General features: G+C 44.3%; 62 protein-coding genes (2 of these 62 cut by a window edge). 59 read left to right on the forward strand and 3 right to left on the reverse strand.

Translation table 11 applies throughout. The features are described from left to right. The 4 genes from der to EBO34_RS04040 form a co-directional block, all read left to right on the forward strand. Positions 1-983: the 3' portion of a ribosome biogenesis GTPase Der gene (gene der, locus EBO34_RS04025; RefSeq protein WP_122896650.1), read on the forward strand. It extends 334 nt beyond the left edge of the window; 983 of the gene's 1,317 nt are visible here — the last part of the coding sequence; its start codon lies off the left edge, out of view; it ends in the stop codon at positions 981-983. Between the two features lie 210 nt (positions 984-1,193). Continuing rightward, the gene (gene plsY, locus EBO34_RS04030) at positions 1,194-1,808 is read left to right on the forward strand and encodes a glycerol-3-phosphate 1-O-acyltransferase PlsY (protein WP_122896651.1); all 615 of its coding nucleotides are present in this window, start codon (positions 1,194-1,196) and stop codon (positions 1,806-1,808) included. 13 nt (positions 1,809-1,821) lie between these two features. After that, the gene (locus tag EBO34_RS04035; RefSeq protein WP_122896652.1) at positions 1,822-2,871 is read left to right on the forward strand and encodes an NAD(P)H-dependent glycerol-3-phosphate dehydrogenase; all 1,050 of its coding nucleotides are present in this window, start codon (positions 1,822-1,824) and stop codon (positions 2,869-2,871) included. A 68-nt stretch (positions 2,872-2,939) separates the two neighbouring features. Then, on the forward strand, positions 2,940-3,209 hold the full coding sequence (locus tag EBO34_RS04040; protein WP_249413994.1) for a stage VI sporulation protein F: 270 nt from the start codon (positions 2,940-2,942) through the stop codon (positions 3,207-3,209). A gap of 235 nt (positions 3,210-3,444) precedes the next feature. On the opposite strand, the gene EBO34_RS04045 is transcribed toward EBO34_RS04040, so the two are convergent. Next, complete coding sequence (locus EBO34_RS04045; RefSeq protein ID WP_122896654.1) at positions 3,445-3,690, reverse strand: hypothetical protein; 246 nt, start codon at positions 3,688-3,690, stop codon at positions 3,445-3,447. A 108-nt stretch (positions 3,691-3,798) separates the two neighbouring features. Here EBO34_RS04045 and EBO34_RS04050 point away from each other — a divergent pair, with 108 nt between their 5' ends. The 35 genes from EBO34_RS04050 (at position 3,799) to EBO34_RS04220 (ending at position 36,405) form a co-directional block, all read left to right on the forward strand. Next, positions 3,799-3,999, forward strand: coding sequence for a DUF2768 domain-containing protein (locus EBO34_RS04050; RefSeq protein WP_122896655.1), 201 nt, complete (start codon positions 3,799-3,801; stop codon positions 3,997-3,999). 26 nt (positions 4,000-4,025) lie between these two features. Then, a complete protein-coding gene (locus EBO34_RS04055; RefSeq protein WP_122896656.1) occupies positions 4,026-4,760 on the forward strand; it encodes a hypothetical protein in 735 nt (244 codons plus the stop codon). A 334-nt stretch (positions 4,761-5,094) separates the two neighbouring features. Continuing rightward, complete coding sequence (spoIVA, locus tag EBO34_RS04060) at positions 5,095-6,573, forward strand: stage IV sporulation protein A (RefSeq protein ID WP_122896657.1); 1,479 nt, start codon at positions 5,095-5,097, stop codon at positions 6,571-6,573. Positions 6,574-7,021: 448 nt separating this feature from the next. Continuing rightward, entirely contained in the window at positions 7,022-7,294 is a 273-nt protein-coding gene (locus EBO34_RS04065; protein ID WP_122896658.1) for an HU family DNA-binding protein, read from the forward strand. A gap of 156 nt (positions 7,295-7,450) precedes the next feature. After that, entirely contained in the window at positions 7,451-8,017 is a 567-nt protein-coding gene (folE, locus tag EBO34_RS04070; RefSeq protein ID WP_122896659.1) for a GTP cyclohydrolase I FolE, read from the forward strand. Between the two features lie 130 nt (positions 8,018-8,147). Next, on the forward strand, positions 8,148-8,369 hold the full coding sequence (gene mtrB / locus EBO34_RS04075) for a trp RNA-binding attenuation protein MtrB (RefSeq protein WP_122896660.1): 222 nt from the start codon (positions 8,148-8,150) through the stop codon (positions 8,367-8,369). A gap of 131 nt (positions 8,370-8,500) precedes the next feature. Further along, positions 8,501-9,304, forward strand: coding sequence for a heptaprenyl diphosphate synthase component 1 (locus EBO34_RS04080; protein ID WP_122896661.1), 804 nt, complete (start codon positions 8,501-8,503; stop codon positions 9,302-9,304). A 1-nt stretch (position 9,305) separates the two neighbouring features. Beyond that, positions 9,306-10,013 carry a demethylmenaquinone methyltransferase gene (locus tag EBO34_RS04085; RefSeq protein ID WP_122896662.1) on the forward strand — a complete coding sequence of 236 codons (708 nt, stop codon included), beginning with the start codon at positions 9,306-9,308 and terminating at the stop codon, positions 10,011-10,013. A gap of 33 nt (positions 10,014-10,046) precedes the next feature. Continuing rightward, a complete protein-coding gene (locus EBO34_RS04090; protein ID WP_122896663.1) occupies positions 10,047-10,907 on the forward strand; it encodes a UbiA-like polyprenyltransferase in 861 nt (286 codons plus the stop codon). A gap of 2 nt (positions 10,908-10,909) precedes the next feature. Continuing rightward, positions 10,910-11,500 (forward strand): UbiX family flavin prenyltransferase, encoded by a 591-nt coding sequence (locus tag EBO34_RS04095; protein WP_122898514.1) that lies wholly within the window; start codon positions 10,910-10,912, stop codon positions 11,498-11,500. Between the two features lie 3 nt (positions 11,501-11,503). After that, on the forward strand, positions 11,504-12,361 hold the full coding sequence (locus EBO34_RS04100; RefSeq protein WP_122896664.1) for a menaquinone biosynthesis protein: 858 nt from the start codon (positions 11,504-11,506) through the stop codon (positions 12,359-12,361). 14 nt (positions 12,362-12,375) lie between these two features. Next, positions 12,376-13,347, forward strand: a complete 972-nt coding sequence (gene hepT / locus EBO34_RS04105) for a heptaprenyl diphosphate synthase component II (RefSeq protein WP_122896665.1) — start codon at positions 12,376-12,378, stop codon at positions 13,345-13,347. Positions 13,348-13,658: 311 nt separating this feature from the next. Beyond that, entirely contained in the window at positions 13,659-14,102 is a 444-nt protein-coding gene (gene ndk, locus EBO34_RS04110; protein WP_122896666.1) for a nucleoside-diphosphate kinase, read from the forward strand. Positions 14,103-14,231: 129 nt separating this feature from the next. Continuing rightward, on the forward strand, positions 14,232-15,005 hold the full coding sequence (locus EBO34_RS04115) for a CheR family methyltransferase (protein ID WP_283234577.1): 774 nt from the start codon (positions 14,232-14,234) through the stop codon (positions 15,003-15,005). A 209-nt stretch (positions 15,006-15,214) separates the two neighbouring features. Next, positions 15,215-16,390 carry a chorismate synthase gene (gene aroC, locus EBO34_RS04120; protein WP_122896667.1) on the forward strand — a complete coding sequence of 392 codons (1,176 nt, stop codon included), beginning with the start codon at positions 15,215-15,217 and terminating at the stop codon, positions 16,388-16,390. Then, a complete protein-coding gene (gene aroB / locus EBO34_RS04125; RefSeq protein WP_122896668.1) occupies positions 16,391-17,461 on the forward strand; it encodes a 3-dehydroquinate synthase in 1,071 nt (356 codons plus the stop codon). Beyond that, the gene (gene aroH / locus EBO34_RS04130; protein ID WP_122896669.1) at positions 17,458-17,826 is read left to right on the forward strand and encodes a chorismate mutase; all 369 of its coding nucleotides are present in this window, start codon (positions 17,458-17,460) and stop codon (positions 17,824-17,826) included. Before aroB ends, aroH begins: the two co-directional genes overlap by 4 nt. Before the next feature lie 334 nt (positions 17,827-18,160). Beyond that, positions 18,161-19,657, forward strand: a complete 1,497-nt coding sequence (locus EBO34_RS04135) for an anthranilate synthase component I family protein (protein WP_122896670.1) — start codon at positions 18,161-18,163, stop codon at positions 19,655-19,657. Then, positions 19,654-20,673 carry an anthranilate phosphoribosyltransferase gene (gene trpD, locus EBO34_RS04140; protein WP_122896671.1) on the forward strand — a complete coding sequence of 340 codons (1,020 nt, stop codon included), beginning with the start codon at positions 19,654-19,656 and terminating at the stop codon, positions 20,671-20,673. Before EBO34_RS04135 ends, trpD begins: the two co-directional genes overlap by 4 nt. Next, entirely contained in the window at positions 20,670-21,443 is a 774-nt protein-coding gene (gene trpC / locus EBO34_RS04145) for an indole-3-glycerol phosphate synthase TrpC (RefSeq protein ID WP_249413995.1), read from the forward strand. The genes trpD and trpC overlap by 4 nt, the downstream gene beginning before the upstream one ends. Further along, the gene (gene trpB / locus EBO34_RS04150) at positions 21,433-23,274 is read left to right on the forward strand and encodes a tryptophan synthase subunit beta (protein ID WP_249413996.1); all 1,842 of its coding nucleotides are present in this window, start codon (positions 21,433-21,435) and stop codon (positions 23,272-23,274) included. Before trpC ends, trpB begins: the two co-directional genes overlap by 11 nt. Continuing rightward, the gene (trpA, locus tag EBO34_RS04155) at positions 23,258-24,052 is read left to right on the forward strand and encodes a tryptophan synthase subunit alpha (RefSeq protein ID WP_122896673.1); all 795 of its coding nucleotides are present in this window, start codon (positions 23,258-23,260) and stop codon (positions 24,050-24,052) included. The genes trpB and trpA overlap by 17 nt, the downstream gene beginning before the upstream one ends. A gap of 39 nt (positions 24,053-24,091) precedes the next feature. Then, positions 24,092-25,180, forward strand: a complete 1,089-nt coding sequence (gene hisC / locus EBO34_RS04160; RefSeq protein ID WP_122896674.1) for a histidinol-phosphate transaminase — start codon at positions 24,092-24,094, stop codon at positions 25,178-25,180. Between the two features lie 19 nt (positions 25,181-25,199). Beyond that, positions 25,200-26,303, forward strand: coding sequence for a prephenate dehydrogenase (locus EBO34_RS04165; protein ID WP_122896675.1), 1,104 nt, complete (start codon positions 25,200-25,202; stop codon positions 26,301-26,303). 14 nt (positions 26,304-26,317) lie between these two features. Further along, on the forward strand, positions 26,318-27,610 hold the full coding sequence (gene aroA / locus EBO34_RS04170) for a 3-phosphoshikimate 1-carboxyvinyltransferase (protein WP_122896676.1): 1,293 nt from the start codon (positions 26,318-26,320) through the stop codon (positions 27,608-27,610). A 433-nt stretch (positions 27,611-28,043) separates the two neighbouring features. Next, entirely contained in the window at positions 28,044-29,318 is a 1,275-nt protein-coding gene (locus EBO34_RS04175) for a tetratricopeptide repeat protein (RefSeq protein ID WP_122898520.1), read from the forward strand. Between the two features lie 54 nt (positions 29,319-29,372). Further along, positions 29,373-30,422, forward strand: a complete 1,050-nt coding sequence (locus tag EBO34_RS04180; protein WP_122896677.1) for a hypothetical protein — start codon at positions 29,373-29,375, stop codon at positions 30,420-30,422. A 250-nt stretch (positions 30,423-30,672) separates the two neighbouring features. Further along, positions 30,673-31,224 carry a ReoY family proteolytic degradation factor gene (locus EBO34_RS04185; RefSeq protein WP_122896678.1) on the forward strand — a complete coding sequence of 184 codons (552 nt, stop codon included), beginning with the start codon at positions 30,673-30,675 and terminating at the stop codon, positions 31,222-31,224. A gap of 196 nt (positions 31,225-31,420) precedes the next feature. Continuing rightward, complete coding sequence (locus tag EBO34_RS04190; protein ID WP_122896679.1) at positions 31,421-31,900, forward strand: YpiF family protein; 480 nt, start codon at positions 31,421-31,423, stop codon at positions 31,898-31,900. 121 nt (positions 31,901-32,021) lie between these two features. Beyond that, positions 32,022-32,519 (forward strand): QcrA and Rieske domain-containing protein, encoded by a 498-nt coding sequence (locus tag EBO34_RS04195; protein ID WP_122896680.1) that lies wholly within the window; start codon positions 32,022-32,024, stop codon positions 32,517-32,519. Positions 32,520-32,538: 19 nt separating this feature from the next. Beyond that, positions 32,539-33,210 (forward strand): menaquinol-cytochrome c reductase cytochrome b subunit, encoded by a 672-nt coding sequence (qcrB, locus tag EBO34_RS04200; RefSeq protein WP_122896681.1) that lies wholly within the window; start codon positions 32,539-32,541, stop codon positions 33,208-33,210. A gap of 33 nt (positions 33,211-33,243) precedes the next feature. Next, entirely contained in the window at positions 33,244-34,020 is a 777-nt protein-coding gene (locus EBO34_RS04205) for a menaquinol-cytochrome c reductase cytochrome b/c subunit (protein ID WP_122896682.1), read from the forward strand. A gap of 120 nt (positions 34,021-34,140) precedes the next feature. Then, entirely contained in the window at positions 34,141-34,737 is a 597-nt protein-coding gene (gene lhaT, locus EBO34_RS04210; protein WP_122896683.1) for a lipoprotein heptaprenylglyceryl N-acetyltransferase LhaT, read from the forward strand. A gap of 56 nt (positions 34,738-34,793) precedes the next feature. After that, positions 34,794-35,603, forward strand: a complete 810-nt coding sequence (locus EBO34_RS04215; RefSeq protein WP_122896684.1) for a sporulation protein YpjB — start codon at positions 34,794-34,796, stop codon at positions 35,601-35,603. A 112-nt stretch (positions 35,604-35,715) separates the two neighbouring features. Beyond that, positions 35,716-36,405 carry a zinc metallopeptidase gene (locus tag EBO34_RS04220; RefSeq protein WP_429699415.1) on the forward strand — a complete coding sequence of 230 codons (690 nt, stop codon included), beginning with the start codon at positions 35,716-35,718 and terminating at the stop codon, positions 36,403-36,405. Positions 36,406-36,460: 55 nt separating this feature from the next. On the opposite strand, the gene EBO34_RS04225 is transcribed toward EBO34_RS04220, so the two are convergent. Then, positions 36,461-37,333 (reverse strand): YitT family protein, encoded by an 873-nt coding sequence (locus tag EBO34_RS04225; protein ID WP_122896685.1) that lies wholly within the window; start codon positions 37,331-37,333, stop codon positions 36,461-36,463. 615 nt (positions 37,334-37,948) lie between these two features. On the opposite strand from EBO34_RS04225, the gene EBO34_RS04230 reads away from it, so the two are divergent. The 14 genes from EBO34_RS04230 (at position 37,949) to EBO34_RS04295 (ending at position 52,403) form a co-directional block, all read left to right on the forward strand. Then, the gene (locus EBO34_RS04230) at positions 37,949-38,302 is read left to right on the forward strand and encodes a nucleotide pyrophosphohydrolase (protein WP_122896686.1); all 354 of its coding nucleotides are present in this window, start codon (positions 37,949-37,951) and stop codon (positions 38,300-38,302) included. Next, positions 38,299-39,093 (forward strand): 4-hydroxy-tetrahydrodipicolinate reductase, encoded by a 795-nt coding sequence (gene dapB / locus EBO34_RS04235; RefSeq protein WP_122896687.1) that lies wholly within the window; start codon positions 38,299-38,301, stop codon positions 39,091-39,093. Before EBO34_RS04230 ends, dapB begins: the two co-directional genes overlap by 4 nt. Positions 39,094-39,110: 17 nt before the next feature. After that, positions 39,111-39,530 carry a methylglyoxal synthase gene (gene mgsA / locus EBO34_RS04240; RefSeq protein ID WP_122896688.1) on the forward strand — a complete coding sequence of 140 codons (420 nt, stop codon included), beginning with the start codon at positions 39,111-39,113 and terminating at the stop codon, positions 39,528-39,530. After that, positions 39,523-40,236 (forward strand): bacillithiol biosynthesis deacetylase BshB1, encoded by a 714-nt coding sequence (gene bshB1, locus EBO34_RS04245; RefSeq protein ID WP_122896689.1) that lies wholly within the window; start codon positions 39,523-39,525, stop codon positions 40,234-40,236. Before mgsA ends, bshB1 begins: the two co-directional genes overlap by 8 nt. Beyond that, positions 40,233-41,366, forward strand: coding sequence for an N-acetyl-alpha-D-glucosaminyl L-malate synthase BshA (gene bshA, locus EBO34_RS04250; protein WP_122896690.1), 1,134 nt, complete (start codon positions 40,233-40,235; stop codon positions 41,364-41,366). The genes bshB1 and bshA overlap by 4 nt, the downstream gene beginning before the upstream one ends. Before the next feature lie 4 nt (positions 41,367-41,370). Beyond that, a complete protein-coding gene (locus tag EBO34_RS04255; protein WP_183163700.1) occupies positions 41,371-42,507 on the forward strand; it encodes a CCA tRNA nucleotidyltransferase in 1,137 nt (378 codons plus the stop codon). Continuing rightward, the gene (locus EBO34_RS04260) at positions 42,504-43,463 is read left to right on the forward strand and encodes a biotin--[acetyl-CoA-carboxylase] ligase (RefSeq protein WP_122896692.1); all 960 of its coding nucleotides are present in this window, start codon (positions 42,504-42,506) and stop codon (positions 43,461-43,463) included. Before EBO34_RS04255 ends, EBO34_RS04260 begins: the two co-directional genes overlap by 4 nt. A gap of 439 nt (positions 43,464-43,902) precedes the next feature. Further along, positions 43,903-44,748 carry a 3-methyl-2-oxobutanoate hydroxymethyltransferase gene (gene panB, locus EBO34_RS04265; RefSeq protein WP_122896693.1) on the forward strand — a complete coding sequence of 282 codons (846 nt, stop codon included), beginning with the start codon at positions 43,903-43,905 and terminating at the stop codon, positions 44,746-44,748. Further along, positions 44,745-45,620, forward strand: a complete 876-nt coding sequence (panC, locus tag EBO34_RS04270) for a pantoate--beta-alanine ligase (RefSeq protein WP_122896694.1) — start codon at positions 44,745-44,747, stop codon at positions 45,618-45,620. The genes panB and panC overlap by 4 nt, the downstream gene beginning before the upstream one ends. Further along, positions 45,617-46,000, forward strand: coding sequence for an aspartate 1-decarboxylase (gene panD / locus EBO34_RS04275; RefSeq protein WP_122896695.1), 384 nt, complete (start codon positions 45,617-45,619; stop codon positions 45,998-46,000). Before panC ends, panD begins: the two co-directional genes overlap by 4 nt. An 81-nt stretch (positions 46,001-46,081) precedes the next feature. After that, a complete protein-coding gene (locus EBO34_RS04280; RefSeq protein ID WP_122896696.1) occupies positions 46,082-47,131 on the forward strand; it encodes a tetratricopeptide repeat protein in 1,050 nt (349 codons plus the stop codon). A 93-nt stretch (positions 47,132-47,224) separates the two neighbouring features. Beyond that, positions 47,225-50,032 (forward strand): ATP-dependent DNA helicase DinG, encoded by a 2,808-nt coding sequence (gene dinG / locus EBO34_RS04285; RefSeq protein WP_122896697.1) that lies wholly within the window; start codon positions 47,225-47,227, stop codon positions 50,030-50,032. A gap of 155 nt (positions 50,033-50,187) precedes the next feature. Next, a complete protein-coding gene (locus tag EBO34_RS04290) occupies positions 50,188-51,090 on the forward strand; it encodes a ComEC/Rec2 family competence protein (protein WP_122896698.1) in 903 nt (300 codons plus the stop codon). Positions 51,091-51,104: 14 nt separating this feature from the next. Beyond that, entirely contained in the window at positions 51,105-52,403 is a 1,299-nt protein-coding gene (locus tag EBO34_RS04295; RefSeq protein ID WP_249413997.1) for an amidohydrolase, read from the forward strand. A gap of 70 nt (positions 52,404-52,473) precedes the next feature. Here the strand turns inward: EBO34_RS04295 and EBO34_RS20560 are convergent, their stop codons facing one another. Further along, positions 52,474-52,638 (reverse strand): hypothetical protein, encoded by a 165-nt coding sequence (locus tag EBO34_RS20560; protein ID WP_183163701.1) that lies wholly within the window; start codon positions 52,636-52,638, stop codon positions 52,474-52,476. Between the two features lie 146 nt (positions 52,639-52,784). Between EBO34_RS20560 and EBO34_RS04300 the strand changes: the two genes are divergently transcribed. The 6 genes from EBO34_RS04300 to nth form a co-directional block, all read left to right on the forward strand. Beyond that, positions 52,785-52,958, forward strand: a complete 174-nt coding sequence (locus EBO34_RS04300) for a YpmA family protein (protein ID WP_122896699.1) — start codon at positions 52,785-52,787, stop codon at positions 52,956-52,958. A gap of 15 nt (positions 52,959-52,973) precedes the next feature. After that, positions 52,974-53,531, forward strand: coding sequence for a cell wall elongation regulator TseB-like domain-containing protein (locus EBO34_RS04305; protein ID WP_122896700.1), 558 nt, complete (start codon positions 52,974-52,976; stop codon positions 53,529-53,531). Positions 53,532-53,567: 36 nt separating this feature from the next. Further along, entirely contained in the window at positions 53,568-54,746 is a 1,179-nt protein-coding gene (locus EBO34_RS04310; protein ID WP_122896701.1) for a pyridoxal phosphate-dependent aminotransferase, read from the forward strand. A gap of 432 nt (positions 54,747-55,178) precedes the next feature. Next, on the forward strand, positions 55,179-56,468 hold the full coding sequence (gene asnS, locus EBO34_RS04320) for an asparagine--tRNA ligase (protein ID WP_122896703.1): 1,290 nt from the start codon (positions 55,179-55,181) through the stop codon (positions 56,466-56,468). Positions 56,469-56,541: 73 nt separating this feature from the next. After that, complete coding sequence (locus EBO34_RS04325; protein ID WP_249413998.1) at positions 56,542-57,255, forward strand: DnaD domain-containing protein; 714 nt, start codon at positions 56,542-56,544, stop codon at positions 57,253-57,255. Positions 57,256-57,275: 20 nt separating this feature from the next. Continuing rightward, positions 57,276-57,671, forward strand: partial view of an endonuclease III gene (gene nth / locus EBO34_RS04330; protein ID WP_122896704.1) — the 5' portion only. It continues 255 nt past the right edge of the window; only the first 396 of its 651 coding nucleotides appear in the window; it begins with the start codon at positions 57,276-57,278; the stop codon falls past the right edge of the window.

The following is a 57,671-nucleotide window of genomic DNA, read 5'->3' on the forward strand; positions in this document are numbered from 1 at the left end:
AGCCGATAGTCCTTGGTGTTAACAAAATGGACGATCCGACACTCCATGAAAAGATGTATGAATTTTACAGCCTGGGAATAGGTGATCCTGTTGCTATATCCGGATCTCACGGTCTTGGACTTGGAGATCTGCTTGATGAAGTAACCGGCAGGTTTGGGAATATTGCAGAAGATGATTATGATGATGATACGGTCAGAATCAGCTTAATCGGACGTCCGAACGTCGGGAAGAGTTCTCTTGTTAATGCTATGCTTGGTGAAGAGCGGGTTATTGTAAGTGACATTCCAGGAACTACGAGAGATGCGATCGATACTCCCTTTGAAAGAGACGGTAAAGATTATGTAATTATTGATACTGCTGGAATGCGTAAAAAGGGAAAAGTGTATGAGACCACTGAAAAATACAGTGTAATCAGGGCGATGAGAGCGATAGAGAGATCTGACGTTGTTTTGATGGTTATAAATGCGGAAGAAGGCCTTATTGAACAGGACAAGCGTATCGCAGGCTATGCTCATGAAGAGGGGCGTGCTGTTATCATCGTCGTCAACAAATGGGATGTACTTGAAAAAGACGATAAGACTATGAGGGACTTTGAACAAAAGATCAGAGATGAGTTTTTGTTTATGGACTATGCTCCTATTTTGTTTGTATCTGCAAAAACAAAACAAAGACTTCATAAGGTGCTTCCCCTTGTTGAAGAAGTGAGCGAGTCTCACAATCAGCGCGTTCCTACCAATGTATTGAATGACCTGATTGTCGATGCAGTTACAATGAACCCGACTCCGACGGATCACGGTGGAAGAAGACTTAGAATCAATTATGCCACCCAGGTAGCTGTTGCACCTCCGACATTTGTTCTGTTTGTCAATGACCCTGAGCTTCTCCACTTCTCCTACCGGCGCTATCTGGAGAATAAAATCCGGGACACATTTGATTTCATGGGCACCCCTATCCGAATTTATGCAAGAAAGAAAAATGATTAACATCAGCCTGATTTAATGCTGACCTTCATCTGCTCTTAATGTGAACTGAATTATACTGGGCTGTGTATAGACAGGCCTCCGGAATGCTTCCCAGGGAACAGATAATAACATAAGCGTAATTCCTTAACCGGAACAGGCGGTAAATCCTCCGCCTGTTGCATTTTGGGTAACTCATCAATACATAAATATAAATTGAAGTGGGGGGTTGGGATGTATTTTATCATTTCTGTCATTGTGGCTTACTTGCTTGGTTCGATTAGTTTCAGTGTAATTATTGCAAGAAAAATCATGCAGGTGGACATCCGCCAGCACGGGAGCGGCAATGCAGGTGCCACAAATACTCTTCGGGTACTTGGGGTGGGGCCTGCCATCGTTGTGCTTTTACTTGACTGTCTTAAAGGAATAATCGCCGTTTTGGGAGCACTTTATTTTACCGGCGGGGATGCATTTATTGCCAGTGCAGCCGGTCTTGCTGCTATTGCCGGTCACAACTGGCCTGTTTATTACGGGTTTCGAGGAGGCAAAGGTGTTGCCACAACAATCGGCGTTTTAGCCAGCCTTGTTTTTCTGCCTGCATTACTGGCAGGTGCAATTGCTATTTTAAGTATTATCTTTACCCGTTTTGTTTCTCTTGGCTCTTTACTTTTTATTTCGGGTACGACCATTATAGTGTTTATTTTCAGTCTTACCGGCTCTTATTCAAGTGATTATTTATATTTTTTGATTGTCATTACTGTTTTATCATTCTGGAGGCACCGCACTAATATTGAAAGACTGATAAAGGGGACGGAAAGTAAAATCGGACAAAAAGCAACCGCGAATTGAAAGGGGTAATCCAATGCCATCAATTACAGTCCTTGGAGCAGGAAGCTGGGGAACTGCTCTCTCCGTTGTATTAGCAGACAATAATCACCAGGTAACATTGTGGGGGCGTTCAGCCGATTCAGCACGTGAAATAAATGAAAATCACACTAATGTAAAATACTTACCGGGTGTTTTGCTCCCTGAAACCATCCAGGCGACGAATGATCTTCAAGAAGCCTTAAAAGGCAGTGACACCATTCTGCTGGTCGTTCCAACTAAAGCCATGAGGGATATTCTTAAGGATATCAAATCAAACCTTGAGCGCCCTGTAACCTTTGTGCATGCCAGCAAAGGGATTGAGCCAGAAACATATCTTAGGGTTTCTGAAATTATAGAAGAGGAAATACCCGAAAACCTCAGGAAGGCAGTTGTAGTCCTTTCAGGGCCATCACATGCGGAAGAAGTAAGTACAAGACAGCCGACAACAGTTACGAGCTCATCCGTGAATATGAAGGCTGCTGAATTTGTTCAGGATTTGTTTATGAATACAAACTTCAGAGTTTATACGAATCCCGACCTCATAGGGGTTGAAATCGGAGGTTCTCTGAAAAACATCATTGCCCTTGGCGCCGGAATGACCAGTGGACTTGGTTACGGAGATAATGCAAAGGCAGCTCTTATGACCAGAGGACTGGCTGAAATTGCACGCCTTGGAATGAAACTCGGTGCCAAGCCGATGACTTTTGCAGGTCTTTCAGGTCTTGGAGACCTTATCGTAACCTGTACAAGCGTCCACAGCAGAAACTGGCGTGCCGGGAATATGATCGGAAAAGGCAGGACTGTTCCCGAAGTCCTTGAGGAGATGGGGATGGTTGTAGAAGGCATCCGTACCACAAAAGCAGCCTACCAGCTCGCTTCACTTGAAAAAGTGGACATGCCGATTACAAGCGGGCTATACGATGTATTGTTCAATGGTAAAGAGCCAGAGGCTGCAGTTGAGGAACTGATGGGCCGGGTTAAAAAGCATGAAGTAGAAGATTTGAAATTAGGGGAAACAGACCCACTGAATGATATGGAACCTTAACTTACACTCACAGGAAGCCCTCCGGTGCATATGATATGTTGATATCAATCACGGGGAGGGTTTTTACATTGGACGAAAAGAAAAATATCTTTGGTGAGATTGAGAAAAAGACAAATGTGAACCAGCAGGATTTGTTAAAACTTGCCCAGTCTGCAAGTAAAACAGATTTGAAAAGTGAACAGAACGTCCGACAGCTGATTCAGCAGGTTGCCCTTGTAGCAGGGGTTTCTGTTAATAAAAAGAAAGAAGACGAGTTGGTTAAAGCAATTTTAGCCAATAACGTCCCAATGGACTTTGGGACACTTTCAAAAATGTTTCAGAAAAACAACGGTAAATAGGCAATCGCGCGCGCGAACCTTTTTCTTCGGCATATACTGAAACCGAGGTAGCGTCAAAATCGGGCTGTTAGATTTGGCGGTATTTAGTCATAAAAGTTGAAGGAAGGTGCCCCCTTTTCTTCAACTTTTTTTGTTGTTTAGGAATTTCTACTTCTCTATATGTGGATAACTTCAGAGGAAACTACTCCACGTCCAGCTCCAGCACCCGAGCTCGAGGTCATTTCATTCCATCTGCTTAAGCCTGCATAGCGGCATCAATCTGAAAGCCTCGCTGAAATGCTTGCACTAAAGTATAAGGGCAACTAAGACTTTCGCCAAGACTGGCGATAAGCCAGTTTTCTTTATCCTTCGTGATCAAGGCGATTGCGCTTTTGTTCTTGCCGGTTTGCAGACAAAAGAAAAGATGACAGAAAGGCAGTGCAGGTAAAACAGCGTTCCCTTGAGAAAGGACAAGCTGTAAAAGACCACGCTTTATGAACAAAAAGTGAATTTTTTCCTTTTAATTGCCCGTAAGTACAGCTTTTGCAGCTTCTGTGCTATAATGATCGGGGAAAATAACAGGATTATGTTCGATTTTGGAGGAATTTTTATGGATGATGGTTTAACGAAAATGTGGGTAAGCTTTTTTGCTATGGGACTGATGTTCGTCTCGGTTATTATGACGATTGTATCCCGGGAAAAGCTTAAAGGCTGGGTCCAGAGAGTGTTTTTGACAATCAGCTTTATTTGTATGATAGTAGCGGGCTTTATTATTTTTGTTGTTGTATTTACAGGCCCTGTACCTGAATAACGACACTACCAAGAGGGGTTATTTTAATGAAGAAAATGACAGCGGTTATGGCTCTCCTGTTATCGGCATTCATTCTGTCCGGGTGCTTGTTTCCGGACGACCAGCGTGCAGAAAACCAGGTGCCGTATGATGACCAGATTCAAAGCGTTCAAACAGCTGTTAATCAATACAGGGAAGACACGCAGGTGCTTCCGATTCAAACGAGAGACAATGAAGTTTCGGTATTTATGAGATACCCGGTGAATTTCAGATCACTGGTTCCCTCCTACTTACAAAACGCCCCGGGTAACTCTTTTGAAAACGGCGGAACGTTTCAATATGTACTGACGAATGTGGAAGAACAGGCGGAAGTTAAGCTGGTAGATTTAAGGAGCTCCCGCAAACTGCAGGAAATTAATCGCCGGATTGATTCCTACCGTTCTCAAAACCGCTATGCTCCTGTTGAAGGCCAGGCGGGGCCCGGTGTACTGGAGCTTGATTATGAGGCACTGCGGTACAATGAGCCCGCAACAGTGAGAAGTCCGTTTCACCCGGATCATCTTCTTCCAGTTCATATGGCAACGAACGGCGAACTTGTTATTGATTACAGCATTGATATTTTATATTACATTGAAGAATATGGTATGGGAGACTTCTCTGAAGGAGATGATCTCAGGTGGCTTCTTGTGGAGCATGCACCTTTTGTACCGGCCCATTCCAAACCAATGACCATCGAAGACGGAGAGGTTGTATTTAAATCCTCATCCGGCGAAACAGAGTAACAGGCCAAACTGAATAAATGTTCTATAATGCTTCCCTTTCCAATATAGTAACTAAAAGAAAGGGAAGCTTTTTTATGCTTAAAGCAAGGCAATATGCCTGTGCTTGCTTCAGGCTGGAACTTCTATATGGTGAGAATAATCCTGCAGTGTGCGCCTCCCTTCTAAATCGGTTTTTCATTCGTATAAGTGGGTGATGCTATTTGAATGATCAGTAATGAAAATGGCTTTGTAAACTGCTTGTCATATTTAACAGGCAAGAACATAAGTATATAGTGTCATCACCTTGAATCGTATGCAGAAGCTGTCAACATAAAATCGATCGGGAGGGGATCGTGTGGAGAAATTCGATATTTTCAGAGATATCGCTGAACGGACTGGTGGCGATATTTATCTCGGCGTCGTAGGATCTGTACGAACAGGGAAATCGACGTTTATTAAAAAGTTTATGGAGCTTGCTGTCATTCCGAATATCGGGACGGAAGCAGACCGCGCCAGGGCACAGGATGAGCTGCCTCAAAGTGCTGCCGGAAAGCAGATTATGACTACTGAACCGAAATTTGTACCGAATCAGGCTGTGTCTATTCATGTTGATGAAGGCCTCGATGTAAACGTGCGCGTTGTAGACTGCGTAGGGTATGCCGTACCTGGAGCAAAAGGGTATGAGGATGAGAACGGACCGAGGATGATTCATACACCTTGGTATGAAGATCCAATCCCATTTCATGAAGCTGCTGAAATCGGCACAAGAAAAGTTATTCAGGAACATTCAACACTTGGAGTTGTCGTAACAACTGACGGATCTATCGGAGAGATCCCGCGCCACGATTATGTAGAGTCCGAGCAGCGCGTTATAGAAGAGTTAAAGGAAGTCGGTAAGCCGTTTATTGTGATCGTAAACAGCGTTCATCCTCACCATCCAGTAACAGAAGACCTCAGGCAGTCGATTGAAAACGAGCACGATGTGCCTGTTCTTTCGATGAGTATTGAGAGTATGACAGAACAGGATATCAATGCCGTCATGAGGGAAGTGCTGTTTGAGTTTCCTGTTCATGAAGTTAATGTGAACCTGCCGAGCTGGGTGATGGTGCTGAAAGAAGAACACTGGCTTCGGGAAAATTACGAATCAGCCGTAAGAGAAACGGTTAAAGACATTAAGAGACTCCGCGATGTGGACCGGGTAGTCGGAAACTTTGTTGATTATGAGTTTGTGGACCGGGCACAACTGGCGGGAATCGAGATGGGGCAGGGCGTTGCCGAAATTGACCTCCATGCACCGGATGACCTTTATGATCAGATTCTTAAAGAAGTGGTAGGTGTGGAGATCCGCGGGAAAGACCACCTTCTCGAGTTAATGCAGGATTTTGCTTTTGCGAAAGCGGAGTATGATCAGGTGTCCGATGCCCTTAGAATGGTTAAACAGACAGGGTACGGCATTGCAGCTCCTTCACTAAGTGATATGAGTCTGGATGAGCCTGAAATTATCAGACAGGGCTCCCGGTTTGGTGTGAGGCTTAAAGCAGTAGCACCGTCGATTCATATGATCAAAGTTGATGTTGAATCAGAGTTTGCACCGATTATCGGAACGGAAAAACAAAGTGAAGAACTCGTCCGGTACCTGATGCAGGACTTTGAAGAAAATCCTTTATCAATCTGGAATTCAGATATCTTCGGTAGATCTCTTAATTCCATCGTGAGGGAAGGTATTTCTGCAAAACTCTCCCTCATGCCAGAAAATGCAAGGTATAAACTGAAAGAAACCCTTGAGCGCATCATTAACGAAGGGTCAGGCGGCCTTATTGCCATCATCTTATAACTCTCCCTGGCGGAGGGTTATTTTTTTGTCTGGCTGTTTTCAGGGGCTTTCTTGAACTAGTGAAGGGTCCACCGCTTTCCCAGGGGGTCACTTCAGCCTCTGACTGCCTGCATACAGGGGTGAAAATTAATATCAAATTATAAAAGAGAGAATTGATTTTAATAAAAAATTGACTAAGTGACGGATTTATGATAAAAATTCTATAAGAACGTTGATATATCAACGCTTACCGGTGATGCCGCCAATTCAGCTATTATTTTTGATTTTTTTTACATATCAGACAGAAAAGTCTTAAAAATGCAGGTGAATCCGCAAAATATGTTGAATTCTTCCGCGCTTTCGTTTAACATTAGCCTTGTTATCCACTAAAAAGTCGGTTAACGAGTATAAAACTCTTATTTTTGTGCAAGAAAAGAAATAACAAGTCTATTGGGAGGAGGTGAATGGTATGAACAAGACGGAACTAATCAATGCGGTATCTGAGAAAACTGAGCTTTCTAAAAAAGATGCAACAAACGCAGTAGATGCGGTTTTTGATGTAATCACTGGTTCTCTTCAAAATGCTGAGAAAGTACAATTGATCGGCTTTGGTAACTTTGAAGTACGTGAGCGCGCTGCCCGTAAAGGACGCAACCCGCAAACAGGTGAAGAAATCGAAATTCCTGCAAGCAACGTACCAGCCTTTAAGCCTGGTAAAGCCCTTAAAGACGCAGTTAAATAATACATAAGGGGCTTGCATAGAGAAGAATCGCACTTTTTGCGGTTCTTCTTTTTTCTTACTGCAGGATTGCGGCACGCTTACATTTCTTGTGTATTCAATCAGGCTGTGCTAGAATTTTAACGACTTCTAGAATTGAGTGTTGAGGGGGCAGCAGCATTGAACGAAATCAATCATGAAAAAATTAAACAGGCAGTAACGATGATCCTGGAAGCTATCGGTGAGGATCCTTCCAGAGAAGGTCTGCAGGATACACCGAAGCGAGTGGCGAAAATGTATGCAGAAGTATTCGAAGGACTCAACCAGGACCCAAAAGAACACTTCGCAACCGTATTCGGGGAAGATCATGAGGAACTTGTCCTCGTTAAAGATATCCCATTCTATTCTATGTGTGAGCATCACCTCGTTCCTTTCTTTGGTATAGCCCATATTGGATACATTCCGAGCGGGGGAAAAGTCACAGGTTTGAGTAAACTTGCAAGAGCAGTAGAAGCTGTATGCAGAAGACCTCAGCTCCAGGAAAGAATTACTTCCACGGTTGCTGACAGTATTGTAGAAACGCTGGAGCCGCTCGGTGTAATGGTTGTTGTTGAAGCAGAGCATATGTGTATGACTATGCGAGGAGTGAAAAAACCAGGTTCCAAAACCATTACCTCGGCTGTTAGAGGTATCCTTGCAGAAGACCCTGCGTCCCGCTCTGAAGTTCTCTCATTAATTAAAAACTAGTATAGTTTTTAAGCGGCCGTTCAGCCCGCCTGAAATGGCGGGTGGTGCCGGTGGGTATTTATCCCGGCGTATCCCGAGGGCTGATATACATAATTTCTGTTTTGTAAGGACTAGGAAGGAGGAGGTAGCCATGCCTGAACCTACTGAATATATTGTTATAAAAGCCCGCGAAAACGGAGTTAATGTTATCGGTTTAACGCGGGGCTCGGACACCAGGTTTCATCATTCTGAGAAGCTGGATAAAAATGAAGTGATGATTGCCCAATTCACCGAGCATACGTCTGCAATCAAGGTAAGAGGAAAAGCGACAATTCAGACCGGACACGGTGAAATGAATACTGACGATGAATAAAAGCGGGCCAGCCACCTGCTTTTCTTTTATTTACAAACCAATTGAGGTACCAATCGCTTATCTGAATATCGTAATTGTGGTATACTAAGTAGTAGCGTTTACGTACTGATCTTAATGCTGGGGGACTTTGAATGACAACGTCTATGGATCATATCAATGAAGACATAAAAAACATAAAGGCGGATTTCTATGAAGTCATTCATCATCCATACTTCCGCCGTTACTTATCAGATCCGGTCATTGACCACGATCAGGTAGTCCTTTTATATTACCTGCTTCAAAAGAATGGTCATAAGTACAGATACATAAAAAACTGTGTTCTTTCCTCTGTACTGGTGCAGACGGCTCTGGCTGTCCACGATACGGTTGAAAACAACCAGTGGGACTCCGAACTTGAAAAGAAAAGCAGGCAGCTCACTGTCCTTTCAGGAGATTATTTCAGCAGTCTTTACTATTATTTTCTGGCGAAAATTTCTGACAAAGGACTTATCCGTGTTTTCAGCAGATCGATACAGGAAATCAATGAAATTAAAATGTCCGTTTATTGTAATGGGGCAGAGAGTGCTCACAGCAAACGGGCTTTCGTTAATTACCGCCTTATCGACTCCCTTCTGATCCGCAATATTGCCCGCTTTACCGGGCAGGAGAACTGGATTAAGCCTCTGGACGAGTTTTTCTATTTGAAGAGACTTGTAAGAGAGCACCGGTGTATTCTGGAAGGCAGGCAGGAAAGGGGTACAAAAGGAATGCTTCTTACAGATGTCGCTGTGATGGAGCCTGATTATCTCTACCAAAAAGAAATCGAAGGAACACGTTTGAAGTTAGCTTCCTTTTCCTATGAATGGCTTCCCTTCAAGCATTATATCCACGACAGAATGAAACAGCTTCTCAATGAACACCCAGTCTATCAGGAATATGTAGCAGAGGAAGGATAGTATGAGTCAATCAAAGGAAGAAAAAGTCCACCAGGTTTTCGAATCCATTTCAGGAAGATACGATCGCATGAATGCGATCATAAGCTTTCAGATGCACCTGGCCTGGAGAAAAGACACGATGAAAAGAATGGCTGTAAAACCCGGATCCAGTGCCCTGGATGTCTGCTGCGGAACAGCTGACTGGACGCTCACAATGGGGGAAGCTGTTGGAGAAAAAGGGCATGTTCACGGTCTTGATTTCAGTCACAACATGCTTTCTGTTGGCAGGGAAAAAGTAGAAAAAAGAGGAATTGAAAATATTACTCTTTTACAGGGAAATGCGATGGAACTCCCCTTTGAAGACGCATCATTTGATTATGTAACCATTGGCTTTGGACTGCGCAACGTCCCTGACTATGATCAGGTTATCAGGGAAATGTACCGGGTAACCAGGCCCGGGGGACTGGTCACTTGTCTTGAAACCTCGCAACCTACTTTCCCTGTTTTTAAACAGCTTTACTGGCTGTATTTCAGGCATGTGATGCCTGTGTTTGGAAAGGTATTTGCAAAAAGCTATGACGAATACGCCTGGCTTCAGGAATCAACACAAACCTTTCCTGATAAAGAATCGTTAAGCAAAATGTTTACTTCCGCAGGTTTTGATAAAGTTTCCTACAAGTCCTACGCTGGCGGAGCAGCTGCCAGTCATTTTGCAGGCAAAAGCTTTTAAAAATGCGTGGCGGTTGTTGAAAGGGTTCAATATATGAAAAAGATAAAAATCATCTTAGAAATGATCAAGTTTGAACATACGGTATTTGCGCTGCCTTTTGCATTTTTAGGTGCCGTGCTGTCCAGCCTTTTAATTAATGGTCACTGGCCCACACTGGAACAGTGGATCTGGATTACACTGGCCATGGTCGGTGCCAGAAGTGCGGCAATGAGTCTTAACAGGCTCATTGATGCAAAAATTGATGCGGCCAACCCGAGAACAAAAGACAGAGCAATCCCTGCAGGACTCCTGTCCAGGATGGAAACAGGGTTATTCATTGCGATATCATTCCTCGTACTCATTTTTTCAGCCTTCCAGCTCAATATGCTGGCTGTTTATTTGCTGCCGCTAGCAGTATTTTTTCTTGTTATCTATTCTTATACAAAACGTTTTACTTACCTTTGTCATGTGATTTTAGGGATTACGATTGGTATTGCCCCTCTGGGAGGCTGGGTTGGCGCAACAGGAACACTCACTTGGGAAGCGATTCTGTTATTTCTGGCAGTAGCCTTATGGACAGCCGGATTTGACGTAATTTACGCTACACAGGACGCTGATTATGACAGAGAAGTGGGCCTGCACTCCATACCAAGCCGCTTCGGGATAAAAAAAGCGTTAATTATTGCAAAGGGATTCCACGTATTCAGCTTCATTGCCATGGCTGCACTCTTTTTTGCTACACCGCTCGGCTGGTTTTATCTGCTGGGGGTTATTGCAGCAGGCGGAATTATGGTTTATGAACACTCTATTGTCAGTGCCGATGATTTGTCCAGAGTAGGCGTAGCCTTTTTTACAATGAATGGAGTCATCAGCATCATACTCCTTTTCTTTACGATTGGAGACCTGCTTATATGAAAATGACCAAACGGATTTTTACAGTTGGAATTACAGGAGCAAGCGGAGCCGTCTACGGTGTCCGGTTTGTCAATACACTTTTAAGAGCCGGTCACCGGGTACACTTGATTGTCAGCCAGGCAGGCTGGCAGGTGTTTTATCATGAACTCAATGAGGACACCTCAGACCGGAATGCCTGTCTTGAACGTTTGTTTGAAACCGATAGAGATCTGCACATCCATTCACTGCAGGATTTTTCTGCACCGATTGCAAGCGGTTCCTATCAAAATGATGGAATGATTATCATTCCCTGCTCAATGGGAACTCTCGCTAAAATTGCCCAGGGTATCTCAAGCAATCTCCTGGAACGAACAGCAGATGTGATGCTAAAAGAGCGGCGTCCTCTTGTGATTGTGCCGAGAGAAACACCGCTTCATTCTATTCATCTCGGTAATATGAAGACCATTGGGGATATGGGAGGAACAATCGTTCCTGCAATGCCGGGTTTTTATCATCAGCCGAAGACGATGGATGATTTGATTAATTTTGTAGTAGGGAAGGTCCTGGATCAGCTTCAGGTAGAGCATGATTTATTCACACGCTGGGGGGATTAACAGATGGGGTTGGTAGTAGGGGAAATTTCGTATACGAATATACAGCCGATTTTTTATTATATTAACCGTCAGGAACTTTTAAAACGAGGATGTTCATTCGTACCCCAGGTACCTTCTGAGCTGAACCGGGCTATGAAGGAAGGCTCGATTGATATCGGAGGGATTTCCTCTTTTGCTTACGCTGAGAATAAAGAACAGTATCAGCTTCTTCCTGACCTGTCTGTTTCCTCTCCTAAAAGCGTTGGATCCATCTTCCTGTTTTCAAAGGTACCTCTACTTGAACTTGACGGTAAAGTGGTGGCGCTTACTTCAAGCTCTGCAACATCAGTTAACCTTCTTAAGATCATTCTGGGCAGGTTTTACGAACTGGAAGTTGAATATGTAACCATGAAACCGGGGTTTGAAGAAATGATGGCAAGTCATGATGCCTGCCTTCTCATCGGGGACGATGCCATTCAGACTTACTGGTCGCAGACAGATGATATTTACCGGTATGATCTCGGTCAGTTATGGTACGAGCAGACCGGGTACCCGATGACATATGCGGTTGTTGCAGTACGAAAAGATGCGGTTTTAAACCAGGAAATTCTTGTCCGTGATTTGTATGAACAAATGGTTAAGAGTAAGTTACACTCCAAGGAAAACGAATATGATGAAATGATCCGATCCATCCAGTACGAAATGGGCGGTAAAAAGGAATTCTGGCAGCGTTACTTTGCGGGACTGAATCATGATCTGACGAAGAGGCATATCGAAGGATTACTTCAATATTACAAGTATGCGCATGAGATGGGATTGCTGAAAAGACCTGTCAGAAATTTAGCATTGTGGCAGGGTGCAAAGCACCGGCAATCCGTTTAAGGCAGGTGAAAGAGATGAAACTGACTGAAATTTACTGGCATTTACGAAGTGATATATCCATGATTGAAAAAGAGCTGGAGCAAAATATCGGCGCAAAGCATCCTGTATTAAAAAAGGCTTCCACACACCTTTTAAAAGCAGGCGGGAAAAGGATCCGTCCTGTTTTTGTGCTTTTGGCAGGGCAATTCGGGAACTACAGTGTAAAAGAAATCAAAAATGTGGCAGTTCCCCTTGAACTCATTCATATGGCATCACTTGTTCATGATGATGTAATTGATAATGCTGAACTCCGAAGGGGAGAAAAAACAATTAAATCAAAATGGGACAACCGTGTAGCGATGTATACCGGGGATTTTATGTTTGCCCGGGCTGTTGAACTGGCTGCCGAGAGTAAACAGCCTGAAGTTCATGATATTATCTCTGATGCCATGGTGGAAATGTGTATCGGTGAAGTGGAGCAGATTCAGGACCAGTATAACTGGGACCAGAATTTAAGAACGTACTTAAGGCGGATTAAACGGAAAACCGCCCTCCTGATTGCCGTAAGCTGTGAGCTCGGAGCAGTGGCAGGAGATACGGATTCTGAAACAAGAAGAAAGCTTTCCTTGTTCGGACATTATGTGGGAATGGCGTTTCAGATCACAGATGACATCCTCGACTTTGTAGGAACTGAAAAAGAACTCGGAAAGCCTGCGGGCAGCGACCTTAAGCAGGGAAATGTTACTCTTCCCGCACTCTGTGCCATGAATAAAGATCCTGAACTGAAAGTGAAAATCTCTTCAACTATAAAGGAAAATGACTTAGGCGGTACGGAGATTAAATCAATTATCGAAGCAATTAAAGATACAGGTGCCATTACCTGTGCAAAACAGTTCTCCGACCGTTATTTGCAAAAAGCAAGAGAGACCCTTCAGGATCTGCCTGATATTCACGCAAAAACAGCGCTTTTACAGATTGCAGACTACATAGGAAAACGGAAGTTTTAAATAAGGATGACTCAGAAGATCCCCTTCTTTTGAGGCATCCTTTTTTTACTTATTCTTAATAGCGGGCACCACTGCGGAAAGCGGAGGGCATTCAGGCTTCATCCTGCTTCAGCTGAATAACAGAAGAAACTACAATAATCTATGGAAAGAAGGTAATTCAGGAGTGCGGAGTGATGCAATTTTTTGCCTTCAGCACCGACTGAAACGCTGTTTTGAAAACGATTACAAAAAACAGTTGTGAAACGTGTGAAAATTTGCTATACTCAAACAGGTTTGAGATTTCTACATACATAAACGTTGGAGGTATGAACATGGAGCGCACTTTTTTGATGGTAAAACCAGACGGGGTACAACGTAATCTGACAGGGGAAATTGTTTCGCGTTTTGAAAAGAAAGGCTTTACTTTGGCAGGAGCAAAAGTGTTAGCGATTTCAAAAGACCTCGCTGAAACTCATTACGGTGAGCATAAAGAACGCCCATTTTTTGGGGAGCTTGTTGATTTTATTACATCAGGCCCTGTCTTCGCAATGGTTTGGGAAGGGGAAAACGTTATTGATGAAGCCCGGAAGATGATGGGAAAAACAAATCCTTCTGAGGCAGCGCCTGGAACAATCCGTGGTGACTTTGGTGTTCAGGTATCAATGAACGTTATTCACGGCTCTGACTCAGAAGAAAGCGCTAAAAGAGAAATCGAGCTTTTCTTCCAGAAAGATGAACTTGTAACATACGAAAAAACAATTAATAAATGGGTTTAACTAAATTCATAAGGCAGACCGGCTTTTCAAAAGCCGGTCTGCTTTTTTTTTGTAATAATCGCTGAGAACGGACCGGGAGAACGTTATAATATTAAATATAAAGAATTTTTTGCATTAGGAGAAATGTTGATGATGTTAAAAGATGACTACCAGATGTTCACAGTAATGATCAAAGATAAAACCGGCATTGACCTGAATCAGTACAAAGAAGCCCAGATGAAAAGAAGACTACTCTCGTTAAGAGAAAAAAGGGGCTTTGCTACTTTCTCGGATTACGGCAAAGAAATGGGGCTGCAAAACGACCTGTTTGAAGAATTCCTGGACAGAATGACGATTAATGTATCAGAGTTTTACCGTAATCCTGAGAGATGGGATGTATTAAAAAATAAAATACTCCCTGTTATCAAGGAAAAGAAAAACGTGTTAAAGATTTGGAGTGCAGCCTGTTCCACAGGAGAAGAGCCATACACCCTTTCCATGATGATGAAAGAAACACGCACGAAAGCCCGGATTACAGCAACCGACATTGATGACACAATATTAAAAAGAGCAAAAAGAGGTGCCTACCCTGAAAGGTCACTTAAAGAGCTTCCTCTTGAGTGGAAAGACAGGTATTTTCAAAAAGACGGGCCGGGATATGAAATCGACCAAAAAGTAAAAACTGCCGTTTCATTTAATAAACATAACCTGTTAAAAGATGCCTATCCTAAAGAAATGGATCTTATCGTCTGCAGAAATGTGCTCATTTATTTCACAGAAGAGGCCAAGCAGTCCATATATAAAAGACTGGCTGATTCATTGGTATCCAGCGGGATATTGTTTGTGGGCAGTACGGAACAGATCTTTAACCCTTCAAAATACGGTTTTGAAGCAGAAGATACATTTTTCTATCGAAAACAATGAGTTCTTAATACGTTGTCTGGGAATTTTTATTCTGGATTACCGGCGTCACCGCTGAAATGAGCGGAAATTAACACTCATTTTTATCAGAACTTATCGGAAAGTTTGAGAAATCTGAATCTGCATGTTGAAATTTTTGTGCGTTTGATCCACAATGGAAAATAAGATTTAAAATAGTTTAGTACATAAAAGCATTAAAGGAGTGTCGCCTGATGAGATTTTTAACAGCCGGGGAATCCCATGGTCCCCAACTAACGGCCATTATTGAAGGTGTCCCAAGTCATCTTCCCCTTACTGCAGAAGATATTAACCGTCATCTTCAGAGAAGACAGAAAGGTCACGGAAGAGGGCGGCGAATGCAAATTGAGAAAGATCAGGTACAAATCAAAAGCGGTGTAAGGCACGGTAAAACAACCGGTGCTCCGATTACCCTCGTTGTAGAAAATAACGATTGGAAGCATTGGACGAAAATTATGGGTGCCGAACCGATTACAGAAGATGAAGAAAAAGAAATGAAGCGGATCATTACACGCCCCCGCCCGGGACATGCAGATTTAAACGGAGCGATTAAATATGAACATCGGGACATGAGAAATGTACTCGAGCGCTCTTCCGCCCGGGAGACAACGATTCGTGTGGCAGTAGGAGCCGTAGCCCAAAAGTTGTTAAGTGAGTTCGGTGTCAACATTGCCGGACACGTCCGTGAAATCGGGGGAATTGTAAGTGAACAGTCTTCTGACGGACTAACTGTTGAAGATATCCTTCAGCACACGGAAGAATCCCCTGTACGGTGCCTTGACAAAAATGCTGAGAAAAAAATGATGGATGCGATTGATGAAGCAAAGAAGAACGGCGACTCTATAGGCGGTGTCGTGGAAGTTGTAGCTGAAGGCCTTCCATCGGGTCTTGGTTCACACGTACATTACGACAATAAACTCGATGCAAAAATTGCACAGGGTGTTATGAGCATCAATGCTTTTAAAGGTGTGGAAATCGGACTTGGGTTTGAAGCGGCAAGAAAGCCCGGAAGTGAAGTTCATGATGAAATCGCCTATGACGAAGCGAAGGGGTACTACCGTCTGTCAAACCGCCTTGGAGGATTTGAAGGTGGCATGACAACAGGCATGCCTGTCGTTGTAAAAGGGGTAATGAAGCCCATCCCGACTCTCTATAAACCACTTAAAAGTGTGGACATTGATACGAAAGAACCTTTTGAAGCAAGCATTGAACGGTCTGACAGCTGTGCTGTTCCGGCTGCTGCGGTTGTCTGTGAGCATGCGGTGAGCTTTGAATTGGCAAGAGCTTTCCTTGATAAGTTCGGTTCAGATACGATGAATGACATTAAAGGAGCATTGGAAGCGTACCAGAAAAAAGCGAGGGAATTTTAGATGAGTCCCGAATTCACAGTACGTGCTTCGTCCCATACTTACCCGGTTATCATCGAACCCGGCTGCCGGCATAAACTGTATGAAAAAATCAATCACAGTTACTCACAGTATTTCATTATTACAGATACGAATGTGAGTCCACTGTACCTCGAAGAAGTTAAACGATCGTTTAAAAAAACGGCTGTAGTATATACAATCCCAGCCGGTGAAGGATCAAAAAGCCTTGAGCAATTTGAGAAAATCTGTTCTTTCGCCCTGGATCACGGAATTGACAGAAATTCCGTGATTATTGCATTAGGCGGCGGTGTCGTAGGTGATATTGCAGGTTTTTCAGCTGCTTCGTATATGAGAGGGATAGATTTTATCCAGGTCCCGACGACACTTCTTGCCCATGACAGCAGTGTAGGCGGCAAGACGGGTATAAATCTTCCGGGTGGGAAAAACATGATCGGAGCATTTCATGCACCAAAGGCGGTCATGTTTGATCCGGAAGTGTTTCATACTCTCCCTGAAAGGGAGTGGCGTTCAGGTCTTGCAGAAGTCATTAAGCACGGACTGATTTATGATTATTCCCTTTATTCATGGGTTTGTGAAAATGTAAGTGCCAGACAAGTACCGGACACTTCAAAACTTGTTTATCTTCTTGAACGTTCTGTAAAAGTAAAAAGAGCAATTGTAGAAAGTGATGAAAAAGAAAAAGGCATTCGTGCATTTTTAAACTTTGGACACACCCTCGGTCATGCGATTGAAGCCGAAGCCGGCTACGGATTATGGACTCACGGGGAAGCTGTTGCGATGGGGATGGCCTTTGCCCTCAAGGTAAGCGAAGAAGTCTTTCAAACATCACTTGATTCAGGAAAAATAATCAATCAGCTTGAACAGCTTGGCTATCATACATCACTGCCGGAAAACATGAATACAGACCGGTTGATTGACAGAATGAAAAGAGATAAAAAAGGGATTAACGGCCAGATCCGGTTCGTATTACTTGAAGCACCAGAGAGGCCGAAACTTGTGTCTGTAGAAGAAGGGATGCTTCGAAATTTAATTCAAATTGGAGGGGTAAAATGATACGTGGGATCAGAGGAGCTGCGACAGTGGAAGATAATGCAGCAGAAGAAATTCTTTCAGCTACAAAGTCGCTCATATCTGAAATAATCGAAAAAAATAAGGTACATCCAGAAGAGATCAGTCATATATGGATAACTGTAAGTCCTGATTTAAACGCAACTTTTCCGGCAAGAGCTTTGAGAGACCTTGAAGGCTTTGACCGTGTTCCGGTAATGTGTGCCCAGGAGATCCCCGTAGACGGTGCCCTCGAGCGTTGCATCCGGATGATGGTCACAGCTGAAACGAGTCTGTCCCAGGCGGCGGTTCAGCACGTATATTCAGGAGAAGCCGTCCGTCTGAGGCCTGATCTTGTTCAGAAATCCTGAACGTTGACAAACAGGCGGAACCGCGCTAACATATCACATAAGTTAGTTTTAGATGAGATGAGAGAGTAAGCAGCTTTATAAGAGAGCTTTTGCCAAAAATGAAACAACGTTACAAAGAAGAGACCAGAAGAGAAACAGCAGAGAAGAGATGAGTTGGAGCAGAGGAGAGCAGAGGGTAACGTACTGTCATAAGGACAGGTTTATTTGCGTACGTTAAACACTCACCACCTGCTGGGAATCCGGCAGGTGTTTTTAAAATACAAATCAGAACATACGTTCTTGAACTCCCCCCTTTGCTTCAATCATTCTGCTTACCAGACCAGAGGTGAGAAAAATGATTGAAACAAGTAATCCATCCTTTCGTTCACAAGCAGATGAGTATAAAACAGTTCCTGTTACTGCCCGTTTTGTGTGTGACACAATAACCCCAATACAATTGTTTGAAACGTTTAATGAAGATGCAGCTTATCTTCTTGAAAGCCGCGATCCATTATCATTATGGAGTGAATACTCCTTTATCGGTCTCGATCCGTTTTTATATCTGGAAGAAAAGGAAAATGCGTTTCTTCTCAGGGACAAAAAAGGACAGGTCGAATCCCGTTACAAAGACTTTATCAGTGCCTGGGACGATGCCCTGGTGAAACTCCATGTTTCCCCCCGTCTTCCTGATCTCCCGTTTCCAGGAGGCGCAGTAGGCTCGTTTTCTTTTGAAGCCATGAGTATGAATGAAACAAAAATTAAAAGAGGAGAGGAACCGGTAGCTTCCTTTGTTTTTTGCAGAACGATACTCGCCTTTCACCATCAGAAAGAAGAAATAAGCGTAATTCACTTTCAGGAGGCAGGTGCAGATAAAGATGAGAGCTACGATGAAGCTGTGAAAAAAATCAAAGCTGTTACTGAGAAAATCTCCTTATCGTCAAATATTGAAAAGCGACTGTTTGATCATACTCAAGGGGATACAGAGTCCCTTTTTGAAGGGGTAAAATCCAATATTTCAAAACAGGATTTTTTGAAAAATGTGGACCGGGTTAAAGCATACATTGAAAGCGGCGATGCGTTTCAGGTCGTCCTTTCACAACGGTTTGAAGTGGATACAGAACTTGAAGGGATTGAGCTGTACCGTGTTTTAAGAAAACTCAACCCTTCGCCTTATATGTTTTACATCCGTACATTCAATGAAGAATTAATCGGGAGCTCACCAGAGAGGCTTGTAAAAATTGAACGTGATAAAACCATCGATATTCATCCGATAGCCGGCACGAGAAAACGAGGAACGACGAAAAAAGAAGATGATCAGCTGGCAGCGGAACTTCTGGCTGACGAAAAAGAAAGAGCGGAACATTTCATGCTCGTCGATCTTGCCAGGAACGATCTCGGAAGAGTCTGTAAGTACGGATCGATAGTGACAAAAGAGCTTATGACCGTTACCCGTTTTACAAAAGTGATGCACCTGATTTCAAAAGTGGAAGGAACGCTCCGTGAAGATGTCCACCCGGTAGAAGCGGTCTTAAGGGCACATCCGGCGGGTACAGTCAGTGGTGCTCCAAAAATCAGGGCAACTGAAATTATTCAGGAGCTGGAAACAAGCCTCAGAGGGAATTACGCCGGAACTGTTGCCTACCTGAGCTTTAACGGAACCATTGATTCGTGTATAGCGATCAGAACCATACGCTTAAAAGAGCAAAAAGCATATGTTCAGGCGGGTGCAGGCGTTGTTTATGACTCCGTACCGGAGCTTGAATGGGAAGAAACCCGCAATAAGGCAAGTGCACTGATTTCAGCGATCAAACAAGCGAAGGAAAGCTTTCAAAGGGAGGAGACGAAGAGATGAGACAGTACATCGAACGCATTTTTGAGCATAGAACGTTGAGCGAGGAAGAGGCGTATGACGTAATGACGATGATGATGACAGGTGAGATGAGTGATGAACAGGTAAGTGCTGTTTTATCCATTCTCAGGTACAGAGGAGAAACGGTAGAAGAAATGACCGGTTTCGCAAGAGCGATGCGGGATAAAAGCATTAAAATTGAACACAGTAAACACCCTCTCATTGATACATGCGGTACCGGGGGAGACGGAACGAATACATTCAATATTTCAACAGCAGTGGCTATTTTACTTTCAGGAGCAGGGGTTCCCGTGGCCAAACACGGAAACCGCAGTGTTTCGTCGAAAACCGGAAGTGCTGATGTATTAGAAGCACTTGGTGTTCCCGTGCAATCGACAAAAGAGGAAGCAGAAGGAATGCTTGATGCTCTGAATTTATGCTTTATGTTTGCCCCCGTGTATCATTCGTCGATGAAACATGTTGCTAAAGCAAGGAAATCTCTCGGAGTAAAAACGATCTTTAACCTCCTTGGCCCCCTTACAAATCCTGCAGGTACGAAGCAACAGCTGATCGGAGTGTATGATCAGAGAGTCGCCCGTCAAATGGCTTTAACGGCAAAAAATCTCGGAGTTGAAAAAGCCTTGTTTGTAACCGGGTCTGACGGTCTGGACGAATTGACAATTACGGGTGAGAGTATGATTACTGAATTAAATGAAGGTAAGATCACGACGTACACGATCACACCGGAAGACGCAGGAGTCCGGTCAGGCTGTCTCTCTGATATTCAGGTATCCACGAAAGAAGACAGCGCAAAAATCATTTACGATGTTTTAAGAGGCCTTGGAAATGAAAGTGCCAGAAACATCGTTTTACTCAATGCAGGTGCCGCTCTTTATACAGCAGGCATCGCTGAAACGATCCGTGAAGGGACTGACCAGGCGAGAACGTATCTGAACAGAGGAAATGGCTTTACCCAGCTCACCCGCCTGAATGAACCGAAAAGGAGTGCGATGGCATGATACTGGACAGAATTGTTGAAAGAAAAAAACAGGAAGTGGAAGCGTTGAGCCACATTACTGTTCAAAGAAGGCCTGACCGCTCCTTTCTTGAAGCTCTAAAAAAACCGAAAAGAAAAGGTGCAGTCATTGCCGAGGTGAAAAAGGCAAGTCCATCAAAAGGTGTATTTACCGAACAGTTTGATCCCGTTGACATTGCCAGGTCCTATGAGGAAGCCGGAGCGGATGCTCTTTCTGTTCTTACAGACCGTGACTTTTTCCAGGGGGATCCGGCTTACATCAGAAGAATAAAAGAAGCCGTCAGTCTTCCTGTACTGCGAAAAGATTTTTTGATCGATAAAAAACAGATTGACGAATCAGTGGAGCTTGGAGCTGACGCTGTATTATTGATTGCAGCGATTCTGACGCCGGAAACACTCGGACACTTTTTCCGGTATGCGAAATCTCTTGGTCTGGATGTTCTGGTAGAGGTGCACAGTAAAGAAGAACTCGAAGCTGTAATCAATGAATGTGAACCCGACCTTCTTGGCATAAACAACCGAAATTTAAAGACGTTTGAAACGAGCCTGATTAAGACGAAAGAGGTTGCTGCATCCGTCCCGGATGGTTCTCTGTTGATCAGTGAAAGCGGCATTCATACGAGTGAAGATGCAGCACAGGTACTGTCATACGGCGCCAGGGGAATGCTCATCGGAGAATCATTAATGCTGGCCATTGATAAAAGAGAAAAACTGAATGATTTGTTTAAAGGAGCTGCAAAAGGTGAAGCTTAAATTCTGCGGCGTAACAAATAAAGAAGATTTCAGTCTTGCTGCAGTGTCAAAAGCCGATTATATAGGCGTGATCTTTGCAAAAAGCAGGCGTCGTGTTTCTGCTGAAGATGTGGCATCCTGGATAGGCAGTACCCGGTTCAGGAAGGGTCAAAAGGTCTCAGGCATCTTTGTAAACGCCTCTGCCGAGGAAATAATTAAAACTGTTCAGGAGTCAGGGATTGATGTTGTGCAGTGTCACGGAACCGAAACGCCGGAACTCCTGGATGAAGTCAAATACAAAACCGGTGTCCGCGTCTTTAAAACGATTCATCACAAAGAAGGGGCAGAGAAACTGATCAGCACGTACGCACAGGCTGCTGATGGGTTCGTTATCGATACAAAGGTTTCCGGAGCCTGGGGCGGCACAGGTACATCCTTTGACTGGCAGGCCGTGCCCGGATACATGAAAGAAGCAAAGAAGCACCATAAGGAATGTCTCATTGCAGGCGGAGTGATACCTGAAAACGTTCGCGAACTTATTAAATACAAACCAGGGGGCGTTGATGTGAGTTCCGGAATCGAGACAAACGGAAGAAAGGATGAACATAAAATGGCACAGATGGAAGCGCAGGTTAAAGGCACATACACATTTCCTGATGAATTCGGCCGCTTCGGTGACTTTGGCGGAAAATATGTACCTGAAACGTTAATGAATGCTCTTGAAGAACTGGAAGAGGCATACAGTGAAATCAAAAATGACGATGAATTTTTTGAGGCGCTTCATCAAGAGTGGAAAACGTTCAGCGGAAGACCGACAGCTCTTACATTTGCCGAAAATCTGACGAAAAAGCTTGGAGGAGCGAAGGTTTATCTGAAAAGGGAAGATTTAAACCATACCGGGGCACACAAAATTAACAACGCTATTGCCCAGGCACTTCTTGCCAAACGGATGGGGAAAACAAAGATCATTGCTGAAACCGGGGCGGGCCAGCACGGAGTTGCCACTGCCACTGCCGCTGCCCGGTTTGGACTTACCTGTAAAGTATTCATGGGCAAAGAAGACATGAGGCGTCAGGAACTGAATGTGTTCAGAATGGAACTCCTCGGAGCTGAAGTTATTGAAGTCACAAGCGGAAGCCAGACATTAAAAGATGCCACGAACGAAGCGATCCGCCACTGGGTTACCCATGTTGAGGACACGTACTATCTGATCGGTTCAGCTGTAGGACCTCACCCTTATCCTATGATGGTCAGAGACTTTCAAAGCGTGATCGGCCGTGAAAGCAAACAGCAGATGATGGAGTATACCGGAAGGCTTCCGGATGAAATTGTCGCCTGTGTCGGTGGAGGAAGCAACGCTATCGGTATGTTTCACCCATTTATTAACGATTCTGTTTCACTCACCGGGGTGGAAGCGGCCGGAAAAGGGACGGAAACAAATGCCCATGCCGCTACCCTTACCAAAGGAACGCGGGGGGTTCTCCATGGTTCTCTTTCCTATCTGCTCCAGGACGAGGGCGGGAACATTACCGAGCCCTATTCCATTTCAGCAGGTCTTGACTATCCGGGAATCGGACCGGAGCATGCGCATCATAAAGATACGGGCCGGGTCAGCTATGTTGCTGTCACCGATAAAGAAGCAATGGGTGCACTTAAGCTGCTGAGCGAGACGGAAGGGATTCTTCCTGCCATAGAGTCGGCTCACGCATTAGCCTCTGTTGTGAAGCAGGCACCTGTCCTGGGGCCTGATAAAACGATACTTGTTTGCCTGTCAGGGCGGGGAGACAAAGATGTTCACACGATTAAATCCTATGCAGAAGGGGGCACGGGTTCACATGACACAGCTGACTGATCTGAAATTCAAAGAGAAAAAGAACTTGTTTATTCCTTATATTATGTCTGGAGATCCTTCTTCGGAAGCAACTGTTGATGTGGCACTTACCCTTCAGGAAGCAGGAGCAGATGTGATTGAGTGGGGCGTTCCCTACAGTGACCCTCTGGCAGACGGACCGGTTATCGAACAAGCTGCCAATCGTGCACTGGAAAAAGGGATGAATATCATCAGGGCGATTGAATTGGTAAAAGAGGCAAGGAATCGGGGACTCACGATCCCGGTCGTATTATTCACTTACGTTAATCCCGTCCTGCGGGTGGGGGAAAAGGACCTTGTGAACAAATTAGGAGAAGCTGGAATTGACGGGTTGCTCATTCCTGATCTTCCTATGGAAGAGAGCGGCTCTTTACGGTCTTTGACTAAAGAGAAAGGCATTGCCCTTATCTCACTTATTGCCCCAACATCGAAAAAAAGAGTAGTAGCTATAGCCAGACAAAGCGAAGGTTTTTTGTATCTCGTATCTTCATTGGGAGTTACAGGAACGAGAGACTCCTTCGAATCTGACCTGACCGGACTGGTTGAAAACGTCAAAAAGGTTACTGATACCCCTGTGGCTGTAGGATTTGGCATCTCAAAAAGAGAGCACGTAAAGAAGTTTCATACTATTGCCGATGGCGCTGTGGTGGGCAGTGCTATCGTAAGGTTCCTCAATGAAAGAAAGGACCAGTTAACAGGGCCTGAAAAAGAAAAAGCACTCCGTGAGTTAAAAGGATTTGTAGAAGAGCTCATTTCGTAATAACATAGAAAGATAGAATAATGGGATGGAGTGATAAGAGTGGAAGTAAAAGAGACGTTAAAAGGGTTAACCCCTTACCAGCCGGGAAAACCCGTAGACGAAGTTAAACGTGAGCTTGGTCTTGAAAAAGTGGTTAAGCTGGCATCAAATGAAAACCCATATGGGTGCTCACCTCTTGCCAAGAAGGCAATTGAGGACGTGCTCGGTGAAGTGGCTGTGTATCCAGACGGCTATGCCCAGAAGCTGAGAACGAAAGTGGCCGGACGTTTAGGTGTTGGAGAAAAGCAGCTTTTGTTTGGTAACGGCTCTGACGAAGTTATTCTTATCATTTGCCGGGCTCTTCTGTCAAAAGGAGATAATATTGTGACAGCAACCCCTACTTTTCCTCAATACCGGCACAATGCCGTTATTGAAGGTGCAGAAGTAAAAGAAGTTCCCCTCGTTAATGGCGAGCATGATCTGAATGCAATGGAAAAAGCGATCGATGAAAATACAAAGATCGTATTTGTCTGTAACCCGAATAATCCGACCGGAAACTCGATCGGGGAACAATCTTTTCTAAGCTTTTTAAAGAGTGTCCCAAAAGACGTTGTAGTCGTCAGTGATGAAGCCTACAAAGAGTATGTCACAGCGGATGACTTCCCTGAGACTGTTCCGTTACTGAAAGAGTACCCGAATCTGATTATCCTCCGCACATTTTCAAAAGCATACGGACTTGCTTCACTCAGAATTGGATACGGGGTCGGGGAAGAAGGGTTCATGCAATCTCTCGATCCTGCAAGAGAGCCGTTTAACACATCCGCCATTGCTCAGTCAGCAGCCTTTTATGCCCTCGATGATGAGGAGTTCCTGGAGAACTGTAAACAAAAGAACCGGCAAGGAATCCGGATGTTTGAGGAGTTCTGTGAAGAATACGGACTGCACTGTTATCCGAGTCAGGGTAACTTCATCCTTCTTGATTTAAAAGTTCCCGGTTCTGTTACATTTGATCGCTTATTAAAAGCAGGCTACATCGTTCGTAACGGTGAAGCTTTAGGCTTCCCGACCTCTGTGAGAATCACCGTCGGTTCCAAAGAACAAAACGAAGAAATCATTGAACAGCTTAGAACGCTTGTTTCAAACAACTAGACTAAAGGAGAAGTGAGCCTTGGGTAAACAGCTATTTGTGATTGGTTTGGGCCTTATCGGAGGCTCTCTCGCTCTCGCTGTAAAAAAAGATCATCCGGATACCCATGTTACCGGATATGATTTAAACAAAAATGTGATGAAAGCCGCGATATCCTTAGGCGTTATAAATGAAAGCGCCCCTTCGATTGAGGAGGGGGCCCGGCATGCTGACCTTATCATTGTAGCTGCACCGGTAAAGGAAACGATTGAGATTCTTCGTGAGCTTTCCTCCCTTCCTTTGAAAGAAGAAGCAATCATTACCGATGTAGGAAGCACAAAAAAAGCTATTTGCGAGGCTTCCCACGTCTTTGATCACGTTTCTGCCCACTTTATCGGCGGACATCCAATGGCAGGGTCCCATAAGTCGGGGGTTGAAGCGGCAAAGAGTCATCTGTTTGAAAATGCGTATTATATTATTACTCCTGTTAAAGAAACTGACGCCAGAGCTGTTATCCAGCTGCAAAACTGGTTGAAAGGAACGAAAGCCAGGTTTATCCAGCTCACACCCGGCAATCATGACTTCTTCGCGGGAATGGTCAGTCACTTTCCCCACATTGTTGCCTCGGGGCTTGTGCATCAGTTGAAGGAAGAAGGGGAAAAAGAGCCTGTTCTCAACAACCTTGCAGCAGGAGGCTTCAGGGACATTACCCGCATCGCTTCCTCATCTCCTGTTATGTGGCGCGATATTCTCCTTTCCAACCGGGATGTCCTTCTTGGTTTGATTGATAAATGGCAGGAAGAAATGAACAAAGTAAAAGGCTACATAGAAAAAGAGGATGCAGAGAGACTCTTTGAGTTTTTTGATGTGGCAAAACAATCGCGCGATGCCTTGCCGGTGAGAAAAAAAGGTGCAATTCCTTCTTTTTACGATTTATATGTTGACGTTCCGGATCACCCTGGTGTCATTTCAGACGTCACAGCCATATTGGCAAAAAAACAAATCAGTATAACAAATATCCGGATACTTGAAACAAGAGAAGACATTATGGGTGTTTTAAGACTCAGCTTCAGGTCGGAAAACGATCAGCTCCTTGCGAAAGAGCAGCTCACGAAGCATATGTACGAGGCCTATGAATCACCTTAGAAAGGAGCCGTCTTATGGTTAAAGAAAAAATAAGCAGCGCATTGAAGGGTATAAACGGAACGGTAATCATCCCAGGTGATAAGTCTGTATCCCACCGTTCCGTCCTGTTTGCGTCCATTGCAGAGGGAACATCCGTCATTCGCGGCTTTTTAAAGGGGCAGGACTGCCTGAGTACGATTTCATGCATGAAGCAGATGGGTGTTGAAATTGAGGAAACTAACGACACCATCACTGTTCACGGGAAAGGATTTGCCGGGTTAAAAGAGCCTGAACGCGTACTTGATGTAGGGAACTCCGGTACTACAATCCGGCTTTTGTCCGGATTATTGTCAGGAACCGCGTTTTACAGCGTGCTTGAGGGTGATGATTCGATTGCTAAACGTCCCATGTCCAGAGTGACAGTTCCTTTAAGGCAAATGGGTGCGAAAATCGAAGGAAGGGAGAACGGTAACCTTACGCCACTCTCCATTCGAGGCAGCAAGCTTACGGGTATCGAGTATGATTCCCCCGTTGCCAGTGCGCAGGTGAAGTCAGCAGTTCTTCTGGCAGGTCTTAATGCAAAAGGTACGACCCGGGTGAAAGAACCAAGCGTGTCAAGAGACCATACAGAACGGATGCTCAGCGCTTTTGGTGTAGACGTTTATCAGGACCAGATAAATGGTATTGCCGAAGTCACCGGCGGTTCAGTACTTAAAGCCCGTAATGTGCAGATCCCTGGAGATATCAGCTCTGCTGCTTTCTTTTTAGCCGCAGCTGCTATAACACCGCACAGCGCACTCGAGCTTAAAAATGTAGGTGTTAACCCTACCCGCACGGGAATTCTTGATGTCCTGGAGCAGATGGGTGCTGATATTACCGTTTTTAACGAGCGGACAGAAACAGGCGAACCGGTTGCGGACATCAGGGTATGCTGCAGCGAATTGAAAGGCACTGAAGTGGGAGGGGCTTTAATTCCGAGGCTCATTGATGAAATTCCTGCTATTGCCGTTATTGCGACTCAGGCAGAGGGAACAACGATTATTAAAGACGCAGCAGAATTAAAAGTTAAAGAAACGAATCGAATCGATACGATGGTCAATCAACTGAAAAAGCTCGGTGCAGACATCGAGGCTACAGATGATGGCATGATCATCCATGGGAAAACGCCGTTAATTGGCGGGGAAGTATCCAGCTATCACGATCACCGTGTTGGTATGAGTCTTGCTCTCTGCGGACTCATCGCAAAAGAAGAAGTAGTTGTTCACGACGCCCAGGCCGTGGATGTATCCTACCCTGGATTTTTCGAGGAACTGAACCGTTTAAAATAAACATGTAAAAGACCCTGCCGGATTTCTTTTTATGCAGCTATGTTAGGTTCCAAGTGAAGACATCCGCTTCATGCACCTCCTTACCGAGGGAGGATTGAGCTATCTTAGCCGCGGTGCCGACACTTTTTATAAATATGAATGAACCCAGGTTGACCTGGGGTTCCTGCGTCAGCTGGGACCAGGCACCGCAGAGCTTTTGCTTGAGAAGTTACTTCGACGCATATGCTTCAGAGACTGGCTGACAGCAAAAGAAGCAGGCTTAATTCTCCAGGTTTGCCGGCACCGCCACGGAAAGCGAAGAGCACGTAAGTACTTCGAAATTTGTTATCACTAAAGTGGTCTCTCCGGAGGAATTTAATTTTATATGTTTGACACCTTACTCTCATCGGATAAAATGGTAGAAGACCTTTGGTATGAGAGCGGGAGTGATAGTATGAATGAAACACTTGAACAAGCAATACAGCTGATTGAAAACGGCCGGCATGAAGAAGGCCTGATAAAAGTTCAGAAGGCATATGAAACAGCCGATGATGAAACGAAACGAACAATAGGGGAATTGTATTTTGAACTTGGCCTGGTGGACAGAGCCATAAATGTAGTCGAGGAACTGATGTTCAGATATCCGGATCACGGGGAACTGTTCGCTTTTGCAGCAGAGTGTTATATCGATTCGGGAAAAGAAGATGAAGCAATGGAAATGCTTCTTGAAGTCCATGAAGATGATCCGGTATTTGCACAGTCCCAGCTCCTTCTGGCAGATCTTTATGAAAACCAGGGCCTTGATGAGGTCGCAGAGCAGAAGCTCCTTCAGGCTGTAAAAAAAGCAGCTGATGAACCCATTCTCCATTACGGGTTGGGAGAGTTTTATCTTAACCGGGGAGACTATAACAAAAGTATCCCGTATTATAAAAAGGCCATTCATGACAATGACCTGCCGGATGATGATCATATAAATCCTTCTCTGAGGCTGGCTGAAGCATACAGTGCTACCGGGCAGTTCGAAGAGGCACTGTCAAGCTATAAAAAAGGCCTTGAGAAAAAGATAGATCCGGACGGATTGTTCGGCTATGGTTATACAGCCCTTCAGACAGAAGATTATGAGCTGGCTGCAGAGCAGTTCGAACGTTTAAAAGTGCTCGATCCTTCCTATACAACGTTATATCCTTTCTTATCCAAGGCATACAGGCACCTGTCCCGGTCCGATAAAGCCCTTGATGTGATTAACGAAGGCCTGTCAAGAGATGAATTTAACGAAACCCTCTACCTTGAAGCAGCCCGGATTCAGTTCTCAAAAGGACTAGGTGAAGAAGGACGGAGTTTTTTACAGAAGGTTATTGCAATTAACCCTTCCAATATTGAGGCCGTTAAAGAGCTCATTTTATATTATGATGAAACCGACAGTTATGAAGAACTGGCAGAGCTTATTTCTTTTCTTGAAGATTATCAGGAAACAGACCCGCTTTTTGACCGGTACAAAGGAAAAGCCCTGTATGAAACCGACCGTGTAAATGAGGCGGCAGAGGCATATGAAAAGGCGCTCGTTTTCTATCAAAATGACCCTGAGGTTATAGAAGAAGCGGCATTTGCCATGCTTGAAGCCGGTAAACGGTCAAAAGGGATTGAGCTTTTGAAAAAAATCGTGGAATATGAACCTGAACGTGCGGATATACAAGAAAGAATTGAACAGTTAACAGAAGAGCGCTTATAGTCGTTTCCCCTTTTTCACATACTGAGAAGTAGAGTGAGAAAGGGGTTTTTTAAAATGAACGTGATGGAACTATTGCTCCAACTGCCTCAGCAGTCGTTAGCCCGGATTCTTCACCACCATGATAATGGAGAAACAGAGCGGTCGAAACAGCGGTGCATCGAAAAAGTAATTCGCAGGCTCACAGATATTAATGACCGGACTGCGTCCATTAAGAACCTGCAACGGTGTGAAAGACAACTCGTTATTTTTGTAAGTATGAGTGCCACTGCAGAGTGGGCTTCACATGAATTGGCAGGCCTCGTAACAAAGAGTGAACGTGAACATGTTCATCATGCACTGCCTGTATTGGAAAAAGAGGGGTGGCTGTTCCCCCTCCCAATGGAAAGGTGGATTATGCCGGACGAATTAAAAAAGATCGCAGGAAATTTCCTGAAACAAAGTGTAAGCATGGAGACTGTGACAGTTCCCGCTCAAAAACCTGACAGACACACACTCCTCACAGATCTGTACACATTCATAGATGAAGTAAAGGTAAAAGCCTATCCTCTGACACAACAGAAAACGATAGGAAAATCACAGCTTGGAAGTCTTTTGAGAAAGCTGGAATACCAAGAAGACATACCAAATGAAAAATGGCGTTTTGGATATGGCCGTCATTTTAATTATTACCCGGACCGTTTTTCTCTTATTTATGATCTCGCCCATAATGAAGGCTGGATTCAGGAAGAAGAGAGGCTCGTTGTAACAACGAAATGGGAAGAAGCTGAGGAGATGAGTGTATCCCGGTTGATGCAGCGGTTTATGCTGACTTATGTAAAAGAGTACCGCAGGGCGCTCCCGCAGCTTCCTGTCCTGATTAAAATACTTGCCACCGTTCTCGGGAAAGACAACCTGGCACTGGAGAAAGAAACGGTTGTTTCCCTGCTGTACCCATTTACAGATGACTATTATTATGACGACAGATCAGCAGTGATAAAAAAACGAATCCTGCCCATGCTCGTGCACCTTGGTTACTTGTGCGAAAAAACATTTGGCAGTGAAACCTACTATTCCCTTTCTTCTTCACATCTGCACGGGAATCGGTTTTTTTCAAGTCTTCTTTAACCGAAACTGAAGCTGAAATCTATTTTGATATAACATATTGGCGACGGCTAGGTCCCCTGTCCAACGTGAATCGCATTGAACAACAGATTTTTGGTCCTTTGACTGGTTACCGCAAAAAAACTTTTATTAAAATATCATTTTAAAAAGGATTTTTGATGTTTTTAAAGAATATAAACATATATAAAGAAGCGGTTACATTTTAAGGAGCTCCGGATTTTCAAATGCAATTCATGATTGAGGAGGGGTGAAGATGAACAATACTGTTCCGGTCATGGAGAAACGCGATTTTTTAAAGTGGTTTCTCGATCAATACCAGTTGAAACGCCGCGAATGTGCCTGGTTGCTTAACTTCCTGATGAGTGATGACATATTAATGGAGCGTGTCCATTTTGTCGAGCAAGCTGATTACTGTCCGAAAGCACTCATGATTTCTACAAATGATGTGGATTGTGTGCCGTTTGCTTTTCACAAGAACCAGCATGTGACGATGGACGCAGAGAAGTCCTTTCATGACATCAGGCTAAACAGAAACGAAGATATCTTTATTCAGCTGAATTTTAAAGACAAGCAGATGACCCCGCAGTATGTAGCGGTCCTTGAGGAAAACCCGTACCTGCCTGTAAATGAAGAAGAAACGAATATTCACCAGCTCATGGCGGAAATGGTTTTGGAGAAGTCGATTAGAAATGAGCGGATTAAATCCATTCAAAAAGAAATTGACCAAGCTCTCTGTAAAGGGGACAAAAAACGGTTCAATGATCTTGCAGAAGAATATAAGCAATTAAAAGCCCTTAACGTTTAAGGGTTTTTTTTTGCTCCGGCACTTCTGAATGTCTATTCTCTGCATGTCTCTTCCTGGCATAATTAAGAAAGCTGTCTGATTAAGAGGACGTTACCCTTTTATACAATCTTTATGTTAAAATCAAGTGAGCCGGCAGGTTTCAAAGAATAAGAATGCCGATAAAAACAAAAGCTGAATATGTAAGGAGTGCTTAATTGTGAAATGGGTAACTAATGACCTGGACATGTATATGAATGCCAAGGAATATGTGGATACAGCGATTATTCCTCTTGTACCTTTAAACTGGGAAAAGGACATCAAGGGAACTGTCTCAAAAGGGGAGTTTTCTTCCATCCTGATTGATGAAATAGAAAAGCAGTTTAAGGGAAGACTTTTTCAACTGCCTCCTTTTACATATCTGACAGAAGAATCCGATGAGAGCCGCACATCCCGGTTACAGGAATGGGATCGTCACTTTTTCGACAATGGTTTTAAACATATTGTTTATGTAACTTCAGACGGAGACTGGAAGCGGGTAGAAGGAAATCTGCCGGATCAATTGATATGGATCCCGGCACTTCCCTTGGAAAACGTGGACCCGGCATATGCCAGAGAAATGATCTCACAGCAGATGAAACAGATTTTACCCCTTATTACAGATAAGTGGCAGTCCGGACCGAAAGAAAGAAATTCCTGAACACATTGTCTGATTCTGTTGACTTTTAATGAATTTTTACGCTATCATAATAATGTCTTAGTATGATATTTGTGTGTTTAAATGGCAGCTTTAGAGATCATAGGAGCGAGGAGGGAAAGTCGTGAGTGAAAAAGAACACAAAGTGTCGAGGCGTCAATTTTTGACGTATACACTGACAGGTGTAGGCGGTTTCATGGCAGCAGGTATGCTTATGCCAATGGCTCGCTTTGCTTTGGACCCTGCATTACAGGCAGGCGGAGATACTGACTTTGTACGGGTAGCGTCAGTTGATGAACTGACTGACGAACCAACACGTTTTAACTTTACAATTGAGCAGGAAGATGCCTGGTATACGTCTGATGTTGACCGAGTGGCTTGGGTCTACAGAGAAGGCGATGAAATTATAGCTCTTTCACCTGTTTGCACTCACTTAGGCTGTACAGTGAACTGGGAAGGTAATGAAGATTATCCTGAGCAATTCTATTGCCCATGTCACTTCGGCCGATTTGAAAAAGACGGAACGAACGTTCCTAACACGCCACCAACACGTCCGTTGGATGTGTATGAAATGGAAGTCCGGGATGGCGATCTTTATTTAGGAAGAACAGTGCAACGTTAGGAAGAAGGGGGCGTAGTAAATGTTACAAAAAATCTATGATTGGGTAGATGAACGGCTGGATATCACCCCCATGTGGCGTGACATAGCCGATCACGAGGTGCCTGAGCACGTTAACCCTGCCCATCATTTCTCAGCATTTGTTTACTGTTTCGGGGGACTCACGTTCTTTGTTACCGTAATTCAAATTCTATCCGGTATGTTTTTGACAATGTACTATGTGCCGGACATTATTCATGCTTATGAATCGGTCTATTACTTACAAAATGAAGTCACTTTCGGTGTTATTGTCCGCGGTATGCACCACTGGGGAGCCAGTCTTGTTATCGTAATGATGTTCCTACATACGTTGCGTGTATTCTTTACAGGTTCCTATAAGAAACCGCGGGAATTAAACTGGGTTGTCGGAGTTCTCATTTTCTTCGTCATGCTTGGTCTAGGGTTTACCGGTTATCTATTGCCTTGGGATATGAAAGCTTACTTTGCGACAGTTGTAGGACTTGAGATTGCCGAAGCCGTTCCGGTTGTCGGTACGTTCGCTAAAACACTGCTTGCAGGTGGCGAGATTATTGGAGCACAGACGCTTACACGATTCTTTGCGATCCACGTGTTCTTCTTGCCGGGTGCGCTTCTTGGACTTCTTGGAGCCCACTTCTTTATGATCCGTAAACAAGGAATTTCCGGTCCATTGTAGGATCCGGTTTGACGCAGAAAAGGAGGGAAATCTATGCATCGCGGGAAAGGTATGAAGTTTGTCGGCGACTCTCGTGTCCCGGCTACAAGGATGCCGAATATTCCAAAAGACTATTCAGAGTATCCGCATAAAACGGAAGCATTCTGGCCTAACTTCCTTCTACGTGAGTGGATGGTCGGGGCAGTCTTCCTGATTGGTTATCTATGTTTGACAATTGCGCATCCATCACCGTTGGAGCGTGTGGCAGATCCTAACGATTCAGGCTACATACCACTGCCTGACTGGTACTTCCTGTTTTTGTATCAGTTACTGAAGTATGAGTTTGCTGCCGGTGCCTATACGGTAATCGGAGCCGTTGTAATGCCTGGTATTGCTTTTGGAGCGCTTCTTCTTGCCCCATGGCTTGATAATGGAGTGGAACGCCGTCCGATCCGCCGTCCAATTGCAAGCGGACTGATGATGCTTGGTATCATCTCAATTATCTTCCTTACGTGGGAATCTGTTGACCAGCACGACTGGGAAGCGGCAGCGCGTCAGGGTGCGATCGTTGAAGATGTTGAGATTGATGAAAGTTCGGAAGGGTATGAAATTTACATGAGCCAGCAGGCCTGTATCGGCTGCCACGGTGATCAGGGTGAAGGTGGAGCGGCTGGTCCGAACATCTTCGAGAATGATTACGAGGCAGAAGATTACGCAGAGATTATTCGAAACGGTCAGGGTGAAATGCCTGGAGACCAGTTCGAGGGTTCTGATGAAGAGCTTGAAATCCTGGCTGAATGGATTGCCAACGACGGACAGGATCCGGAATAAATATTACGAAGCTGACTGAGGTAATTCAGTCAGCTTTTCTTATATTGTCAGTAATTACTTATCTGTATTACTCTTTACAGGTATACTGGAAAAGAGATCCGAAAGACAGGAGGGAAGAGTATGATTGATAAAGGGTATAACCTTCTTGGACAAAAGTGGGCAATTATTCTGTTACTTGTCATAAATATACCGGGAACGATCTATGGATACATATGGTACGAGTCGCAGCTGGCAGCCACACCGGCGGTTTTTCTTATCTTTGTGCCAGACAGCCCGACAGCAAGTCTTTTCTTTGTCATTGTTCTGACCGCTTTTTTATTCAGAAAGAATATCCCTCTTGTAGAAGCTCTTGCGGCTGTAACGTTGTTTAAATATGGCATATGGGCTGTAGTCATGATTGTATGGGCAGCGTTGGAAGGGTCTCCGCTCCGGTGGGATCATTACATGCTGATTGGTTCTCATTTAGGAATGGCGGTTCAGGGTCTTTTATATGCTCCGTACTACAGAATAAAAGGTTGGCATCTCGCTTTGGTTGCTGTATGGACGCTTCACAATGATGTTATTGATTACATATACGGCATGCATCCGTATGTCTCCAGACTGATTCTTCCATATTACCAGGAGATTGCATATTTTACGTTCTGGCTCAGCATCAGCTCTCTTTTGGTCGTCTATATGCTGAATAAGATTCAGCAGAAGAGAACTCTTGGATTTTAGGTCTACCAGGCTGTCCCTCCTCATAGGATGAATTAGGTAAAAGAGGAGGGACAGGCATGAATGTAAGAAAAATCATAATTTTGTTGTCAGTAATATTATTATGTCTACTTCCGTATGCTGTGCATGCAGACTCCGGTATAGATCAGGAAGACAGGGAACTGTGGCGTGAATTAAATAAAACGAGTGATACAATCCTTCAATACGTTAAGGAACAGCGGTATGAAGAAGCGAAGCAGCTTTTAAATCACTTTTCAAAGCAGTTCCTGACTGTACGTTCTTCTGATTTTAACCTTTCAATGAATGACCTGAGGGTAATTGTCTCAACATATGAAAGTGCAGAGCAGGCATCAACCAGTATGAGTATGAGTCATGAGGACAGAGTAAGGGCGGTTTCTTCTTTCCGGCTTCTCGTTGATGTGTATGACTCGAGTGAGCATCACCTATGGAAAAATACAAAGGAATCCCTCGAATCTCCCCTTACAGGAATGGCAGAAGCGTTTGAAAACGAAGACTGGACGACTTATCAAAAGCAGCTCAACAGATTTTTAAAAGGATATGAAGTGGTGAGGCCTGCGTGGCAGGCAGCACTTGAGCCTCATGTGTATCAGCGTTTTGATTCACAGGTCGTTTATGCAGAACGACACCGTCATGAACCCTTGGCAGCTTCAAACCTTCTCAGCACACTGTCTGTCATGTTAAGTGATCTGGATATGATTTATGGCGATGTGGATGAAAGTACATCGGACCCTTCTTTAATCTGGGTGATACTCACGATCGGCGGGGCTATTGTTTTTGCTCTCACCTATGCCGGGTGGAAGAAGTATGAAGGCCAGCGGGAAGAAAGAAAGGTAAGAAGAAGGGAATAACGCCCTTCTTTTTACGCACGGGGAACTGTAATGCATGTTCATTGACAGTAAAAACAAGTTTGACTAAAATTGATAATAAGTAAAGAGTGATGAAAAACGGAGGGAATCGACTATGTTTGGAAGTATGGGAGCATTTCTTATTTACTTTGCCATCCTGCTTCTCGTCCCGTTATGGGCGCAGATGCGGGTCAAGAGTGCATTTAAAAAATACTCTCAGGTGCCTGCCTCTTCAGGTATGAGCGGCGCTGAGGTTGCAAAAAAGATTTTAAATGATAACGGCATTTATGATGTAACAGTGGAGCCTGTAAAAGGAAAGCTGACCGACCACTACGATCCGCGGTCAAAGACGGTCCGTCTGTCTGAAAGTAATTATTACGGAAACTCTGTAGCGGGTGCCGCAGTCGCTGCCCACGAGGTGGGACATGCTATCCAGGATGCAGAAGATTATGCATTTCTCCGCTTCCGTCATGCGCTCGTGCCGGTAGCCAATCTTGGACAGAACTTTTCATTCTTCCTCATTTTGGCCGGTATGCTGCTAACTCAGACAAACCTTCTTCTTGCAGGTATTGTTCTTATGAGTTTTGCAGTATTGTTCCAGCTCGTTACACTGCCTGTGGAATTTAACGCTTCCAGCCGGGCAATGGACCAGGTGATTTCTGTAGGTGTTATTCGCAATGATGAAGAGAAACAGACAAAAAAGGTTTTAAATGCGGCGGCACTTACGTATGTAGCAGGTGCTGTTGTAGCTGTGCTGGAACTTGTGCGGTTTATTTTAATGTATTTCGTTATGAGAGACGAATAAGGCAAAGAAAACCTCCCACCCAATACCGGGTGGGAGGTTTTCTGCGTGCAGGATCTTAAATCCCCAAAGGGCGTTTGTTTTCATCAAGTGTAAACCCTTCTCCCATTACATCCTGCACATCTGTAAGCGTAACGAAAGCATGGGGATCGACTTTATCAATGAGTGTTTTCAGTCTTACCATTTCGTTTCGGCCTACAACACAGTAGAGAACTTCCTTGTCTGTGCCAGTAAAGCTCCCTTTTCCTTTAAGAAGGGTAGCCCCCCGGTCCATTTCCAGCATGATCTGGGCTGAAATTTCCGGTGCTTTTTCCGAAATAATCATAGCTGCTTTACCTGAATAGGCCCCCTGCTGCATAAAGTCAATCACCTTGGCTGCCACAAAGACGGCCAAAAGGGTGTACATTGCTTCGCGGTAGTTTAAGTAAATAAGTGAGCCAGTAATAACAACAGCGTCAAAAATAAACATCGTTTTACCCATGCTCCAGCCTAAATATTTAAAGCCAAGCCTTGCAATAATATCGACGCCGCCGGTTGTTCCGCCATATCTGAACACAATTCCGAGCCCCACTCCGATAAAGACCCCGGCAAACAGAGCCGCAAGCGTCATATCATCATCCAGAGGAAAGTAAAAGTGTGTATAGCGCTGAAAGATGTACAAGAAAACAGAAACCCCGACAGTCCCGATAAGGGTATAGATAAAGGCATTCCGGCCGAGGATCTTCCATCCGATAATAAACAGCGGAATGTTTAATGCAAGGTTGGAGAGTGCAGGGTCAATTGAGAACATGAAAAACAGAATCAGTGTAATTCCTGTAAAACCCCCATCAGCAAGGTTGTTCTGCATGTTAAAATAAACGAGTCCGAAGCTCATAATTGCTGTACCAAAAAGGATCGCTAGGATATTTTTAGCTTTTATTGCTTGAATCATATGGCTGTTCCTCCAAATCGTTCAGATTGCTTAGTTAAAGATCATTGTTGAATTATAAAGCTTAACATACTCCTTTTTCTGCTATCTGGAAAATGCAAATTATGAGACTTTCTAATTACCTCAGCTTCGTTGGACTCCGCACAATTCGCTGATTAATCAGAAGGTAAGAATAACCTGTCGGAAAAAATACCGCATGCCTTTTTCATGCGCCATGGTGTGTATAAATTAGAATGGGCCTCTGTTAAACTTGATTGTTGATTTTTGCTCATTTCGTTACCTTTTTGGAGGCGCTTCTCCAATAAACTTTAAATCAACATTTAGGTATAATAACACTTACCTTTTCCATAAATCAGTTTAAAGGCGGCGACTCCCGCGGAAAGCGTCCGCTTGTAGCGGGAATTCCATTGTAAGAGCAACAATCTTTACTCAAAAGCGGGAGATACTGCAGAGCGGGGACATCAATATCTGTGTTTACCAGAACCAATTATATAGAAAGATAACAGGGCCGGCAATCCAACTTTCAGATTGTCTGAGACAAGTCTGCAATTTATTTGTAAAAACGCTCAGGTTTCGCTACGATAAACAGGTAGGAAAGAGATAAGAGGTGTACATTTAATGGAAGAGAATAAAAAAACAATTACACGGATGCAGACGGAAGTCGACCAATACATTTCACAGTTTAAAGAAGGGTACTTTTCCCCACTGGCCATGATGGCCCGTCTTACAGAGGAGATGGGTGAACTTGCCAGGGAAATCAACCATTACTACGGAGAAAAACCAAAGAAAAGTTCGGAAGAAGAAAAGACCGTTGAGCAGGAAATCGGTGATATACTGTTTGTTCTGACATGCCTTGCCAACTCTCTTAATGTTGATCTAGAAGAAGCCCACGATCTTGTAATGGAGAAATTCAATACGCGGGACAAAGACCGCTGGACAAAAAAAGAAGACAGTAAGGAGAATGAACAATGACACGAATCGTAATTGCAGGACCAAGAGGAAACATGGGAAAAGAAGCCGTGACGATGGTTACTGAAACTGAAGAGTTTGAACTTGCAGCCGTAATTGACCGGAAATATGACGGGATGTCCATGAGGGATGTTGATGATCTTCCAAACTTGGACGTACCTGTTTTTACAGATGCCGGGGAATGTTTTGAAAAAATCAAACCGGATGTTCTAATCGACCTTACAAATCCTCAGACAGGTAAAGTACATATGAAACAGGCACTTTTAAATGGTGTAAGACCTGTAATCGGAACGACTGGATTTACAGAAGAGGATGTGGCCGAACTGAGCAGCCTTGCTGAAGAAAAAGAGCTTGGGGCTATTATCGCTCCTAACTTTGCGATCGGAGCTATTCTTATGATGAAATTCTCCCAGATGGCAGCGAGATACATGCCGGATGCTGAGATCATTGAGCAGCATCATGACCGCAAACTTGATGCTCCGTCCGGTACAGCCGTAAAAACAGCTCAGCTTATCAGTGAAGTTAGACAGGAGAAACAACAGGGACACCCAAAAGAGGAGGAGACGCTGCCCGGTGCAAGAGGAGCGGAATTTGACGGAATGCGAATCCACAGTGTGCGTCTTCCCGGACTGGTAGCTCATCAGGAAGTACTGTTTGGTGGTGAAGGACAGACGCTGAAGATCAGACATGATTCCATGAACCGCCGTTCATTTATGCCCGGAGTGAAACTCGCATGTGAAGCAGCCATGAAACTGAATGTACTCGTGTACGGTCTGGAACACATTATTGAATAAGAGAGGACGACGCCCTGATGAACATTGCACTCATTGCACACGATAATAAAAAGCAGGAAATGGTTCAATTTACTGTTGCCTTTGAACCTGTTTTGAAAAAACATGATCTTTACTCTACAGGTACAACAGGTAAACGGATCATGGAGGAAACATCTCTTTCTATTCACCGGTTTCAGAGCGGTCCTTTAGGCGGTGATCAGCAGATCGGGGCTATGATCGCAAAAAACGAAATGGATCTTATCCTCTTTTTTAAAGATCCGCTGACAGCCCAGCCTCATGAACCTGATGTAACAGCTTTGATCAGATTGTGTGATGTTTATAAAATTCCCCTTGCAACCAATATGGCAACAGGAGAAGTTCTTATTAAAGGTCTTGAACGGGGGGATTTTAAGTGGCGTTCGATTGTCCACGGGAAGGAGGGAAAGGCTGGTGAATAACAAACTGGACATTCTTGCCATCGGGGCCCACCCCGACGACGTGGAAATTGGAATGGGGGGAACCCTTGCCCTTCATGCAGCGAAAGGATATAAAACCGGAATCGTGAATCTGACGAAAGCAGACCTTTCTTCAAACGGCACGGTAGAAAAAAGGCAGGAAGAATCAGATGAAGCAGCCAGACGACTGTCTGTTACAAAAGTTGTTCAGCTTGATTTTCCTGACAGAGGCCTGATGAACTGCCGCAGGGAAGTAATTGAAAAACTGTCAGAGCTAATAAGAGAATACCGGCCGAAGCTTGTCTTTGCCCCGAACATTACAGACAGACATCCCGATCATACCCACACCGGTGAACTTGTAAAGGAAGCCGTGTTTAACGCCGGCATATACAAATACAACCAGCACCTTGGAGAAGCTCATAAAGCAGAATCTCTTTATTTTTACCAGATAAACGGCTTTATGGAACCGGATGTTGTAGTCGATGTCTCCGATTACATAGAAGATAAAATACAGGCGCTTAAAGCCTTTGGAAGCCAGTTTAATACCACAGATAAAACAGTGGCAACCCCCCTGACAGATCATTACCTGGAGAGAGTGAGGGCGAGAGAACAGGTAATGGGTCAGCTGACCGGCGTAAGGTACGGTGAAGGCTTTAAAACGAGCGGTCCCCTGGGGATGACAGATTTAGTGAGAGAGGAACAATCATGACGAAACGAAAAATAGGAATCACCTGCTACCCGACGGTAGGCGGTTCGGGAGTGGTAGCTACGGAACTTGGTAAAAGTCTCGCCGAACGAGGGCATGAGGTTCATTTCATCACATCAAGTCTCCCTTTCCGGCTTGAGAATGTTAATGCTAATATCTATTTTCATGAAGTTGAAGTGAACCAGTATTCTGTTTTCAGGTATCCCCCCTATGATCTGGCCCTGGCAAGTAAAATGGCAGAGGTGGCGAAACGTGAAAAACTTGATATTCTTCATGTTCACTATGCCGTCCCCCATGCCATCAGCGCCCATCTGGCAAAAGAAATGACAGGCAATCACTTAAAAGTTGTGACTACCCTTCACGGAACAGATATCACTGTACTCGGCTACGACCCGTCCCTTACAGATATGATCCGCTTTGGAATTGAACGGTCGGACACGGTAACAGCTGTTTCGAATGATCTTGCACGGCAGACACATGAACTGCTGGGAACCAAAAAACAAATCGAAACGGTTTATAACTTTATCGACCAGAGAGTCTATTATCCGAAAGACAGCAGGGCTCTCAGGGAGGAGTACGGTATCTCTCCTGAAGAAAAAATCCTGGTGCATGTTTCAAACTTCAGAAAAGTCAAGCGTGTACCTGATGTAGTGAAAAGTTTCAGGCTTATCAGAGATAAGCTGAAGGCCAAGCTTATTTTAATCGGTGACGGCCCTGAACACCGAGTGGTGAACGAACTGGTCCGGGAACTGGGGCTTGAGAAAGAAGTCTTGTTCCTCGGTAATCAAAAGCGGATCGCGGACCTTCTTTCCATGAGCGACCTTAAATTACTTCTGAGTGAAAAGGAAAGCTTCGGACTTGTTCTTTTGGAGGCAATGGCCTGCGGGCTGCCTGTGATCGGAACAAACATCGGCGGCATCCCTGAAGTTATTAACGACAAGGAGTCGGGATTTATCTGTGATCTGGGGGATACGGAGCAGATTGCCCGTAAAGCGGTAGAAATTCTTTCAGATGACAATCTTCACGCATCAATGAGTAAAGAAGCGAAACGGCGTGCAGAAGAGATATTTCACCAGGACCTGATTGTTGCCCAATATGAAGAAATCTACGAACGAACCATTAAAGGGGAGTAGGGCTGTGAAAGTAATATCACCATGGGAAGCTGCAAACCACGTAATGGATAAACTGCGCGCCAGCGGCTTCCAGGCTTATGCCTGCGGGGGAGCGGTTAGAGATAAAATAATGAACCTTGATATCAGGGATGTTGATGTGGCAACGAATGCTCTTCCTGAAGAGGTTTTAAGACTGTTTCCCGCAAGCATCGATGTAGGAGTGGAGCACGGAACGGTGGTTGTTCCGGTAAAAGGTGATGCCGTCGAGGTGACAGCGTTCCGGGGAAAGACGATAGAAGAAGACCTCAGTATGAGGGACTTCACGATCAATGCCATGGCCATGACTAGGGAAGGTGAAATTATCGATCCATTTAATGGCCGCGATGATATTGAAAATGGTATCATCCGCGGAGTCCGGGATCCGGAAGCACGTTTTAAGGAAGATCCCCTGAGAATGGTGAGGGGGTATCGATTTGCTTTTGCATACGGCTTTACTATTGAGTCAAATACCGCTCATGCCATAGGTTTACATGCATCTCTTGTAAAAAAATCAGCCGTCGAACGTATCGGTCAAGAGCTTGAGAAAATGCTTCCGTTGTCAAAGGGAAGTCTGATCGCACTTATGGAGTCTCCTATTGCAGGCGGGCTTGCTCCGTTACTGTACTCACGGCAAAAGTGGTTACGCCTTCTATCCTGCTACAACCATCCTTTTACTGTTGATGAGGTGCCGCTTTGCTGGTACATCCTCTCTGACGATAATCTTACAGAAACCCTTAACCGTTACAGGCGGAGCAACCTGTTAAAAAAACAGGCAGGTATCATTGAGCGTGTTACTTCGGAAATCGTAACGGCTGGCTGGTCCAACCAGACGCTCTACCAGGCGGGGGAAGAATGGATATATTCCTGCGAAAAAATCAGGGCTCTTCTTTTGAATAAAGAACCTGAGTTTTCAACTGTCAAAAAGAAATTTGAACAGCTTCCGATTAAAAAGAAATCCGATATGGCTGTCAACGGGAAAATGCTGATGGAAGAATTCCAGGTCAGTGAAGGAAAATGGATTGGAAATACGTTAAAAAAAGTGGAATATGCGATTGTGACGAAAAAAACAGAGAATACGAAAACTGCGGTTTTTGAGTATATACGAAAGGAACTAACCGGATGAAGTCAAGCCTTCTGCAAATGCTAAGAACGAAAGAAAATGAATTTATTTCAGGTGAAAAACTGAGTGAAAAGCTTGGCTGCTCAAGAACAGCTGTCTGGAAACATATCGATGCCCTAAGAAAAGAGGGTTACAATGTTGAGGCGGCACCGAAGAAAGGGTACCGTCTTTCTGATGAGCCGGATACCTTATCAAAACATCAGCTTGAATCAAGACTGAAAGATGAGACATTTATAACAGCCGTCCATCACTATCCATCGATCCATTCCACCCAGGAAACGGCCCACCAGCTGGCCAGTGAAAATGCACCGGAAGGAACCCTTATTCTTGCAGATGAACAGACGAAAGGAAAAGGGAGACTCGGAAGACAGTGGCATTCACCACGGGAAACAGGAATATGGATGAGCCTGATTTTAAGACCGGATATCGAAGTGAAACGTGCTCCCCAGCTTACTCTCCTGACTGCGGTAGCAGTTGTCCGGGGCATTAAAAATGCTGTCGGCATTGACCCTGAAATCAAATGGCCGAATGATGTACTCTTTGAAGGGAAAAAAGTAGCGGGAATTCTCACAGAGATGCAGGCAGAGCCTGATAAGGTTCATGCCATCATTGTCGGACTCGGTCTGAACGTCAATCAGTCCCAATTCCCTGCTCCCCTGGACACGATTGCAACTTCCCTGAGAATTGAGAGTGGAAAATCTGTAAACAGAACCGATGTTCTTTCATCCATCCTTATTGAATGGGACTGGCTTTACCGCACCTTTTTAAAAGAGGGATTTGCAGCTGTTAAGCCCTTATGGGAAGCTCATGCTCTCACGATGGGCAAAAGAATTACAGCAAGAACACCAAAAGAAACGCTCACGGGTATTGCAACAGGAATTGACGACTCGGGAGTCCTTCTTCTTCGCCAGGACGACGGGACCCTCAGACATATCTATTCTGCGGATATTGAATGTTAAAAAGATTCACATCTTCATGCTGATTTTTGCTATACTCAAAGTGGACAGTATCCGGATGGAACTGTACCTGTGTAAATGAGTTTTAAAAAATGTTTTCGGAAGTATTGTTTTCTTTAAAGAAGAAACGATGAAGCCGAAGTGCCCGAGACTCCTGTGGCAGCACCGCCACGGAAAGAGAAAGGCGCGCAGGCTTCAACAATATTCTCAGTAATGAAGAGAATAATCTCCATCATTCTATCCGAAAACATCTAAAAAAAGAATCTGCCACGATCCATTACGGACGGGGACAGAAGGAACGTTCATAACATCCGGACACCAATGTGCCCGGTTTATTAAAGCTGACCTTCTGCCTTTTTGGAGAAGGTCATTTTATGTTTATGAGCACGTCCTTCTTAATGAGCTTTGCTGCTGCAAAGCCCGGATTAAAAGGAGGAGAACCATGAAAAATTCAGCCTTGTTTAAGCAGATGAAACAAGAGGGAGAAAAAATATCCATGATCACTGCCTATGACGCCCCGGGAGGGCGGCACGCACAGGACGCGGGTATGGACGTTATTTTAGTCGGTGACAGTGCCGGGATGGTCGTACACGGTTACGACTCTACGATACCGGTCACGGTCGATGATATTGTTCTTCATACAAAAGCAGTAAAACGGGGGGCACCGGACACTTTTACAGTGGCGGATATGCCTTTTCTAAGCTATCACGGATCAATAGACAAGACTGTTCAGAATGCAGGAAGACTCATGCAGGAAGCCGGTGCAGAAGCTGTTAAGGTCGAAGGAAGAGGCACTGTTCTTGATGTGACTAAAACCCTTACCGAGGCAGGTGTCCCTGTAGTTGCCCACCTTGGTCTTACTCCCCAGACAGTGGGAGTGCTCGGGGGGTATAAAGTGCAGGGGAAAGATGCTGAATCAGCCGCGGAGCTTATTGATGATGCCAAAAAAGCACAGGAAGCGGGGGCTATAATGCTCGTCCTTGAATGTGTTCCTCATCAGGTAGCACAAATGGTCACAAAAAGCCTGACCATTCCTGTAATCGGCATTGGAGCAGGACGGCATACAGACGGACAGGTCCTCGTATGGCACGATCTGCTCGGGTTTACCGAGTCCCGTGTCCCTAAGTTTGTAAAACAGTATGTGAAGCTGTCCGGCCCGATCCAAAAAGCACTGAAGGAGTATAACCGGGATGTAAAAACCGGCCGCTTTCCTGAAGAGGAGCATACGTTCTCAATGGATGAAATGGAAATAAAGGAACTTTATGGAAACGGCGGTCTTAAAATATGATCGTCGTAAGAACGGTAAACGAACTCAGGGAACATCATCAGAAAGCCAGGGGGATGGCAACGGGTTTTGTACCGACGATGGGATACTTACACAAAGGTCATCAGGCCTTGATAAAACAAGCATCTACTGAGTGTGACTTCGTTGTAACGAGTATTTTTGTCAATCCGCTCCAATTTGGTGAAGGGGAAGACTACAGCACCTACCCCCGGAACGAACAACGCGACATTGAGCTGGCAAATGAAGCGGGAGCGGACCTTTTGTTTATCCCGAATGTAAATGAAATGTATAAAGAACCGATGTCTTCTTTAATAACTGTAAAAAAGGGAGCTGATTCCCTTTGCGGAAAGAGCCGTCCGGGCCATTTCGACGGCGTGCTCACCGTGGTTATGAAATTATTCTGGATGGTTATGCCAAACAAAGCCTATTTCGGGATAAAGGATGCCCAGCAGGTGGCCCTTCTTGAAACAATGGTAAAAGATTATCACATCCCGGTAGACATTATCAGAGTACCGACGGTCCGGGAAGAAGACGGCCTTGCCAAAAGTTCCAGAAACGTCAACCTGACACAAGAAGAACGACTCAAAGCATCTCATATACACGGTGCTTTGAATAAAGCAGTGAAACATGCCCGTTCTTTTACCAATGCTCCGGCAGAGGTTGTATCAGAATGTGTCCGTGAGATAAATGAATTGACTTCCGGTGAGGTGGACTATGTAGAAGTGAGGTCATTTCCGTCACTGGAGAAAATTCAGTCACTGGACGATATGAAAAACACCCGAGAAGTGATTATTGCCTGTGCAGTCAGGTTTTCAAAAGCAAGACTGATTGATAACCTTATCTTTACTACAAATGATCTGGAGGAAAAGAAATGAGACAGCTGATGAGTGCAAAATTACACCGGGCCAGAGTTACTGAAGCCAACCTGAATTATGTGGGGAGTATTACAATTGATGAAGCATTGATGGAAGCCGTCGACATCCTGCCTAATGAACGGGTTCAGGTAGTCAATAATAATAACGGTGCCCGCCTTGAAACGTATGTGATCCCCGGTAAAAGAGGAAGTAAAACCATCTGTTTAAACGGCGCTGCAGCACGTCTGGTCCAGCCGGATGATAAAGTGATTATTATCGCCTATCAGTGGATGAACGAAGAAAAAGCACAAAACCATGTACCGAAAGTTGCCGTGTTAAACGATGATAATGACATTGTAGATATGATGCAGACAGAACCAGCTTCTACCTGTCTTCCATAAGTATAAGCCCCCCTTTATTATAGGAACACTTACGTTAAGGAGACCGATTGGTCAGGTTCTATAACAAAGGGGGTTTTTTTAATGAATACAGGATGGGAAGAAAAGTGTCTCTGGCTGGCAGAACATTTTCACCAGCTTTCAAAAGAGCAGCAGCACACGATCATTTATGACCTGGAACAGGATCATGCCGAGCTTTTGAATTTATGGACGGTTCAGGATGAATTGTTATCATCTTTAAAGGATGTCCTCAAATGTGACCATCCCCTTTCTTTTACAAATGCAACCGAACCTTCTGAAGGAATCGGATATTACCAGCTTGAGATGTACAATAAAGCCACTGAAAAGCTTGCAGAAGAAGTGGCAGCAGGGTGTCAGAAAACCCGTCTACTTTTATATCTTGGATTTGCATCCATTTATGAAGATAAGGATCAGCAGGCGAAAGACGCCTTTCTCACCGTGTTCCAGCAGACCAATGACCTCGTAGAGAAGCATTTTTCCCTTTGCGGCCTTGGGCTTTTGGAGGGGAGAAAGGAAAATATTGAAGAAGCTATTTCCTATTTTGAAAAAGCTCTTACAGTTACGAATAACGATGATGTAGTATATAATCTAGGTACCTGTTATTACTGGCTTGGGAAATTTGATGTAGCAGCCCAGCTTTTTAGAACGCTGGCAGAAACGACAACTGACCCAGAAGCATACTACTGGCTCGGGAAATCCTGCCTTGAACAAAACGATATCCACTCGGCTTATGAAGCGTGGTACAGAGCGCTGGAAGAAAGAATCGACTTTGATGTAGTCATGTCTGTTGCCTGTGAATTTGAAGAGCGGGGAGAATTTGTCTGTGCCCTGCACTGTTATCAGCGCCTGATTGAATCTGGCTGCAACAATGAAGCGGTTCTTCACGGTACAGCATGGAATTTGGGTCTTTTGGACAGAAGAGACGAATCCCGGCATTTGTTTAAAGAACTTACTGCCAAAAATCCTGATAATGTTAATGTATGGATATCCTACTTATGGCTTCTTACGAAATGGGGCTTCATAGAAGAACAGGAAAGTGTGGCAGCCTTTTTGGAAAGAAAAAATGTTACGCACCCCCTGCTGGAGAAAATTGTATACTCAAAAAATAAATGATTATCTTACGAGGCTGATAAGCGTGTCAGGGTAAAACCTGTCCGGTCAGCCTTTTACAGGTTTAATGGAATCGGGAGTCTGGAGGAAGCAGGAATGGAACGCTTTGTTGTATTGGATGTAGAAACCACAGGTGTATCATATAAAAGGGGGGACCGGATTATACAGCTTGCCTTTGTTGTTATGGAAGGGGCGGCAGTAATTGAGAGGTATATGAGCTATGTGAACCCGGGAAAACCGATCCCTTCATTTATCCAGTCACTTACAAATATAGATGATGAGATGGTAAGGGAGGCACCGAATTTCAGTGAAATTGCACCGGATCTTCTCAAAAATCTGGACGGAGCATTTTTTGTCGCCCATAACGTTAATTTTGACTTAACATTCGTTAATGATGAACTTGAAGCATGCGGCTATGAGCCTTTTAGCGGACCGGTTCTCGATACAGTTGAACTTTCAAGGCTTTTGTACCCTACAGCAGACGGCTTTAAGCTTACTCAGCTGAGTGAAGAATTTGATTTAGCCCATACCACCCCTCACAGAGCTGACAGCGATGCAGAAGCAACGGCGATGCTCCTTACTGATCTTTTGAATAAATTTGAAAGCCTTCCTCTGATCACACTTCAGCAGATTAAAAAGATATCTCTGTCTTTCAGAAGTGATGTAAAACCGTTGTTAAATCATTGGATCAGTAATAAAGAGCGGACAATTAATCATAGTGAACCGGACATTGATGTATACAGAGGCATCGCTCTTTCCAATAGAAGGTTTCAGGAGGGTGCAGTCACCCGGGAGAAGAGAGAAGCTTCTTTTGATCAAGTCCGCAAGGTTATGATAAACGAAGAAAAAATGTCCGGAACAATGAAAGACTATGAAGACCGTCCCGGACAGGTAAAAATGATGAATGCCATCTATGAAGCGTTTACCACGAGGCAGCATGGTCTGATCGAAGCCGGGACAGGTACAGGAAAGAGTCTTGCATATTTGCTGCCGGCTGCCTGCTATGCGATTGAGTCCGGTAAACCTGTGGTTGTGGCCACTTATACCGTTCAGCTTCAAGAGCAGCTGCTGAAGAAAGATGTGCCGGTCCTGAATAATATTATGCCCTGTCCTGTGAATGCTGCCCTAATCAAAGGAAGAGACCACTACATAAGCTTGCAGAAGTTTGAAGCAATACTTGCAGAAGACCCTTATGAAAACCCTGACCGTAACCTCACAAAAGGACAGATACTTGTCTGGCTTACAGAAACCATTACCGGTGATGTGGAGGAGCTCAACCTCAGTTCTTCGGGGAAGCGGTTTTGGAATGAAATAAGTGCAGGAAGGGAAGATGAAGGTTCACATGCCTGGTATCCTTATTGCTTTTATCATCACGCAAGAAACAAAGCTAGGAAAGCGGACCTGATTATTACCAATCATGCTCTGATCCTTTCAGATCTTCAGGAAGACAGGGGTATCCTTCCTTCATACAGGCAGCTAATTATTGATGAAGGCCATCACTTTGAGCAGGCCGCTTCAAATCAGCTCGGAAGCCGTCTCGACTATGTTTCGTTTTCACAGCTTTTTAACGAAGCCGGCTCTGTGGACGGTGGAGGGATTTTGTCTAATATTTCACGTACCTTATTTGATGAAGAAGTATCCGAAGTATTAAAAGAAACGGAGCTTACAGTAAAGGAAGCAAAAGCAGAAATCAGTGAGCTTTTTCTTTTTCTTCACGGCTGGGCGTTTAAACAGAAAAAAAAGCAAAACGAAAGAGGCAGAATAACCGTAACATTCGATTCTGAATCTGATTCATTTTCCGGGATCAGGGAAGCAGCAGCACGGTCTGTTTATATATGTGAAAACACGTTGAAAGTGCTCATGAAACTTGCAGGAATGCTGGAGAGCAAAAAAGAAAATGAAGAGCTGTCCGAGAAGAAGAACCAGTCATTTAAAGTGATCTTTCAATCCCTCGGTAAAATGATTGACCGTCTCTATGAAGCAAAAGATACGTTATCCGAACTCCTCCTTGAATGCGAGGAAAATACAGTTTACTGGATGGAAGCCGAAACGAGAGGGCCGAGGCAGACAGTTATCCTTGAGGCACGGCCGGTTGATGTAAGTGCGCTGCTGGCAGATGATCTCTTCACCAGAAAAGACAGTGTCGTTCTCACATCTGCAACGCTTACCGTTAACAATAAGTTTGATTATGTTATGAAAAATCTCGGTCTGGATGATTTTCCGGTTATAAGCATGGTTATCGAATCTCCTTTCATTTGGAAAGACCAGGCCAGACTTATGATTCCAAACGATGTCCCTTTATTAAATAAGGTTGATGAAAGAACGTATATTGAAACGATTGTCCTTCATCTCTACAGACTTTCCCAGGTCACTCAGGGGAAAATGCTCGTCCTGTTTACTTCCTACGATATGCTGAAGAAAAGTCACGAACTGTTAAAAGATATTCTGGACGATGATTTCATGCTCGTTTCCCAGGGGATTAATGGAGGAAGCCGGACAAAGCTTACAAAGAGTTTTCAGCAGTTTGATAAAGCAATTATGCTTGGAACAAGCAGCTTCTGGGAAGGTGTCGACATCCCGGGAGAAGACCTGACTTTGCTGGTCATGGCACGGCTCCCATTTACTTCACCGGACGAGCCGATTTATAAAGCAAAGGCAGAAAAACTCGACGAAAGGGGAAAGTCCTCCTTTATGTCACTTGCCATACCTCAGGCTGTTATCAGGTTTAAGCAGGGGTTTGGAAGGTTAATCCGAAAGAAATCGGACAGAGGTGCAGTCATTGTCCTTGACAGACGCTTGAACACAACCAGGTACGGCAAACTCTTCGTGAAGTCCCTTCCTGATGTTGAAATAGTAGAGGGTTCAATCGGCGAGTTGGAAGAAGATCTGAAAAAATGGTTATAATGAAGCAGAGTGTTTAATTTTACAGGTTATTGCACAGGATGCGCGGAATTCCCAGGGATAAAATAGTGTTTGAGTTACACCGGGGACCATCCCGGAATATTCGAGAACAAAAGCATTCATCTTCCCCAAGTTTACACAGAAGGGCCGGACTCTTTATGAAACAAGTGTTTACTCTTATTCTTTTTACATGGTTAGTCTTTTTTGCCCCGTTTATGGTTTCTGCCGAAGAAGAAATAGACGTAGAGCTGAACCTTCGCTCCGGAGAGTCAGCCTATACGTTTTTTGATCTTACGCATGGGGAAGCCACGTTAATAGAAAATGCAAAAGGTGAAAAAACATTGATCGACACCGGGCACAGGCTCAGTCAGGATGAACTTTTTGAAAGACTGGGGATGTATCATGTATCCGATATTGACCGGATTATCATTACAAATAAACAGGCTGAATATACAGGGAACCTCCAGGAAGTAATTGATCGTTATGATGTTAAAGAAGTGAGTATTCCAAAAGCCATGTCTGAAGATCTTGCACCCATTCTGTTCGCTTCTGACATTACTGTAGATCCCTTTGAGACAAAAGACGATCTTTATGTAATGGAAGGTGTAATGGCCCATGTGCTGTTTGTGGAAACACGTCCGGGAATTCATGAAGGAGCTTCAGTTTTGTTATTTGACAATACAGATAAGAAACTGTTGTTTATGAGCGTGGCCGATTATCAGGTGGAAACGTTCATTACTGAAAATTACAATATTAAATCCACGGTTTTAAAAGTGGCGGAATTTGCAAGTGAAAGAGGAACGAGCCAAAAGCTGCTGGATGAAGCAGATCCTCAGGTGGCTGTTATTTTTCAAAATGATGACGAATTACCAAGCCCGTTTGTATTGGAAAGGCTGCAGGGAACATGGATTGAAATTTTTCAAACGTCCCGTACGGGAACCGTGTCCATCAAATGGAATGACGAGGATTATGAGATTTTTACAATCAGACCGGCTGAGAAAGAGCAGCTCGAACAAATGGCTGACCGCCTGAAAGGTTTTTTTGGATTCAAAGCACAATAAAGGAGCGGATAGCCGTGGGGAAAAAGATTATAAAAGACGGCTGGTTCTTAACAATGGATGAGGGTCAGCCCGTTAAATATGGTTACATGGTAATTAACGAAGGTAAAATTGAAGGTATTTATGAAGAGGAAGTAAAGGAAGAAGCCGGTGAGGTTATTGATGCAAAGGGGAAGTTGATCATTCCGGGATTTGTAAATACTCATGGTCATACCGGCAGTACCCTCCTCAGAGGTGCAGGTGACGACCTTCCTCTGAACACCTGGCTGAAAGAGGTTATGTGGCCGATGGAGCAGCGTTTTACAAAGGAAACGACAAAGGCTGCAACATCATTGGCAATAGGTGAAATGCTGAAAAGCGGTACAACAACCTTTCTCGATATGTACCACCTTCATATGGATCAGACAGCAGAATTGATCCTTGAAAGCGGGATGAACGGGGTATTATGCAGAGGAATGATCGGACTTTGTTCAAAAGAGGAACAGGCAGAAAAGCTGAAAGAATCAGTGGAGCTTTATAAGACCTGGCATAACAGCGGTGACGGAAAGATTAAAGTCATGCTTGCGCCCCACGCTCCCTATACGTGCCCTCCGGATTTTATGGAGATGATCATTGAAAAGGCACATGAGCATGGGATTGCTCTCCATACTCATTTGTCTGAAACAAGAAAAGAGGTAGAGGAACATATCGGGACTTACGGTAAACATCCGGCAGAGCATTTGAGTGAGCTTGGTTTCTTTGAAGGTCATGCTCTGATCGCTCACGGTGTACATTTATCAGATGTTGAACTTTCCCTGCTCGCCCGCAAAGGAACATATATTTCCCATAACCCTAAAAGTAACTTAAAGCTTGGCTCCGGTGTGGCAGACGTGAAAAAAATGAAGGAGAAAAACATACGGGTTTGTCTGGGGACGGATTCCTCAGCAAGCAACAATACTCTGGATATGTTTGAAGAGATGCGGTTTGCAAGTCTTATACATAAGGGTGTAAATGAAGACCCTACCGCTGTAAGCGCCCGTGATATCCTTTTTATGGCTGCACAAAACGGCGGAAAAGCCCTTCAGTATGAAAAGAAGGGCCGGTTAAAAAAAGGGTATGATGCGGACTTCAGTATTGTGGAACCGGGCGGAATGCACACCCTGCCCGACCCAGAAGAACGGATTGTATCTCATCTTGTCTATGCTCATAAGGGAAGCGATGTAACAGACGTATTCGCTAACGGGAAACAGCTCGTAAAAAATAAAGAACTTCTTACAATGGATGAAGAAAAAATCAGGTTTAATGCCCGGGAAGCACTTGCGAAATTAAGAAGGTGATATGTAAAAGCAAGACAAATTACCTGCTTGGTGGGATGCAGGCAATTTTCCTTGGTACAGGTCAGGGTCATTATTGGTTTTCACACTCTTCAGGGAACTTTGTCTGTCTGAAACTGATACTTAATGTGTTAAAATGGTGAGGGCGGGCATGGGACCGAAGGGAGATGTTTTCTTTTTCATTTTCATACCATTCGGCAGTTGTCAGAAGCCTTCCCTCCTCATGACTTCCATTCACGCTCATTCCCCCTTTTGTTGAGCGGTAGTTATATTATCACCTTCAAAGGGATCGATATGAGAGTTAATATTTCTTTAGGCAGGGAATACAACACCATGAAAACCAATTGAATTTACGAATGAATTGTACATAAAGGAGGAGAACAATTGGAAAAGAGTCAAATTGACAAACTCGCTACGGTGAAGGTTTCTAAAAGCGATGATTTATATAAGGTTGTTGATTCATTAAACAGAACGTTAAAAGAGCGTGACCTTATGTTCGGCCTTGCTTTGGATGAAGAAGACCGTGAAAAAATGGTATTTACAATTTATGAGACATAAAGCAGGTGTTAACAATTGAAACGGTGGATAATAGGGACCGCTATTTTTCTTTTATCAACAGCCGCTGTGACCATGATCTGGCTGTATAATAATATTCAGTCAGCCCAGCATGAGCGGTTTGGTGACTCCATAGCCTATGCCATGGACGAAGGACTTATTTCAGACTACGGTAACGTCCATTATTATAATGGCAGAACGGCTTACCATGTTATTGAAGGGACCAGCCCGGATGGCGACGCTGTTTATGTATGGGTCGAAACCATTCCTGAAAGCACTGAAAATTACAGCAGTGCTTTTGATGAAGAGGATTCAGAATCCGAAGAAAACCCGGCGTCTGAGCCGAGGACCTTCAGCCGAAAACAGGATGAAGGGATTTCCGCAGGAGAAGCCAGACAGATTGCAGAAGCAAACCTGGAAATGGAAAAGTTTAAACAGGTCCGTCTCGGGATGATCGGCCAGACCCCGGTATATGAGATCGTGTATGTTGATACAGATGACCGTTATTCTTTTTACTATATCAGCTTTGAAGACGGCGACTATATTCGGCACTATCAGTTAAGGAGATCAGCATAAAAGCAGCTTTTTTATAAACAGAGAGGAGTAATAATCATGGAATTATCACCACGTGTAGCATCCATCACACCTTCAAGCACTCTTGCCATCACGGCAAAAGCGAAGGCGTTAAAAGCAGAAGGTCACGATGTTATCGGACTGGGAGCAGGAGAACCGGATTTTAATACGCCAGGTTACATTATTGAAGCCGCAAGCAGATCCATGGAGGAAGGCCATACGAAATATACACCGGCCGGGGGGATGGACGCGTTAAAAAAAGCCATTTCAGCTAAATTCCTAAAAGACCAGAAGCTGACTTACGATACAAGTGAAATCATTGTTACCAGCGGCGCAAAGCATGCCCTTGCCCTTTTGTTCCAGACGATTCTTCAAGAAGGTGATGAAGTTATTATCCCGGCTCCCTACTGGGTGAGCTATCCTGAGCAGGTAAAAATCGCAGGCGGCAAACCGGTTATTGCAGAGGCAGAAGAAAGTAATAACTTTAAACTCACTCCCGATCGGCTGAAAGCATTGATTACAGATAAAACAAAAGCGTTCGTACTGAATTCACCAAGCAACCCTACCGGCGTGATGTACTCTGAAGATGAGTTAAAAGCGCTCGGTGAAATCTGCGTCGAAAAAGATGTGCTGATCGTAAGTGATGAGATTTATGAGAAGCTTATTTACGGGAATGCTTCTCATACTTCCATTGCTCAGGTATCCGGGGATCTTAAAGGTCAGACGGTCATCATTAACGGAGTTAGTAAATCACATTCCATGACAGGCTGGCGCATCGGCTATGCGGCAGGTAACAAAAACATTATTAAAGCTATGAGCAACCTGGCAAGCCATACAACCTCCAATCCAGCTGTAATGGCCCAGTACGGTGCAGTCGCAGCGTACGAAAAAGACGACGGCTCCGTTGAGCAGATGAGGCAGGCATTTGAAGAAAGACTTGATAAGGTTTATGAAAAATTAACAATCATCAAAGGCTTTACATGTGTCAAACCACAAGGTGCGTTTTATTTGTTTCCAAACGTAAAACAGGCTGTTGAACAATCGGGGTATAAAACAACCGACGAGTGGGTTAAAGGACTTCTCGAGAAGGAAAAAGTCGCTGTAGTCCCGGGCTCAGGCTTTGGAGCTCCGGATAACATCCGGCTTTCCTATGCGACAAGTCTGGACCAGTTTGAAGAAGCACTTGACCGCATCAGACGCTTCGTGGAAAAAGGCTGATACCGACAGTCTAAACAGGGCTAGTGATCATAGCCGTCAAGTTAAGTTTCCTTGACGGCTTTTTTTGGTTTCCTTCATTTTTTCTATTTATCCATTTTCCAAAGTACCCTTATTTTCCAGCAGCTTATTTTGAAAAGCGATACAGCCGGAATGTTAGCAGACTCCTGGGGGAGGTGGGCTGGGAGAGACCCGAACAGGAGGCTTACGAACCGCCCGCGGAAAGTGCAATGAGCGCAAATCAACAGGCGTTTAACAGCCTGAAAAATATAAAAATATGAGGCCGTTCCTAGAGAAGGCCAGGGATAGAGACCGTTCCCTTTATTTCGGGCTTTGTTCCTTTATATTAGGTTGCGTATCAAGCAATAACAGAGGTATAATGATACACGTAATGAAATCGATTATTAAGAGTTTTTACATAGTTGGAGGTAACAAATGAAAACGACCATTTCACAAATTGGAAAACATGTAGGCGAAACGGTAACGATCGGTTCCTGGCTTGCCAATAAACGATCAAGCGGAAAGATTGCTTTTTTACAGCTGCGCGACGGAACGGGCTTTATCCAGGGTGTAGTTGTAAAAGCTGAAGTAGGGGAAGAGGTTTTTGCCAAAGCCAAAGAAATGACCCAGGAAAGCTCCCTTTTCGTCACAGGGGTGGTAAGAGAAGATGACCGTGCTCCTTCAGGATTTGAGTTAACCGTTACGGGACTTGAGCTGATCAGTGACTCAAAAGAGTATCCGATCACACCTAAAGAACACGGTACCGAGTTTTTGATGGATCACAGACACTTGTGGCTCCGTTCAAAGCGCCAGCATGCCATTATGCGCGTAAGAAATGAAATTATCAGGGCGACATACGAATTTTTTCATAAAGAAGGTTTCGTAAAAGTTGATCCGCCGATCTTAACTGGAAGCTCTGCTGAAGGAACAACAAACCTGTTCCATACGAAATACTTTGATGAAGATGCATACCTTTCCCAAAGCGGTCAGCTTTACATGGAAGCCGCAGCCATGGCGCTCGGAAAAGTGTTTTCATTCGGTCCGACATTCCGTGCTGAAAAGTCAAAAACAAGACGTCATCTTATTGAATTCTGGATGATCGAGCCTGAAATGGCGTTTATGGATCACGAGGAAAGCCTGGAAGTTCAGGAGAATTACGTTTCCTATGTGGTGCAGTCGGTACTTGAAAACTGCAAGCTTGAACTTAAAGCCCTTGATCGGGATGTAAGCAAGCTTGAAAATGTAAAGGCACCATTCCCGAGGATATCGTACGATGATGCCATTGCCTTCCTTAAAGAAGAGGGTCATGAAATTGAATGGGGAGAAGACTTCGGTGCTCCCCATGAAACAGCCATTGCAGAAAAGTACGATAAACCTGTGTTTATTACCAATTATCCTGCATCCATTAAAGCGTTCTATATGAAACCGGATCCGGAACGCGAAGAGGTTGTCCTTTGTGCCGATTTAATTGCGCCGGAAGGGTACGGTGAAATTATCGGGGGAAGCCAGCGTATTGACGACGAGGCTCTACTTCAGGAGCGTTACAAAGAGCATAACCTTAGTGATGATGCCTATAAGTGGTATATGGACTTAAGAACCTACGGATCTGTACCTCATTCAGGATTCGGCCTTGGTCTCGAGCGGACTGTCGGCTGGATTTGCGGTACTGAGCACGTAAGAGAGACGATTCCATTCCCAAGATTGTTAAACAGACTTTATCCGTAAGCCACAAAAAAAGCCCTGTACATTCGGGGCTTTTTTATTTAGAGAGGAAATACTAAAAAGGGAGGTGGACACCTTGACTACGGAATTATATCTTAAGCTTTTAAAAGCAGAGCCGGTTCAGTTTCCAGCTATGCTTCTTGAATATTATGCAAAGCTCTCCATTACGGAACAGGAAGTGATGCTTATAATTCACGTGAAGAAATTTGCCCAGGAAGGGGATACGTTTCCGACTCCCACGGCACTCAGTGAACGAATGACGCTGGACGCTTCAGAAACGGCCCATATTCTCCGTGAACTGATAAGAAAAGGAAACATCGAGATTCATGAAACCCGTGATCAGAACGGAAGGCTGATGGAATACTACTCCCTTGATCCACTGTACGAAAAAATCTGTAAAAAGATCGAGGAAGAACAATTTTTCAAAAAGAAAGAACCGGGCGAGGATGAGGGAAGGATTTTCAGGAGGTTTGAAGAAGAGTTTTCCCGCCCCCTTTCCCCTATGGAACTTGAAATGATATCCATGTGGCTTGATGAGGACCGCCATCAGCCTGTGTTAATAGAAGCGGCACTCAGGGAATCCGTTGTGTCCGGCAAGCTGAACTTCCGATACATTGACCGGATCTTGTTTGAGTGGAAGAAAAACGGTGTCAGGACAGTGAAGGAAGCCAGGGAATACGGTGAAAAGGTCAGAGGCAAGCGTACACAGAAAACCACTGTTTCGGATCATTCTTCCCGTGAAAAAGAGAAAAGGACATACCCTTCTTTTAACTGGCTTGACAGTGACTGATCAAAGGGGGAAATGAATCGATGCTGACAAAAAGGCAAATTGAACATGTACAAAAAACAATAGGCAAAATGTTTCCGGATGCAGAATGTGAACTCACTCACTCCAACCCTTTTGAACTGACGATTGCCGTTTTACTATCTGCACAGGCAACTGATGCCCTCGTAAACAAAGTTACGCCCGGTCTGTTTGAAAAGTATAAGGAGCCGGAAGACTTTATCCAAGTCCCTCTCGAAGAACTTGAAAATGATATTCGGAGGATCGGACTGTTCCGAAGTAAGGCGAAGAACATTAAAAAGCTTTGCCAGTCCCTCCTTGAAAATTATAACGGAGAAATTCCCCGGGAGAGAGATGAACTGGTCAAGCTTGCAGGGGTAGGGAGAAAGACGGCAAATGTCGTGGCCTCAGTCGCCTTCGGT

Origin of the sequence: Alteribacter keqinensis (assembly GCF_003710255.1) — a bacterium.
In the GTDB taxonomy this organism is placed as follows: domain Bacteria; phylum Bacillota; class Bacilli; order Bacillales; family Salisediminibacteriaceae; genus Alteribacter; species Alteribacter keqinensis.

Excerpts from the sequence above, each read along its gene's own strand:
- plsY (WP_122896651.1), top strand. The coding sequence starts at position 1,194 with ATGTATTTTATCATTTCTGTCATTGTGGCTTACTTGCTTGGTTCGATT.
- EBO34_RS04035 (WP_122896652.1), top strand. The coding sequence starts at position 1,822 with ATGCCATCAATTACAGTCCTTGGAGCAGGAAGCTGGGGAACTGCTCTC.
- EBO34_RS04050 (WP_122896655.1), top strand. The coding sequence starts at position 3,799 with ATGGATGATGGTTTAACGAAAATGTGGGTAAGCTTTTTTGCTATGGGA.
- EBO34_RS04055 (WP_122896656.1), top strand. The coding sequence starts at position 4,026 with ATGAAGAAAATGACAGCGGTTATGGCTCTCCTGTTATCGGCATTCATT.
- EBO34_RS04065 (WP_122896658.1), top strand. The coding sequence starts at position 7,022 with ATGAACAAGACGGAACTAATCAATGCGGTATCTGAGAAAACTGAGCTT.
- mtrB (WP_122896660.1), top strand. The coding sequence starts at position 8,148 with ATGCCTGAACCTACTGAATATATTGTTATAAAAGCCCGCGAAAACGGA.
- EBO34_RS04080 (WP_122896661.1), top strand. The coding sequence starts at position 8,501 with ATGACAACGTCTATGGATCATATCAATGAAGACATAAAAAACATAAAG.
- EBO34_RS04085 (WP_122896662.1), top strand. The coding sequence starts at position 9,306 with ATGAGTCAATCAAAGGAAGAAAAAGTCCACCAGGTTTTCGAATCCATT.
- EBO34_RS04090 (WP_122896663.1), top strand. The coding sequence starts at position 10,047 with ATGAAAAAGATAAAAATCATCTTAGAAATGATCAAGTTTGAACATACG.
- EBO34_RS04095 (WP_122898514.1), top strand. The coding sequence starts at position 10,910 with ATGACCAAACGGATTTTTACAGTTGGAATTACAGGAGCAAGCGGAGCC.
- EBO34_RS04100 (WP_122896664.1), top strand. The coding sequence starts at position 11,504 with ATGGGGTTGGTAGTAGGGGAAATTTCGTATACGAATATACAGCCGATT.
- hepT (WP_122896665.1), top strand. The coding sequence starts at position 12,376 with ATGAAACTGACTGAAATTTACTGGCATTTACGAAGTGATATATCCATG.
- ndk (WP_122896666.1), top strand. The coding sequence starts at position 13,659 with ATGGAGCGCACTTTTTTGATGGTAAAACCAGACGGGGTACAACGTAAT.
- EBO34_RS04115 (WP_283234577.1), top strand. The coding sequence starts at position 14,232 with ATGATGTTAAAAGATGACTACCAGATGTTCACAGTAATGATCAAAGAT.
- aroC (WP_122896667.1), top strand. The coding sequence starts at position 15,215 with ATGAGATTTTTAACAGCCGGGGAATCCCATGGTCCCCAACTAACGGCC.
- aroB (WP_122896668.1), top strand. The coding sequence starts at position 16,391 with ATGAGTCCCGAATTCACAGTACGTGCTTCGTCCCATACTTACCCGGTT.
- aroH (WP_122896669.1), top strand. The coding sequence starts at position 17,458 with ATGATACGTGGGATCAGAGGAGCTGCGACAGTGGAAGATAATGCAGCA.
- EBO34_RS04135 (WP_122896670.1), top strand. The coding sequence starts at position 18,161 with ATGATTGAAACAAGTAATCCATCCTTTCGTTCACAAGCAGATGAGTAT.
- trpD (WP_122896671.1), top strand. The coding sequence starts at position 19,654 with ATGAGACAGTACATCGAACGCATTTTTGAGCATAGAACGTTGAGCGAG.
- trpC (WP_249413995.1), top strand. The coding sequence starts at position 20,670 with ATGATACTGGACAGAATTGTTGAAAGAAAAAAACAGGAAGTGGAAGCG.
- trpA (WP_122896673.1), top strand. The coding sequence starts at position 23,258 with ATGACACAGCTGACTGATCTGAAATTCAAAGAGAAAAAGAACTTGTTT.
- aroA (WP_122896676.1), top strand. The coding sequence starts at position 26,318 with ATGGTTAAAGAAAAAATAAGCAGCGCATTGAAGGGTATAAACGGAACG.
- EBO34_RS04175 (WP_122898520.1), top strand. The coding sequence starts at position 28,044 with ATGAATGAAACACTTGAACAAGCAATACAGCTGATTGAAAACGGCCGG.
- EBO34_RS04180 (WP_122896677.1), top strand. The coding sequence starts at position 29,373 with ATGAACGTGATGGAACTATTGCTCCAACTGCCTCAGCAGTCGTTAGCC.
- EBO34_RS04185 (WP_122896678.1), top strand. The coding sequence starts at position 30,673 with ATGAACAATACTGTTCCGGTCATGGAGAAACGCGATTTTTTAAAGTGG.
- qcrB (WP_122896681.1), top strand. The coding sequence starts at position 32,539 with ATGTTACAAAAAATCTATGATTGGGTAGATGAACGGCTGGATATCACC.
- EBO34_RS04205 (WP_122896682.1), top strand. The coding sequence starts at position 33,244 with ATGCATCGCGGGAAAGGTATGAAGTTTGTCGGCGACTCTCGTGTCCCG.
- lhaT (WP_122896683.1), top strand. The coding sequence starts at position 34,141 with ATGATTGATAAAGGGTATAACCTTCTTGGACAAAAGTGGGCAATTATT.
- EBO34_RS04215 (WP_122896684.1), top strand. The coding sequence starts at position 34,794 with ATGAATGTAAGAAAAATCATAATTTTGTTGTCAGTAATATTATTATGT.
- EBO34_RS04220 (WP_429699415.1), top strand. The coding sequence starts at position 35,716 with ATGTTTGGAAGTATGGGAGCATTTCTTATTTACTTTGCCATCCTGCTT.
- EBO34_RS04225 (WP_122896685.1), bottom strand. The coding sequence starts at position 37,333 with ATGATTCAAGCAATAAAAGCTAAAAATATCCTAGCGATCCTTTTTGGT.
- EBO34_RS04230 (WP_122896686.1), top strand. The coding sequence starts at position 37,949 with ATGGAAGAGAATAAAAAAACAATTACACGGATGCAGACGGAAGTCGAC.
- dapB (WP_122896687.1), top strand. The coding sequence starts at position 38,299 with ATGACACGAATCGTAATTGCAGGACCAAGAGGAAACATGGGAAAAGAA.
- mgsA (WP_122896688.1), top strand. The coding sequence starts at position 39,111 with ATGAACATTGCACTCATTGCACACGATAATAAAAAGCAGGAAATGGTT.
- bshA (WP_122896690.1), top strand. The coding sequence starts at position 40,233 with ATGACGAAACGAAAAATAGGAATCACCTGCTACCCGACGGTAGGCGGT.
- EBO34_RS04260 (WP_122896692.1), top strand. The coding sequence starts at position 42,504 with ATGAAGTCAAGCCTTCTGCAAATGCTAAGAACGAAAGAAAATGAATTT.
- panB (WP_122896693.1), top strand. The coding sequence starts at position 43,903 with ATGAAAAATTCAGCCTTGTTTAAGCAGATGAAACAAGAGGGAGAAAAA.
- panC (WP_122896694.1), top strand. The coding sequence starts at position 44,745 with ATGATCGTCGTAAGAACGGTAAACGAACTCAGGGAACATCATCAGAAA.
- panD (WP_122896695.1), top strand. The coding sequence starts at position 45,617 with ATGAGACAGCTGATGAGTGCAAAATTACACCGGGCCAGAGTTACTGAA.
- EBO34_RS04280 (WP_122896696.1), top strand. The coding sequence starts at position 46,082 with ATGAATACAGGATGGGAAGAAAAGTGTCTCTGGCTGGCAGAACATTTT.
- dinG (WP_122896697.1), top strand. The coding sequence starts at position 47,225 with ATGGAACGCTTTGTTGTATTGGATGTAGAAACCACAGGTGTATCATAT.
- EBO34_RS04290 (WP_122896698.1), top strand. The coding sequence starts at position 50,188 with ATGAAACAAGTGTTTACTCTTATTCTTTTTACATGGTTAGTCTTTTTT.
- EBO34_RS04310 (WP_122896701.1), top strand. The coding sequence starts at position 53,568 with ATGGAATTATCACCACGTGTAGCATCCATCACACCTTCAAGCACTCTT.
- asnS (WP_122896703.1), top strand. The coding sequence starts at position 55,179 with ATGAAAACGACCATTTCACAAATTGGAAAACATGTAGGCGAAACGGTA.